Here is a 40,733-nt window from a genome sequence, read left to right on the forward strand (position 1 = left end):
TGATTCTATTGGCAAAATAGGCTTGGTGATGTGGGGTGCCGTGCTGCTAACACTGGGCTGGATTATTGTTGGCGGACTGACCAACGCACGTATTCCCCTGGCCGAAACGTTTCATTCGGTCAGCTCGGTAAGTGGCGGCTTGCTGGCCGCAGGATTGGGCCAGGCATCGGTTAAAACGATCTACTGCTACCTGGGCTATTATAATGTTTGCCACTTAGGCAGCGAAATACAACGCCCTACCCGAAATATTCCGGCCAGCATGTTTATTTCAATTGTGGGCATCGCTGCGTTGTATTTGCTCATGAACCTGAGCGTTGTGAGCGTCGTCCCCTGGCAGCAGGCGCAGAATAGCCAGTTTATTGTCAGCACGTTTGTTGAGACGCTATACGGGCCCGGGGCAGCTCGAATGGCTACAGTCCTGGTGCTGTTGGTGGCATTCTCTTCTTTGTTTGCCGTATTGCTAGGCTACTCACGCGTGCCGTATGCTGCCGCTGCCGACGGGCAGTTCTTTAAAGTGTTTGCCAAGCTTCACCCGACCCGGCAATTTCCGTATGTGTCGCTGCTTTTTCTGGGTGGCCTGGGCTTCTTATTTAGCCTGCTGTTTCGGCTTGGCGACGTTATTACGGCCATTCTAGCCATGCGGATTGTCGTACAATTTATTGGGCAGGCAGTCGGTTTGTTGTTACTCCATCGCCGACGTACCTATCAATCACTACCCGAGCAGGGCGACAGATCAACTGTGCAGGGCGTGAGTTTTCCGTTCAGAATGCCGTTCTACCCCTTGCCCGTGCTCTTAGCCATTTCGGTATGGCTATTTGTGTTTTTATCTACAGGTGTCACCTTCATGATTTCGGGAGTAACGGTAATTGCCTTGGGTGTTTTGGCATTTCTGATATCAGCGCGAGTGCGCAAACGGTGGCCCTTTGGCGGATAACCAGCTGTCTTCAAAAGCCTACTCGTAAATCGATCCAGCCAATATCGTCTTCCCCGTTCAAATTGTTAGCCGTTGGTGAAGTACTTCCCGGTGTTGAATCTGGGTCGGGGGGGCTGCTCGACCAGATTTGAGCCGCATTCCTGATATAACCGGCGGTGTTGGCAGTTGCCATAAAAACTAGCTCTGCTGATTGACCCGCTGGTAAAGAGTTAACCCTACCTTCAATCACAACAAAAGTTGGTCCCGTGTTCACTACGCTCATGTTAGTAGGGGACGATAAGAAAGCTAGACTACGTAACGTATCGCGGACGACAACGTTAGAAGCTGCTAAGCCGCCCTCGTTGCTGATCCTGATTGTAAACGTTATTGCTTTATTGAGCGTGGGAGTGCGGTTGCTGACGTTAATTGCCAATGAAAGATCGGCCTTGGTGGGGTTAGGCGCTGGCTGATTTGAGGCAACAGGTGGTAGTGGCGTCTGATTCGGATTTGGTGACGTAAAGACAACGGTAGTACCTGTTCTGGTGCGTATATCTACCGATGCGGCATCGTCCTGGCCGTCGCCCGTCCCCGACCCTGGTTGCGAATCTGGATCGGGTTGATCGCTATTCAAAATTTGAACGGCATTAACGTAGGTACCTACTTGAGCCGCCCGAAGCCGATAGGAGTAGGTAACCGACTGGCCGCTCGCCAGGGCAATACTGGTTGAGCCGCCCACGGCGGTCGAAGAGCCAACGACACCTGCATCACCGTTGAGGAAGGTTAAACCGGTTGGTAGACGGTTCTCCCAGCGAATCCCAGTAGCGTCGGCAGGACCATTGTTAAATAAAGTGACCGAGTAGGTGACAGGCTGATTGAGCGCTGGTGTACGGTCACTAGTTTGTAAGGATATAGCCAAATCAGCCCCGCTTGACGCAGCTGGCGCGTCAACTACGTTAAGCGTGTAATCTTCTGTTTCGCCGTAGGTATAGATCCCACACGGGTCGCCTGGATTGACATTATAGGCAACAACGACGCGTAGCGTAAGCAAACCAGCAGTAAGACTAGCAGGTAGTGTCAGTGTGCCAGAAAATTGGCTGGTCAGTGTTGCCGGAGTTATGTAGAGACGTTCATTCTGATCAGGCTCAAAGAATCCATTGCGGTTTAGGTCGGCCCAGATGCTTACGCCCTCCCTGTAAAAAGAAGATAACAGCGTTCCCGCAAACGTGTATGATTGTCCAGCGGTTACGTCCATCGAAACCGCCGTGTTTGAGCTGTAGCCACCTATAGAGCAACCGGAATTTTGGCTGAGCGTAACGCCGTTAAGGGTGAAGCTGGCCAGGCCGTCGCCCTCGGTACAGGTGCTGCTACTGTAGCTTGGCCGACAGGTTGGCGTTTTAATACTGACCACAGGGCTGATTCCGGCCGTTGTAGCATTTGATGGTCTAACCCGATAGTAATAAACGGTATAGCTGGCTGCTTTCGAATCAACATACCTTGTTTCGTTCGGGCCAACCCCGCCAATAGGTAAGAATCCGGACGTTGGTGAAGTAGACCGATCAATGAAGTAACCAAACTCACTGTTGGCATTGTCCTGCCAGGTAAGCACAACGCTACCATTTGCGATGTCAGCTACCAGGTTACTGGGGGCGTTTACGGGCGTCGGTGGGTAGTTGAGGGAATAAACGGTGTGGCTCTGGCGTAAGGCAAGCCCTGCCTGAATTCGTTCGTATTGTCCCGATGTAAAGTCGTGTACACACGGAAGATAATACGACATGATGTTTGTTACAGACGGCGTATACCGATTGCCTTGAGCGTCAACGACTGTACCGCTATAGGTATCGCAACCATTTATCGACGTAACAGTGGCACCCGGCAGTCCGAACGGGTCGGCGGGGGTGTCACAGAGTTCGTCACCTTCGGTTGTGCAGTTGGCTCCGCGGCCACGGGTTACTAATTCTGCCGTGCCAGTACTTCCGTTACCGAAAGTATGGTATAAGCTAAAGTTGTGCCCTAATTCATGCGGTATCAGCCGGTTACCCAAATCTTCTTCGTCAGCTTCGTTTAGTATATATGAGCGGGTCGATACTATTGAATTCGATGGAAAGTAGGCATACCCGCCTATGTCAGAATCAAAGGTATTAACGTAATATTGATTCAGGGCGTTAAATGCATCGCGCCCGTTAACCAATGATTCGTTAAAAGCCGTAAAACTGTTATAGAGTACGTCATTATCAATATAATCAGGTGTAGTTCCGCAGAAGTAAAACTGAATGCCCGTACCATTAAGCAAGTAGTAGCTATTCGCCATCGCCATTACGTTGTTCAGCTTTGTAAGTGTTATCCCACCAGTACCGTTGCTGCGACGAATGATGTGCGGCCGGATTGGTACATACGTAATACCGGTTAACGGCGCATTCGTGGCTTGTTTAATGCGCAAGGCTGTTGCGGCCTGACTGCTTAATGCTTTGCGTTGGGTGTCGGGTAGGTCAGGCGTTGCACATACGGGCGGAGGAGTCCGCTGAGCCAATAACGGAACTTGTTCGATAAGGGCTAAGCCCATAAGCACTAATAGTAAAGATTTCTTCATAACGAGTGGTGCTTGATTGGTAGAAAAGCACTAGGTCGGAGTTAATTGCACTACTCAATGAGATAACTTACATTAGATCTTAAATATAAAGTTAATAAAAATAAATTTTAGATAACTTATAACTTTTCTGATGAACCGAGCAAACAAGGTTTCTTGCAGCGCATCTGTACAAAGTGTTGTAATTTTGAAAACACTCATCTCTCAAAGGGAGTCTTACTTAAAAAGCGATGGACTTACCTTGTGTTGATTAAGTCGCTTTACTAAAACGGCAATGAAACGGGTTGTAGCGTTCGCTTTAGCAATTATGTTCTTCGTAGGCAGCCTGTTTCCCCGGGTGAGCGCAGAACAAGCGGCTCATTTGCCCGAGTTAATGGCGCATTACCACGAACACCAACGCGAAGAAGGTTGCGATTTAAGCTTTTGGGCGTTTCTGGTAGAACACTACGTACTGGATTCCCATCACCACAAAGCGCCAAATCATAGCCACAGCCGTTTGCCGACGTTAGATAACCACTCTTCTGCTTACGACTTCACCCAACTGTTTCGGCTCGTCTGCGAATTGTTCATAACCGAGCTCGATGCCTTGGCTATATTCAGGATACAGCTCATGACCAGCCAGCAGGCGTTTTCCTCTCTGCTTCAACCTCCCCGTTTTTGATAGGGTTACTTTCCAGACCATTCTCCGAATTTTGGTTCTCTCTTTGGCAGCCGTGTTTAGCTGTTAAGCTGGCGTATCCATGACTAATGGACGTAACAGCTCGTATCCATTTCGTGATTGCTCAACCAAACCGCTCCGGCGATTTGTCTTTTACTGCTTCATTCATGTTTGACGCTATCATTCGATTTAGTATTCAAAACAAGCTGGTTATTGGGGCTTTTGTGCTGGCTCTGATTGGCTGGGGAGGCTACTCGGCCTATCACTTACCAGTCGATGCCGTACCCGACATTACCAATAACCAGGTTGTTGTCATTACACAAACGCCGGCACTGGCGGCTCAGGAGGCCGAGCGGTTTATTACGACCCCGCTTGAGCTGGCGATGGCCAACCTCCAAAACGTCGAAGAGATTCGGTCTGTATCCAAACTAGGTATTTCCGTATTGACGGTTGTGTTCACTGAAGATACCGATATGCTTAAAGCTCGGCAGTTGGTTTCGGAGCAGTTGCAAACGGCGGTGCAAGACATACCCACCGACTATGGCCGACCGTTTCTGGCTCCGATAACAACGGGCCTGGGCGAAATTTATCAATACACGCTTGTGCCACAGTTGGGTTACGAAGACAAGTATTCACTGTCAGAATTACGCTCGGTTCAGGACTGGATCGTGAAGCGGCAACTGGCCGGTATCCCCGGCGTCATTGAGATTAGCAGCTTCGGTGGGTACCTGAAGCAGTACGAAGTAGCCGTTGACCCCGACCGACTGCGATCGGCGGGCGTTACCCTTACTGAGCTGGCCGATGCCATGGCGCGCAATAATGCCAACACGGGCGGCTCATACATCGAACGGAATAACCAGGCGTATTTCATTCGGGGTGAAGGTGCAGTGACTAATTTGAAAGATATTGAAAATACCATCATTCGTACCGATCATGGTCTGCCAATTCGCATTGGAAACGTAGCGACGGTTCGGTTTGGCCATGCCGTTCGGTTTGGGGCATTAACCCGTAATGGCGAAGGGGAAGCGGTGGGAGGTATTGTGCTGATGCTTAAAGGGGCTGATTCAGAAACGACCATCAAGGGGGTTAAAGAGCGAATAAAACGGATTCAGGCATCACTACCAGAAGGTGTCAGAATTGAGCCATTCATTGATCGCACTAAACTGATTGGCAAAACGATCAATACCGTTAGCCGGAACCTACTCGAAGGCGGTCTGATTGTGATCACCGTACTATTAATTCTAATGGGGAGCTGGCGGGCCGGGCTCATTGTGGCGTCGGTGATTCCGCTGGCCATGCTCTTCACGCTGGGCATGATGAAAACGCTGGGCCTGTCGGCCAACCTGATGAGTCTGGGCGCTATTGACTTTGGCCTGATTGTCGATGGTTCGATTATTATTGTGGAGGCCGTGCTGCACCACTTTGGCCAGGAAAAACGCTTTATCGACCGAACGCTCAATCAGGACGAGATGGATGAGGCCGTGTTTGAATCAGCATCCGCCATCCGGCGGTCGGCAGCTTTTGGCGAAATCATCATTTTAATTGTGTATCTACCGATTTTATCGCTCACGGGTATCGAAGGAAAGATGTTTCGCCCGATGGCCGAGACCGTTGCCTTTGCCATTCTGGCGGCACTGGTATTGTCATTAACGTACGTGCCAATGATGTCGGCCTTACTGCTGCCTAAGACGGTTAATAACAAACGTACTTTCTCGGACCGGCTCATGAATTGGCTTTATAAGCATTACGAGCCTATCGTAAGACTAGCCTTGCGCTGGCGCAAAACAACCGTGTTAATTTCACTAGGTATGCTGGCCCTTATCATATTGCTATTCGGTCGGTTAGGTGGCGAGTTTATCCCTCAACTCGATGAAGGCGACATGGCTATTGACTTCCGAATGCCTTCAGGTACGTCGTTATCGGCAACAATTGACGCTACCATAAAAGCGGAGAAATCGCTTCGAAAGCATTTTCATGAGGTTCGCCAAATTGTCGCTCGTATTGGCGCTTCTGAAATTCCCACCGACCCCATGAACGTAGAGCAGTGCGACTTGATGATCAACATGAAAGACCGCGCCGATTGGACAAACGCTACCGATCGGGATGATATGGGCGCTAAGATGGCAGCTGTGCTGGAGCAGGAAGTACCCGGTTCATCGGTTGAGTTAACGCAGCCTATCCAGATGCGTTTCAACGAAATGATGACTGGCGTTAAATCTGATATCGTTGTCAAAATCTTTGGCGATGACCTGCAAACACTCTTCGACAAAGCGAACGCCTGTGGCCGACTGATCGAAAAAGTACCCGGTGTTGCCGGTCTGCGGGTTGAGCAGACAGTAGGGCTCCCGCAGATCAACATCCGGTACGACCGGGCAAAGCTGTCGCAATACGGAGTTTCGGTGGCCGAGGTGAACCGCCTGATTAAAGCTGGCTTTGCTGGTGAGTTCACCGGACCAGTATACGAAGGCGAACGGCGGTACGATATGGTTGTTCGTTTAGACAGTGCCCGTCGTCAGCAGATGGCTGACCTCAACGGTTTGTATGTAGCGTTACCGGGAGGAGGCAGCATTCCATTAGGCGAAGTGGCGGCAATCAACTACGTGCAGGCCCCCGCCCAAATTTCACACGACGGCACCAAGCGCCGAATCAACATCGGCATCAGCATACGAGGGCGCGATGTTGAAAGTGTAGTGAACGATATCCGGCAACGCATTGAAGGAAAGGTAAAACTGCCTGCTGGTTATTATTATACCTACGGGGGAGCTTTCGAAAACTTAGAGCGGGCCAAAGAGCGACTAAGTGTTGCGGTTCCGGTTGCCTTATTCTTAATCTTCCTGCTCTTGTTTGCTACGTTTAATTCGCTGAAATATGCCCTTCTGATCTTTAGCTCCATACCACTAGCGGCCGTCGGGGGCGTTTTGGCGCTGTGGTTACGCAATATGCCTTTTAGCATTTCGGCGGGTGTTGGCTTCATTGCCCTGTTTGGAGTAGCCGTATTGAATGGTATCGTATTAATTGGCTACCTCAACGAACTTGAAAAAGAAGGCGAGCGGAATCTTAACGACCGTATCCTTCATGGGCTGAGAGTGCGGTTCAGACCGGTAATCATGACCGCTTCGGTGGCTTCGCTCGGCTTTTTACCCATGGCCTTATCAACTTCGGCTGGGGCTGAGGTGCAGAAACCCCTGGCGACAGTGGTAATTGGCGGCCTACTCACGGCCACTATACTCACCCTGGTTGTGCTGCCTGTGTTGTATAGTTTAGTAGCAGGAAAGAACAAACGTGATAAATCGACCCCATCGGCGGCTGTGCCAACCACGTTGACAATCTTGTTGCTTTTAGGACTTGTAACTACCGGCATAGGGCAAACATCACTTCCTCAGGTTATTGACATAGCGAATCGGCAAAGCCTGCTCTTACGGGGAAGTACACTAGAGATAGAAAGTCAGCGGGCTTTAATTCGTTCGTCGTTCGATCCGGCTAAGACAAACGTAGAGCTACAGGTTGGTCAGACGCAGGCCCAACCAACGGATTATATTCTGGGGGTAACCCAAACCTTCGCTTTGCCTTCGTTTTACCGGGCTCAGAAAGAACTATATCAAAGCGCGGCTACTTCTGCCGAACGACGACTGGCGCTCCGGCGAGTTGAACTGAATGCTGGCGTGAAGCGAGCTTATTACCAATTGTTGTTTGATTATCGGTTGAGTGGCTTACTCCGTCATCAGGACAGCTTATATCAGAATGCGGCTCGAGCTGCTGGCGTTCGCTACAAGACAGGAGAAACGAACCGCCTGGAGCAAGTGTCGGCTGACACCCGCTTACAGAGTGTTCGGCTGCGTCGATTAACTCTCCGCGCTGATATGGAAGCTCACTTGCGCACATTACAGCTACTAGCCAACGCGCCGACGCCCATAGGTATTGACACTACGTTTGCGCTCCGGCGCGACTTACCAGTTGCTGATAACACTATTACTGAAGGCAACCCAGCCTTGTCGGTTTTGCAGCAGGAGCGTACGGTTAGCCGGAATCAAACCTCTCTGGAACGTCAACGGCTAAAGCCCGACCTGTTGATTGGGTATTATAACCAATCGATTATGCATGAAATAGGGTTCAACGTTGTTCAGGCAGGGGTTGCTGTCCCCTTGTTCACTCAGGCGACTAAAGCTCGTATTGCTGCGGCCCGGATCAATGAGCAGATTATCGACAATAACTTCATCTATGCTCAAACCCAGCTGACGGGCCAACTGGCTACGTTACAACGTAACGCCGAAACCTTGCGCGCGTCGCTGGCTTATTTTGAACAATCGGCCCTGGTGCAGGCCAGGCTCATTCAATCGACCGCTTTACGAAGCTATCGAGCCGGCGAGATCGATTACGTAGAATTCTTTCAAAATGCTCAGCAGGCGTTTGCCATCGAAGAACAGTACCTTGAAACTGTCTTCAACTACACGAACGTCATTATTCAAACCGAGCAGCTGCTAGGTCTTGAGTAAAGTAGCCCGGACCGCTGGTCCAGGCTACAGCACCGACCACAAAACATACGAACGTAGACATGAGATACATTATCATACTTTACAGCTTGCTTACCCTTTTTTCCTGCGCAGGCAAAAGTGAACCTGCTGAAGATACTACCAGCGAAACACCAGAGAACGAAGCTATTAGGCTGAGCACGAGTGAAATCACCCTAACGCCCGAACAGGTTAAGGCAATGGGTCTTCAGTTGGGTACATCTTTGCAAACGACGGTGAGCGATGAGGTAAAGACAACAGGCACCGTCGATGTCCCTCCGCAGTACATGGCGTCAATTAGCCCGTTGATTAACGGTGTTATAAAAAGCGTGGGCGTATTGCCCGGCCAGCGGATTGGCAAAGGCGCTACGTTAGCGACGCTTCAAAGCCTGGATTATATTCAAATGCAGCAGGATTACCTGCAAGCGGTTAGCCAGCTGACGTATCAGGAAGAGGAATTACAACGCCAGAAAACACTAAATGCCGAAGACGTAGGGGCAAAGAAGAAACTTCAACAAGCACAAGCCGATTACAGCAGTAATCGGGCGTTGGTCAACTCGTTATTACTCAAGCTACGGACGTTAGGTACGCCTATTGAGGCCCTTAACAGGGGAACACTCTCCCCTACTATGCGGATTGTTTCGCCCGTAGCGGGTTATGTTACAGCTTCTAATGTGCATTTGGGACAACAGGTCGCCATCACTGATGTGCTATTTCAGGTGATGGATCAAACGCATAAGCATCTTGAGCTGAATGTGTTCGAAAACGATGCCTTCAAGATCAAGAACGGACAGACCATATTGCTCAACGATGCTAAGTTAGGAGCCGAAACGGTGCGCGGCCGGGTTTACCTGGTTGGCCGCGCGTTTGAAGGCGAAGCCCGCACAATCAACGTGCATGGCCACATTGACAACGAGTCGCAGGAGGCCCGGCTTATTCCTGGTATGTTTTTGAGCGCTCGTATTTTAACCGGTACACGCATAGCGACAACTTTGCCTGAGGAGGCCGTCGTCCGTAAGGGCCAAAACGGCTTCGTGTATGTCCCCACAGTACAAGCCCGAACCTACCGGCGCATTCCGGTTAAGCTAGGCCAAAGTGAAGGAGGACGTGTTGAGGTGATACCTACAAAACCAACGGACTTATCTAAAGTCGTTGTCAAAGGCGCTTACTTACTCGAAGCCCAGTTAACCAAAGGGGAAGGTGAAGAAGAGTAAGGCGGGTGGAAATCCGCTTTTTAACCACACAAAAAGCGGATTTCCACCCGCCTTACTTCAATGCCTCAAACAAGATCTCGGCCGGGTGCTTAGCCTTGCGAGCCGTACCATCTTTAATCTGGTGACGGCACGACGTACCGGGCGCGGCAATAATGACCTCCTCGGGTTGTTGCCGAACCGTCGGAAAGAGCACTAACTCACCGATCTTCATAGAGACTTCGTAATGCTCAGCTTCGTAACCAAATGACCCCGCCATGCCACAGCAACCGGATGGGATCAGTTGTACAGTATAGTTCTTAGGCAGCGACAACGACTTTTTGCCTGGCACCAACGATGATACTGCTTTTTGCTGGCAGTGCCCATGTAGCTTAATCAAGCGTTTTTCTTCGGTAAATTGCTCAGGGCGAATACGTCCGGCGTCGGCTTCGCGAGCGATGAACTCTTCAAATGTCAAAGCATGTTCGGCAATGCGCTTGGCGTCCGCTACCAATGACTCGTCTACTAAATCTGGATATTCGTCGCGGAAGGTCAGGATGGCCGACGGTTCAAGGCCTACTAGGGGTGTGTCGGTCGTAATAATGTCTTTCAGCGCCCGAACGTTGTACTCCGCTAAAGTCTTGGCGTATTTCAACATACCTTTCGACAGCGCTGCCCGGCCGCTTTCGCCATGTTTGGGGATGACTACCTCGTAGCCTAACCGCTCAAACAATTGAATCGCCTTCTGGCCAACCTCAACGTCGTTGTAGTTAGTGAACTCGTCGCAGAAGAAGTAAAGTTGCTTACTTAGAGCCTGAGGAGTAGGAGCCATGGCTTCACTACCCTTTGCCTTCTGCTCCGTGCCCTCCGCTCCATGCCCTCGGCCCCTTGCCCATCGCTCAAGCGTCGTTTTACCTAAAAGGGGCATTGTCCGGTCGGGGTGAAAACCAACGACACGATTCGCGATGCGTCGTAATGATGGCGTGCCTAAAACGCCGTTCCAGGCCCACGGCACAAGCGATGCCAGGCCAGAAAGGCGCGCGAAATTAGCAATCAGACGAGACCGGATCGGTACGCCGTTGGTGTCGTAATAATGCTGTAAAAATTCCGCTTTCAGCTTGGCTACGTCTACGTTCGAAGGACACTCATTCTTACAGCCTTTGCACGACAGGCACAGGTCATACACTTCTTTGATTTCCTCGTGGTCGAATCGATTCTCTTTAGGAGACCGCGTCAGCATTTCGCGCAGGATGTTCGCCCGCGCCCGTGTTGTGTCTTTCTCGTTGCGGGTCGCCATGTAGCTAGGGCACATGGTTCCGCCTGATAGTTGCGTTTTGCGGCAGTCGCCCGAGCCGTTGCACTGCTCGGCATGCTGTAGCACGTTCTGGTCGTGATAACGAAAATACGTTCTGAATTCCGGCGTCTGCTGACCTGCTTCGTAGCGCAGATACGTATCCATGGGGGGCGTCTCAACGATCTTACCGGGATTAAAAATGCCGTCGGGGTCCCACGTGTGCTTAATCTGCCGCATCAGTTCATAATTGTGCGGTCCAACCATTTGTGGAATAAATTCACCCCGCAACCGACCGTCGCCGTGCTCACCTGATAATGAGCCGTCGTACTTCTTTACCAGCGTAGCAATCTCTTCGGCAATCATCCGATACTGCCGGTGGCCTTCTTCAGTTTTGAGGTTAATGATTGGCCGTAAATGCAGTTCACCCGATCCGGCGTGAGCGTAGTGTACTGATGCCATGTTGTGCTTCCGCAAGATCTCATTGAAATCGCGGATGTAGTCGGGTAAGTCGCGAACGTCGACGGCCGTATCTTCAATGACGGCTACTGCTTTTTCGTCGCCGGGCAGGTTTCCTAAGAGACCTAAACCTGCTTTGCGGAGCGTCCATATTTTCTTAGTGTCATCGCCGAACAAGAGCGGATAGTGATAGCCTAAACCCGCTTCCCGCATCTCCGTTTCCATTTCGGCGGCTAATTGCTCAATCTCCAAATGGGTATCGCGCGACAAGTCGACAACCAGAATGATGGGAAAATGACCCGTGGGTGTTTTCTGGACAAAGAAACTGTTTTTACGCTGCTCTGGATTCGTATCGGCTCGCTCTAAAATGATGTCGTCGATCAGTTCAACGGCGTAAGGCTTGTATTTTAAGGCAACCAACGTAGCACGAAGCGATTCGTCGATCGAATGGCAGTGAACGCAAACCAGCCCGCTCTCTTTAGGTGGTAGCGGCACCAGATTAAGCTTGATTTCGGTCAGGAAACAAAGCGTCCCTTCTGAACCGGCAATGAATTTGGCCAGATTAAAGGGCTCACCATCGGTGGCAAACGGTTCCATGTCGAGTAACGTGTCGAGCGCATAACCCGTATTGCGTCGTTCGATTGTCTTTTTCGGGAAATTTCGCCGGATCTCTTCCTGATTCGCCGGATCTGATAGAATGGCGTTGGTCTTCAGTATAATCTTATCTGCCAGGGTTGCCGAGCCGTTTCGGCGGCTAGCTTCACTAACCTGCTTTTTAAAATCCCAGCCGGTCATAGAACCAAACTCCATTTCTGAACCATCCGCCAGTAAGGCTTTCACCGCTAGGGTGTGCTCGCGGGTGGCGCGATAAACCACCGAGTTAGACCCACATGAATTGTTACCGACCATACCGCCAATCATGGCTCGGTTGGCCGTAGAAGTTTCGGGCCCAAAATATAATCCGTATGGCTTCAAAAACTGATTCAACTCATCGCGCACGACCCCTGGCTGCACTCGTACCCACCGCTCTTCCGGATTAACTTCTAAAATCTTTGTAAAGTGTTTTGATACGTCCACGACGATACCACTGCCTACTACCTGACCGGCCAGAGATGTACCGGCCGTGCGAGGAATCAGCGAGGTTTTATGCTGTCGGGCAAAAGCAATCAGCGTCTTTAGATCGTCAATTGTTTTAGGAATAGCAACAGCAGTAGGTACCTCTCGATAAGCGGAGGCATCTGTGGCATACAAAGTTCGGTAGGTGCTATCGTCAAAAAGGTCACCGGATAGCTGAGAAGCTAAAGTACGTAGGTCTTCTGCGTTCATAGAAGCAGTCTGGTATGTGGACGGAGCCAACCAGTAAAAAATATTTTAGCAAAATTAACTGTAATTATTACAACAGGAAGAGCATATACGTTCTGTTTACTCCATTATATTTTTATAAAAAAAATACTATTTGTTTAAAGTCTATATCATTTATCCGGCTGGTGATATTCAGATAGTTAATAATTTAGATGAGAACAGCAATTAATTGAATAATTTAAATGTATTTTTATATTTTAACAAAATTTATGATACAATTTTGATGAAGGTTAATTCAATTTTAACTCTATAACATTTGTAATTTCACTATAACAATGTGTAATTTGTCTTTTAACTCAGGTTAATGTTCTATTATTTCTCTCCAAGGTTCTATGATTCAAGTATATACACGTATTTGTAATGTTGCAATAGAACCTTAGGAGCAAGTAACTAGACAAGCAAACCATAAACCACCCAGTATTACTATTTTTAATTTTTACTTGAAACCTATGATGGACAAATCCTACACAACTAACCATAAAAGTGGTTACGTAGGCCAAGTTGGGGCGACCCGTCAGTCGTTTGGACGAAAGATGCTATTTAGCTTTCTGACAACACTGGCTATGGTATTAACGATAGGCAATTTATCGGCTTGGGCGCAGGAACGTACTGTAACAGGAAAAGTAACCGATCCAACTGGTTCGGTTTTACCAGGAGTAAGTGTACAAATTAAAGGTACGCAACGAGGTACGACTACCAATGGAGATGGCGTATACACACTGCCCAACGTTCCAGACAATGCTACGCTGGTATTAAGCTTCATTGGCTACACGACCCAAGAAGTGGCGGTAGGTAGTCGCACAACTGTTGATGTTCAACTCGCTGACGACACCAAAGCACTGCAAGAAGTTGTAGTGGTTGGCTACGGTACGCAGAAATCGAAGGATGTAACCGGATCCGTTGCGTCCTTGGGTACAAAAGACTTCAATAAAGGCGTCATTGCTTCGCCTGACCAGTTGCTGCAAGGTCGTGTCGCTGGTGTACAGGTGACACCCTCCAGTGGTGAGCCGGGAGCCGCGCAGAACGTAGTCATCCGGGGAGCAACATCGTTGCGCTCGGGTAACACACCTTTATACGTAATCGACGGCGTTCCACTCGATGGAGGTGATTTTAGCAGTGGTGGTGTTGATGTCGGTGCGGGTGGCCAATCAACACCCCGTAACCCACTGGCGTTTTTAAATCCATCTGACATTGAAAACATTTCGGTCTTGAAAGATGCATCGGCAGCCGCTATCTACGGAGCACGGGGTGCTAATGGTGTTATTCTGATTACGACTCGCAAAGGTAAAGCTGGTCAGAGCCAGTTTAACTTCTCGGCTTCGACAGCTATTGCCAGCTCCCTAAAGCGGTATGACCTGCTCAAGCGTGATGCGTTCCTGGCTGGCGTAGCCGCTGCGGGCGGTAATGCAACCGATGCGGCCGTAGACGCAAAGGGTAATACAGACTGGCAGGACCAAATTCTTCGTACCAGTGTTTCGCAGATTTATAATGCCAGCTTCGGGGGCGGGTCTAACGACACTCGCTACATGTTCTCTGTAGGTTATCAGGACCAGCAGGGAATCATTCGCAGCACCGGACAGCGCCGTGTTACAGGCCGGATTAACGCATCACAGGATCTGTTCAACGATAAAGTCGTGGTAGATATTAACGCAACGACGGCGGGTGTAATGGACCAGTATACGCTGAGTAACAATGATGCGGGTTTCAACGGTAACATCTTTGGAGCCGCCATCAGTGCTAACCCAACGTATCCGGTGCGGAACCCGGATGGCTCCTATTTTCAGCTAAGTGGCGGTGGCTTCCGGAACCCGGCGGCTATTCTGGATTACTATCAGGATAACGGCGTAACCAACCGAACGCTGGCCAACGCGAGTGTAACCTGGAAAGTGTTAGATGGACTGTCGCTGAAAGCCAATTTTGGTATCGACAATTCAAACCAGGTTCGCCGGGCGGCCATTGATTCACGTCTGAACGGACAGTTCTCGATTACACTCATTCCGAACGTAACGAACGCCGTCAATATCTTTCCAGCTACAGGAAGCAACTTAGGTGGTGCGGCCCGGATTGACAATCTGTACCGCAACTCGCGGCTGCTTGAATATACCGCGAACTATACTCGGGCGATCGGCAAAGGCAACATTGATGCTGTAGTTGGGTTTTCGTATCAGACATTCGGTACGCGAACCAGTTACGTTCAGGCCGCTAACTTCCCCTACGCTCAGTCGGACGGAGTTAGTTACTTGGATAACTTAGGATCAGCTAATGCCAATGGACAAGTCGCTTTCGGAGGTGGCTCATCACGCTCGCAGAATGATCTTCAGTCCTATTTCGGACGGGTGAACTACAACATCAATGATAAGTATCTGGTAACGGGTACGTTGCGAGTAGATGGTTCGTCGCGTTTTGGTATCAACAATAAATACGGCTATTTCCCATCGGTAGCCGCTGCCTGGCGTTTATCGCAGGAAAGCTTTATGCCGAAGAACATCTTCGATGACCTGAAGCTGCGAGCGAACTACGGCGTTACAGGTAACCAGGATTTCGTAGGTGGCGCATCGAAGGTCATCTATCAGCGGAACTCCGACGGTTCGGTTACGCAGCAGAACAATGCTAACCCAAACTTAAAATGGGAGCAGAATACAACTATTGGTGCCGGACTCGACTTCAGCGTTTTGCAGGGAAGACTGGGTGGATCGATTGATTACTATAACCGGTCGGCTACGAACACGTTATTCCAACGGTTCTACGCACAACCGGCTCCGGTTAACTTCCAGTGGGTGAACCTGCCAGGCCAAATCGTGAGTCAGGGTATCGAGTTAAATCTTAACTACCAGGTCGTACAAAAGCAGAATTTCACCTGGGAAGCGCTGCTGAACCTGACAACGTTGAATATTGAAGTCCAGGACATTGGCACAAACGTCACGGCTGGGCCCATTAATGGTCAGGGTTTGTCAGGAGCTTATGCACAGCTAATAACGAATGGGTATCCACCGTTTGCGTTCTTTACGCCCACGTTCACGGGCTACGACAGCAATGGCTACTCAACGTATGCCGATAATGGGTTGAGTACATATCAAGGTAGTCCTTTCCCTAAGCTAAGAGCCGGTCTGACAAACAACTTTACGTTTGGTAAGTTCAATGCGAGCCTGTTCTTCGATAGCCAGTTCGGTGGTTATCTCTACAACAACACGGCAAATGCGCTGTTCCTGAAGGGATCGCTCAAAAATGGCCGGAACGTAACGGTTGAAGCAGCAAATAGCCCCGAAGGCGGGTTGAACTCGGCGGGTGTGTCGAGCCGCTTCATTGAAAAGAGCGATTTTGTTCGTCTGACCAACGCCAGTATTGGCTACCGCTTCGATTTGCCACAAGGTGGCTTTGCAAAGTCGCTGGCACTGTCGTTAACTGGTCAGAATTTGTTCATCATTACGAATTATACAGGTCTGAATCCGGACGTAAACGTCGTAAAGACACTGAACAACATTCCGTCGCGTGGTATTGATTATACACCATATCCTATTCCACGTACCGTCACGATTGGATTAAATGTTGGGTTCTAAGCAACCAAACAGCTTCACAGTTCGTATAATATTTATAACTATTCTAATAAGGTAGTTTGTAAGAAATGTGAAGTCTTATTATCAATCTACTTCAACATAAAAGAACATGAATTCTAAATATCAAACCATTGGCCTATTAGCTGCCACGGTGGTTTTTGGGATGATTGGCTGTACCAACCTTGATGATAAAGTGTTTGGTAATCAATCGGCTCTAAATGCCAGTAATAGCAGTTCGCCAGTCGAGCCAGCCTCTGCCTTACAAGGCGCTTATCAGTCACTTAATGCGTTGGCAAACAGCCAGGGACAGACATATGCGTTGGAAGAGCATCCATCCGATGAAATGATGGGGCCAACGCGTGGTACGGACTGGGACGACTTTGGGCAGTGGCGCAAACTGCACCAGCATACCTGGGATGCCCAGCACCCGCAACTCATTGATGCCTGGAATACATTAAACACAGGGTCGTTCCGGGCGACGCAGACGTTGTCTGCCTCTGGAATCACCGGTCAGCAGGCTGCTGAAGCTCGTTTCCTACGTGGTTTCTTCACCCACTACATTGTCGATTTGTGGGGCCGCGTTCCGACCCGGCAAGTTAGTGATGCACCAGATGCTAATCCGACTGTGTTAAGCCGGAAAGCCGCTTCTGATTATGTAATCAATGATTTGCGTTCAGCTTTCAATAACCTGGCCCCCTGGGCAAAGGCAACTGCGAACCGAGCTAGCAAAGAAGCTGCCGCAGCCATGCTGGCAAAGATGTACCTGAACCGGGCTGTCTATAATCAGGACCCTGCTAGCCCGGCTGGACCGTTCACGTTTGCCAAAGCAGATATGGATTCAGCCATTTACTTTGCTAACCAGGTAATTGCATCGGCTAAATTTTCGTTAACTCCGGCGGGTAAGTATTTTGATAACTTCCACTGGGAGAACGATGCTCGCTCAACCGAGTTGATCTTTACAATTTCGAACACCACGTCGACTCAGCCGGGTAGCGTACAGAACCGCTATTATATGACCACGCACTATAACCAGTATGTGGGCGGATGGAACGGATTTACAACCTTGGCGGATTTCTACAACAGTTTTGAGCCAGCCGATGAACGACGGGGCGGATCAATTCCTGATCTAACACCCTTAACAGGTCTGAACGCCGGTTTCCTGGTTGGTCAGCAGTTCATCGCCGACACGCTGAGAAGGTTGAATCCGGCGAAAGATCGTAGTGGCAACCCGTTGGTATTTACGCCCCAGGTGAACCTTGGTTTTGCCACAGAAACACAGGGTATTCGGGTTATTAAATACCTGCCTCAACCTGGCGCTGTAGATAAACCGGTTAATGATTATGTTTTCCTGCGCTACGCTGATGTTCTGCTTCTGAAAGCTGAAGCGATTCTACGGGGAGGTACAGACCCACAAGGCCAAACGCCGGCTGGCATCGTAAACAGCCTTCGTGCGTCGCGCAACGCGTCTAATCTGGCCACCGTTGACCTGAATGCGTTATTGGCCGAACGGGGTCGTGAATTGTACTGGGAAGGCTGGCGTCGACAAGATCAAATCCGGTTTGGTACGTTCCTGAATCCGGTTGATCAGCGTCCGTCTAGATCGCCCGCTACGGCCGTTCTATTCCCATTCCCACAACAGGCTATAGACAGTAACCCGAACCTGGCTCCCCAGAATCCAGGCTATCTCTAAGCGTTAAGTTGTTGGCTTTCAAAGACACAAACAGCAGCCCAATCCGAGCTGCTGTTTGTGCTTTTGGGAGCTTCCGTAAAACATTAAATTACGTATCAATCAGCACTTCTATAGGGGGTTGTTCGTTTTTCGATTGATGAAACCGTGCCTTGTCTTCCTGCTTGCTCTCCTTCTTTTCTCTTGTTCAGAAGATAAACCTCTTTTTGAAAGAACGGACGTTAAGAACACAGGAGTCACTTTTGTGAACCAGCTTCGAGAAACTGAGCAGGAAAACGTATTAGCGTTTGAGTATTTCTATAATGGCGGAGGAGTAGCGGCCGGTGACCTTAACAACGATGGACTTCCTGACCTCTTCTTTACGGGAAATCAGGTTGAGAACAAACTCTACATCAATAAAGGTAAGCTCGTGTTTACGGATATTTCCGCAACAGCGGGTGTCTCTGGACGTAAAGGGGGATGGAAAACTGGGGTTACCCTGGCTGATGTGAATGCCGACGGCTGGTTGGATGTGTATGTTTGTTATTCGGGTTTGCGGTCTGATTCACTCCGGCGTAATCAACTATTCATCAACAATCATAATTTAACCTTCACCGATCGCGCAGCGGAATATGGCTTGGCAGATTCGGGGTACTCCGTGCAAGCTAACTTCTTTGACTATGACCGCGATGGCGATCTTGATTGCTTTCTGATCAATCATAACCTTAAAAACTACCAGCGTAAAGAGGCTGCTGTAATGAGAGCCGAGCGGAACTATAACGCTGGTGACAAACTGTTTCAGAATGATGGTAAGGGACACTTTACCGACGTTTCGGTAAAGGCAGGCATTAAAGGGAATCCCCTAGGCTTCGGGCTGGGCGTCTCCGTATCTGATGTAAATAGTGATGGTTATCCGGACGTGTACATAGCCAATGACTTTGTTGAAGACGATTATCTTTATATCAATCAGCGCAACGGTACGTTTCGAGATGAGCTTAGAGAACGTATTGAACATACCTCTTACTCCGCAATGGGAGTAGACGTGGCCGATTTGAATAACGATGATCGACCTGATATCATGACGCTCGATATGTTGCCCGAGAGCAACGCCCGCCAAAAGTTATTGCCTTGGCCCGATAACTGGAACGTTTATCAGGCACAGCTGAAAAATGGGTTCTGGCACCAGAATATGCGCAACATGCTTCAGATACAGCAGCCGAATGGGCAGTATGCTGAAATTGGTCAGCTAGCCGGTGTATCGGGTACAGATTGGAGCTGGGGTGTTCTATTGGCTGATTTTAACTTAGATGGCTTTAAAGACATTTTCGTCAGCAATGGCATTCTACGTGATTTCACGAACGCTGACTTTATCAAGTTTTCAGACGATGCCGTCGGAACGCCTGTTCTAAATCAAATTCCGCAGATGCCGACGACCAAAACCCGAAACTATATTTTCCGGAATAACAAAGATTTAACCTTTACGAACGAACAAAAAGATTGGGGATTCAAGGAGCCAGCCGTATCAAATGGTTGTGCGTACGCTGATTTGGATAAAGACGGTGATCTCGAAATAATAACGAATAACCTGAATGAGACAGCCCGAATTTACCGCAACACGAGCCGGGAAACCACTAAAGCTGATTATCTGAGTATTCGGTTGGTTGGTCCCTCGTCAAATCCATTCGGTATCGGGGCAACGGTAACTGTTAGTATAAACGGACAGAAGCAGGTACAGGAAAGGTACCCAACACGAGGCTTTGAATCGTGCAGTCATGATGATCTACTTTTTGGATTGGGAGAAAAAGCTCAGAACGTGCAAGTTGTAGTACGCTGGCCGGACGGTCGTAACCAAACAGTTACTAATGTCAAGCCAGATCAGATAATTACACTAGAGTACCGTCAATCAAAAGCGGTTACAATTACTGATGCAGTTCTCAAAAGTCGGATATTTTCATCAATAGAAGCGCCTGCTTTCGCCCACAAAGCTGACTCTGTTAACAACTTCGACCAGCAAATTCTCCTGCCTATGCAGTACTCCGCTACGGGGCCACGAATGACTGTGGGCAATGTTAATGGCGATGGTCGTCGCGATGTTTTTATATGTGGTAGTTCGGAGCAGCCGGGGCAACTTTTTGAGCAAGATCCCAAGGGTACATTCAATCCCATTAAACTTCCTGATGAAACGGCCGCCACAAATAATGATGCGGTGCTGGCTGACTTCAACGAAGATAAACGCCCAGACCTCTACTTGGCCAACGGAGGGTATGGTGTTCGGGAAGTAGAAAAGCGTCAGGATGAATTGTGGCTGAATACGACTGCTGGCTACGTTAAGCAGCCATTACCGGCAGAAACGGAGAACAGTAGTTGCGTGAAGTCTTTGGACATTGATCGCGATGGCGACTTAGATCTGTTTGTAGGAGGAGGTGTTAAACCTTTTCGCTTTCCGGCGTCCGACGAGAGCTTTATTCTGATAAACGATGGTAAAGCCCATTTTACCAAGCAACCTTTGGGGCGACTGGGTATGCTATCGGATGCGGCCGTGCTGGATGTTGACCGCGATGGCTGGTCAGATGTGATTCTTGTCGGCGAGTGGATGCCCGTGACTGTTCTTCTAAATCAACACGGACGATTAACCGCCAATTCTCAAAAGGTGTACGATGATTTAGCGGGGTGGTGGAACCGTATCGAGAAAGCTGATCTGGATGGCGACGGTGACGAAGACTTAATTGTAGGTAATTTAGGGCTGAATACCCAGGTTAGGGCAAATTCAGAACAACCGGCTACGCTTACTTATGATGATTTCGACCAAAACGGTACTCTTGATTTTTTCATGAGTTATCTGATTGATGGTAAAATCTACCCGGCTTATTCGAGAGATGAAATTTGTGAGCAGGTTCCATCGCTTCGAAAACGATTTACAACGTACCAGGCTTATGCAAACGCAACGCTCGAGAATTGCTTCGATGAGCAACAGTTGCGTCAGGCTAAAAAGTTACAGATCAATGAGCTTCGGACAATCGTACTAGAAAACGATGGTGGAACCTTTATACCGCACCCGTTGCCAACGGCCGCTCAATACGCGCCCGTCTATGGTATTTTGGCCGACGATTTTGACCACAACGGGACCAAAGACCTGTTGTTAATGGGGAATAATTCAACCATGCGGTTACGCATTGGCAAAGTAGACGCTAACCACGGCTTGTTGTTGAGTAATCAGCGTAACTGGCAGTTTAAAGAAGTGCCATCGGACCAAACCGGTCTGTTTGTACGGGGTGATGTGCGGGACGTAAAACGCGTCGGGTCAACCCTCCTGATTGGCGTCTGCAATGGCAAGCTACAGGCGTTCAATAGTCAAAGTAAATAAATCGAATGTTCATTCATACGTACTCAGTGGCTTTGTCTTCGTCATCGTATAACATACTGACTTTTCTAGTTCGTCTGCTTCGGCAAAGAAAAACAGCACACCTCGGACTAGGGTACTACCTACGATCTTGGTTTCTCGTGAGTAGTACACTGATGCTGACGGCCTGCTCGAAAGAAAAAGCTGACACGCTCTTTGAGCGAATGGATAATGATAAGATTGGCGTTACGTTCGAAAACACTGTCAAGAATCAGGCTACCTTTAACATCTTCAACTACCGTAATTTTTACAACGGCGGTGGTGTTGCCGTTGGCGATATAAATAACGATAGCCTGCCCGATCTCTATTTCACGTCAAACATGGGGCAGAACAAACTGTACCTCAATAAAGGCAACTGGCAATTCGAAGATATTACCGACAAGGCTGGCGTCGGCGGAAAAGGCAAGTGGGGAACGGGCGTTGTAATGGTTGATATTAACAACGATAACCTGCTCGACATTTTTGTCTGTAATGCGGGTTATCAGAAAGGTGTTGGTCAGGAGAAAGACCTATATATCAACAATGGTGATTTAACCTTCACTGAATCTGCCAAAAAATACGGCTTAAACGAAAATGGCTATACAACCCATGCCGCCTTCTTTGACTACGACTTGGACGGAGACTTGGACTGCTATATCCTTAATAACAGCTTTGTCCCCGTAAACACCCTTAATTACGAGAGTAGTCGGGAATTACGGGCAGAAGATTGGCCCGTTGCAGACTTCCTAAAAGGCGGGGGAGATCGGCTGATGCGTAACGACAACGGCTTCTTTACTGATGTGACTAAAGAAGCTAACATTTACAGCAGCTTGATCGGGTTTGGACTAGGCGTGACCGTTGGTGATGTCAACGACGATCAGTATCCAGATATTTACGTCTCTAATGACTTTTTTGAGAAAGACTATCTATACATAAACCAGCGTAACGGTACATTCAGGGAGGAAGTTGAACAGCGCATGAAGCACTTGAGCATTGCATCCATGGGCGCGGATATGGCTGATATCAACAACGACGGTTATGCCGAGATTTTTACGACCGAGATGTTGCCCCGTGATGAGCGTCGACTGAAGACAACAACATCATTCGAGTCACACTATGTGGCTAATCTGAAACGACAGAAAGGCTTTTATAAACAGCTTCAGCAAAATTGCCTGCAACTCAATAACCAGGATGGTACGTTCAGCGAGATTGCTTACTACGCCGATGTAGCCGCCAGCGACTGGAGTTGGGGCGCCTTGTTGTTCGACGCCGACAACGATGGCTATAATGATATTTACGTCTGCAACGGTATCTATCATGATGTAATTGATCAGGACTTTATCGACTTCTTCGCGAATGAGTTAGCCCAAAAAATGGTGCTGTCTGGGGAAAAACAGCAGTTTGATGAGATCGTAAAAAATATGCCCTCGAACCCAATCCCCAATAATTTTTTCCATAACCGGAAAGACTTAACGTTCGATGAGCGTGGCAAAGAGTTTGGTTTAGATCAACCTTCGTTTTCTAATGGGGCCGCTTATGCTGATTTAGATAACGACGGCGATTTGGATCTGGTGGTCAACAACGTGAATCAAAAGTGCTTCGTATACCAAAACCATTCTGAAAAAAAAGCAGGAGGTAATAACTACATACGCATAAATCTCAAAGGAGAAGGCAAGAACACTTTCGCCATAGGGTCTAAAATAGAACTGTTTGCTAATAATCAAATATTTAGCCGATACATAGCCCCTTCTCGGGGCTTCCAATCAAGTACTGAGTACATCCAGACCATTGGTCTTGGAACCGTAGCCAAGCTGGATTCTGTAAAAATTACCTGGTACGATAAACGAGTCAGCGTTTTCCGGAACGTACCAGCTAAAACGACAAATGTATACTCCGTACGCGACGGACTTGTAGTACCAGAAAAACCTCGTCCGGCAGTACCGCCTACGTTATTAACCGCTTCGTCTATCAGGCTTGAGCCCCACGTTGAGGACGCTTACGAAGATTTCTTCAATGAGCGAAACATCCCCATGAAGCTCTCCTCAGAAGGGCCGAAGGCTGCTATTGGTGACGTAAACGGTGATGGGAAAGATGATATGTATATCTGCGGAGCCAAAGGGCAGGGAGGACAATTGTACCTGCAAACCAGCGCAGGGCTTAAGAAATCGGATCAGGAGACCTTTACAGCTTCCCAATATTTTGAGGATACGGCGGCTGAACTCTTCGACGCTGACCGGGACGGTGATCTGGATTTATTTGTCGGCAGTGGCGGTAATGAATCCAGGGTAGGGGCGCGCGAGCTGATGAGTCGGCTTTATATGAATGATGGTAAAGGGCAGTTTACGTTCAACAGTCGTGCTTTGCCCCCCCATACCATGAATACTGCGGTGGCACTACCCTACGATTATGATGGCGATGGGGATCTGGATTTATTCGTTGGAAGCCGCAGCTTTCCTGGCGAGTATGGCGTGAGTCCGGAGAGCTATCTGTTCCAGAACAACGGTAGTGGCGAATTCAATGACGTAACCCAACGAGTAGCGCCCGAACTGCTGGAGATTGGTATGGTGCGCGATGCCGCCTGGGCAGACATAACTGGCGACGGCCGCAACGAATTGGTTGTCGTCGGCGACTGGATGAGTCCGCAGGTTCTTACATGGACCAATGACCAACTTCGTAAAACGACTACGGGTCTGGAGAATATTAGCGGTTTTTGGGGGAGTGTGGCTACTATGGATGTTGACAACGATAAAGACCTAGATCTGGTGCTGGGTAACATCGGCGAAAACTTCTCCCTAAAAGCCTCGTCAGCTAATCCGCTTAAATTATGGATCAATGATTTCGATAAAAACGGGGTCCTTGACAAAGTCATGACTAAAACAATTGAAGGAAAAGACGTTCCGATCTTTCTCAAACGAGAGATGGCGGAGCAGTTTCCGTTTTTAAAGACGAAGATTCTCAAACACGCTGATTACGCTACCAAAACGCTTCAGGCCTTGTTTGCGCCGGAAGTGCTGAAAGACTGTCAGGTAAAAACAGTAAACTATCGCAGGTCAATCGTTGCCGTTAATAATGGGAGAGGACGCTTTCGTATCGCTGAGTTGCCGAGTGTTGTTCAGCTTTCGTGCATTAATGCCATTGCCTGTGAAGATGTAAATGCGGATGGCCAAAACGATCTAATCTTGGGCGGCAACTTTACCGAATTTATGCCGCAACTCGGTATGATTGAAGCGTGCCGGGGGGTGGTCTTGGCCAATCAGGGTAAGGGCCATTTCAGTGTGTTGCCAATCCGGAAAAGTGGTTATCAGGTCGACGGAGAAGTGAAGCAGATAAGTCCGATCACGATCAATGGCAAAAAATACCTGATCAATTTGATCAATAACTCAACGCCCAAACTGTTCGAACTGGCAAAGTAGGCTGCATATGGTGAATCAACGCTGGCTTAAAGTACGTTGTGGCTCAAAAGTGCGTTTAGTCATTTATTTTCTTGCCCTAAATACGTTGCTAGCCTGCACTCGTGAGCCCGCTGAAAAGCCATTGTTTCAGGTATTAGATACGACGCAGACTAGAGTCAATTTTGCGAATCAGCTTCAAAACACCGATAGTCTTTCTATTCTCGACTATTTGTATTTCTACAACGGGGGAGGTGTAGCGGCTGGTGATGTGAATAATGATGGCTTGATCGACCTTTATTTTGTCTCGAACCAGGGAGCGAATAAACTTTATATAAACCAGGGCAAGTTTATTTTTACCGACGTCACCGATCGGGCGGGAGTAGCAGGACAGGCAGACTGGCAAACGGGTGTAACCATGGTTGATGTAAACGGCGATGGCTGGCTCGATATATATGTTTGCGCCGTTGGTCGGTTTAAAGGACTCAAAGGACATAACGAGCTGTACATTAATAACCAGAATGGTACGTTTACGGAAAGCGCAGCCAAATACGGCCTTGATTTCGTAGGATTCTCAACGCAGGCTGCCTTCTTCGACTACGATCATGACGGTGATTTAGACTGTTTTTTACTTAACCACGCCGTACATACCTCGCGAAGCTTTGACATGGTATCTGCCAGGAATAACCGCAGTCGGGAATCGGGTGACTACTTATTTCGAAATGACAGCGGGCCTAGTGGTTCAACCTTCACTGACGTTAGTGAAAAGGCCGGTATCTACGGGGCCGCTATGGGGTACGGCTTAGGGATCTCCGTCGCCGATTTAAACAACGACGGCTGGGAGGACATGTACGTGTCAAACGACTTCCACGAGGACGACTATTATTACGTCAATAACCACAAGGGCGGCTTTACCGAAAGCGTTCGGCAAGCTTTTCAGCACACCAGCCGCTTTTCGATGGGTAATGACATTGCTGATATTAACAACGATGGTTACCCCGACGTTATGACGCTCGATATGTATCCCGCCGATGAAACCGTCGAAAAGTCATCGCAGGGAGAAGACCCGCTGGATATTTATCGCTATAAGCTTTCGTATGGCTACATGGATCAGTATAGCCGAAACTGTTTGCAGCTTAGCCAGGCCGGAAAAAAGTTCATGGACATTGGCATAATGGCGGGCGTAGCTGCTACCGATTGGAGTTGGTCTCCGCTACTGGCCGATTATGACAACGACGGCATCAAAGACCTATTTATCGCGAATGGCATTGTTCGCCGACCCAATGACCTCGATTACATCAAGTATCTATCGGATAAAAAGCAAACGTATCAAACGACCCGAGACAACGATACCGAGACTATACAGCAAATGCCCGAGGGCAAAGTGCATAACTATCTATATCGTGGATCGTCAGCACTGCGATTTGTTGATAAGTCATCCGCCTGGGGATTTGAGAAGCCAACGTTTTCGTGCGGAGCGACGTATGCTGACCTCGACAATGATGGTGATCTGGATCTTGTCACGAATAACATCAACGAAGCGGCCAGTGTGTATCAAAACAACGCCGAAACGCTGTTTCCGAAAAACAAACATCTGACCGTTCGCTTAAAAGGGGAGTCTACAAATACGTTTGGAGTTGGCGCAAAAGTCATTCTGAAATACAAAGACTCCCTTCAGCTTCAGCAGTTAATGCCTACTCGGGGGTTCGAGTCATCGGTAGCACCTGAGTTGTTGTTTGGGCTAGGCCAGAGGGCAACCATCGACTCGCTGGTTGTTATTTGGCCGAACCAACGGATGGAAGTTCAGACAAATGTCAAAACCAATCAAACGCTAACAGTACAGCAAACGGATGCTCGACTCGACGGAACCACTTATCATTACACCCCCTCAATAGGCAAGCCATTGTTTGCTGCCGTAACTGATACGACGCTGTTGCCCTTTGTGCACCGGGAAAATAAGCAGTATTACGACTTTGTCCGGGAATCGCTCATGCCATTCAAAGTTTCAACCGAAGGACCACATCTGGCCGTCGGCGATGTTAATGGCGATGGCCTGGACGATGTCTACGCCGGTGGTGCCCGAGACCAGGCTGGAAGTCTGCTGATTCAGCAATCTAACGGGCGGTTTTTTGCTGCCTCTCAGGCCTGTTTCGCTAAAGATTCTGTGTACGAGGATGTCGACGCTTCGTTCTTCGATGCCGACGGCGATAAGGATTTAGATCTGTATGTTGTTTCGGGTGGTAACGAGTTTTCAGGAAAAGCGCAACAGCTGGCCGACCGACTGTATATAAATGATGGACGCGGCAGCTTTAGTCGTTCGATCAACGCGTTGCCGCCCATGTATGATAATAAGAGTTGCGTCAGGCCCTGCGATGTTGACCACGATGGGGATCTGGACCTATTTGTTGGCGGACGGGTGGTAGGGCTCGCTTATGGCAAAGCACCCGGTTCTTACCTGCTTATTAACGACGGCAAAGGTCGCAACGGCGAACCGCATTTCTCTGATCAGACTGATCAACGTGCCGATAAACTACGTAATGTTGGTATGGTGACTGATGCCGTTTGGATTGATTACGACCAGGATAAAGACCTCGATCTTATGGTAGTTGGCGATTGGATGCCCATACGTCTGTTTGCTAACAACAATGGGCAGTTTAAGGAAGTGACTTCAATTGTCACGGATGAAGTACCCCTTCATGGCTTCTGGCAGCGTATTACTGCGGCTGATTTCGACCGCGATGGCGATATGGATCTGGTGGCGGCTAATATTGGATTAAATACAAAGCTTCGTAAACAGCCTTCCGAAAAGCTTCGTATGTGGGTTAAGGATATTGATAACAACCAAACCGCCGAGCAAATACTGGCTTACAACGTACTGGACAACTGGTACCCGATTGCTACTAAAGATGAGTTGGGCAAACAAATACCTAGTATCATTAACAGGCGCTATACAACTTATAAAGCGTACGCTGGTCAACCAGTTCAGAAGCTGTTCACAACCGCTGAGCTGAACCAGGCGGATGAACTGAACGTCGATCAATTTGCCTCAATATATCTGGAGAACAGAGATGGTAAATTCGCTCTACACGAGCTTCCTATGCTGGCACAAGTCTCAAAACTGTTTGCTCTGCTACCGATCGATATTGATCACGATGGGGATCTCGACATCTTAGGTGGCGGTAATTTTTACGGTGTGAGTACGTATCAGGGGCGCTACGATGCCAGCTATGGGCTTATTCTTCGAAACGATGGAAAAAGCTCTGAGGGTGACCTACAACTAACCCCCCTTTCGCCAATCGATTGCGGCTTTATGCTTAATGGTGAAGTACGTGATATCCAAACCGTCAAAACGGCACAAGGGTTATTGATTACCGTAGCACGAAACGGGCAGTCAATACAATTATTTCGACCTTTCATGAATCAGCCAGTGCCTTCTCGAATAGCTACCAAATAAAGCAATTTCTGGAATTTCTGGGCTACTAGTATTGTTATTTAGTAGAGTATCCGTTAGGTACTCATATTACTTTATAACCTACCGATTTTTAAGAAAAATGAAACGAATGCTTGCCTTGGCCACCGCCCTAGTGCTGGGTTGGTTTGGTCAAATAGCGAATGCCCAAGTAAGCACAGATTACGACCGTTCGGTTGATTTCACTCGTTTTCGTACCTACGCTTTTGCCAAGCCTGAAGTGAACGTGGGAAACAATCCGGCTTATAACAGCCCATTGTTAATGAAACGTATCGAGGGGAATTTGGCCAGGGAGTTTAACGAACGAGGCCTAACTTACCAGAAAAGTGCACCTGATTTGTTAGTCAAAGTTCATACGTATACTGAGAACAAAACTCGCAATGTAACCAGCGGGCCAGGTTATGCACCCTTTTACCGCTACGGTTGGGGCTTTTCGCCTTACCGGTTCGGTTTCTGGCCCATGTGGGGTGGCTACTACGGTGGCTGGAATCAAACGTATCAGGAAAACTACACGCAAGGTACGTTGCTGGTTGATTTGATTGATGCCCGTACGAAGCAGCTGTTATGGCGAGGTTCAGCCCAAGGTGTTGTTGACAGCCCTAAGCGTTTGGATCGTCAGATAGCCCGTGGAGTTCGCAAGATTATGAAGGATTACCCCGTGAAGGCGTCATAATGCCAACACAATCAAAATAAGTGTAGCCCTAACTGTCTGATGTGGCAGTTAGGGCTTTTTTATGGCTTGCCAATGAGCGTATTACAGATTAAATCTGCTGATTGTTTCGCCAAAAAGTCCGATAATTTCCGTTAATTTTGTAATTGCGTCAAGCCATATTTGTTAGCTTGTCATTGCAGATATACACCGTTTTAGTGATAAATAACTATGAGTAAACGACTTCTCTCAAGTGGGCTTTTTGTTTTGTTTCTGCTTGGGATGTCTGCTTGTCAGAAGCCCGCAACGCCTGCCGAGTACAATGCTAAGGCTGCTAATCCCGAATATTATAACTCGGCTTTGAATAAGCTGACCCAAGTTGTTATTCATGATATTTTTTCACCTCCTGTTGCCAGTCGTATTTACGCATATGCCAACCTGGCTGGATATGAAGCCCTTGTGTCATTCGATCCGCAGTACGAATCGTTAGGAGGTAAGCTCAAGCGATTTCAAGCGGGACCTAAGCCCGAAGCCGGGAAGGACTACTGCTTTCCATTGGCTAGCACACATGCTTTTCTGACGGTTGCCCGCGCCCTGACGTTTTCGGTTGATTATTATGACGAGTTCGAAAAGTCGTTTTATGAGCAATACAAAAAAGACGGTGTTCCCGACGAGGTCTATGATCGGTCCATGGCCTATGGTGAAGCGGTAGCCAAACACATTCTAGATTACGCAGCCAAGGATAATTACAAGCAAACCCGTGGGTTCAAGCACACGGTTACCAATGCAGAAGGCACCTGGGTGCCAACGCCACCCGCTTATATGGACGCAGCTGAGCCCCAATGGAATAAGTTACGCTGTTGGGCGATGGATACGTGTAGCCAGTTTATGCCGCCCCGCCCGCCTGCTTATAGTATAGCTAAAGATAGTCCTTACCAGAAAGAGGTAATGGAAGTGTATGAAACAGGCAAACAAACCGATAAGCAAAAGCAGGATATTGCTTATTTCTGGGACGACAATGCGTTTGTCATGAACGTAGCGGGACATGTTATGTATGCATCAAAGAAAATGACGCCGGGTGGTCACTGGTTGGGGATTGCGCAGACGGTGGCCCGTCAGCAGAAACTAAATCTGATGCAGACCGTCGAAGCCTATACCTTAACGTCATTCGCGCTCACGGACGGCTTCATCTCCTGTTGGGACGAAAAATACCGTAGTAACATGGTCCGTCCCGAAACGGTCATCAACAAATACATTGATCCTAAGTGGACGCCGTTTCTGCAAACGCCCCCATTTCCGGAATACCCAAGTGGGCATAGTGTCATTTCGACCGCGGCCGCTACTGTTTTAACCCGCCTTATGGGAGACAACGTTGCCTTCACTGACTCTACCGAGTTTCAATATGGTCATGGAGTTCGCTCCTTCAAGTCGTTTCTTGAGGCCGCTAACGAAGCCTCGATCAGTCGTCTTTATGGTGGCATTCACTACCGTTCTGCTTTGGTGAATGGACAGGTAGAAGGTGAAAAAGTAGGGCAGTGGGTTATTCAAAAGATCCGCACTCGTAAATCGGTCGTTGCCACTCGATAATCGTTAAAAGCACGTTAAAAGTGCTTTCTTTATCAGAAAGAAGTTCATGTTTGCTGTAGCGATAAGTAATTATCAAACATATCGTTACACTTATGAACAGGCCTTTAAGAATATTTCTCGTGAGTACACTGGTTTGTCATGCTCTGACAGCGCTGTCTCAAGCACTACCAGTGTACGATTCAACACAAACGCGTGCGTCGCGTAATCAGCAAACCTACCGTTCCCTCAGTCGTTCGTCGCAGGACACGACCCAGTCTGTTTTTAATTTTAAAGCAGCGCCTTGGTACGTTCGGGCCATGCCCTTCTCAATTTATACGGGTGCTGGTAAGCCGCGCGACCGGATTGCGCAAACGATAGAAGTTGGTAAATCATTCGATGTAATTGACTTAGGTATTACGTTCGGCCGAAGCTCGCTGCGGCCTGATTCTACGCTTTTTCTGGAAGGCCGGGTAACGATGGACGTCGCTAACTACGGCATTTTTGCAAACGAAATGACGATTGGAGCTGGACGCCAGTTTGACAAGCAAGGAAGTTTATTACTTGAACTGACCTATAGCATCATTGCCCAAGTAGCCCCCCGCTTTGGAATTGGGCTAACAACTGGCTACTACGATTTTAGCAGTGAAACGACCGACGCATCCAAGACCTTCTACGGAGTCTATTTGCGCTATGGCCTGACCCGAACGGACTCTGGTGGCTTACTCAATATAGGGCATAGACGCCCAGTACGCATTGGGCGAGCCGGGCGAGGTCACGGGCGTGGACGCTAATGAGTGTCTGTTACTGATTATTAATAACGATCCAGAACCCATTAGCTGGAAGGGAATAGCCGGTATCAAACCATACATCTTGTCGGGTGTTAGTTGTACGCAGGTGAACTATTTCTTGAGCAACGTTATGAAGTATAAATACCGGTCATTAACTCTGATTACTCCTCTTTATTTGGTTTCGTTAGCCGCTTTTGCCCAGCAAACGTATTTCAATGTGCCTTCTTCTGATATTGTCGAAAAGCATGAGGTGGCAGTTCAGCAACAAATAAACTTTTCGGAGTCATATCGATCAACAACTACTTTTGACTATGGCTTAGGCCGAGAATGGGAGATAGGGGTGAACCTGTATAACCTCGATTACTCACCAAACGAGCACCGGTTTATTCGTAACGACTCAACGACTCAACAGTCTTACAGTCCATTACTGCTGCTGAATTCTCAAAAAGCGTTCGACTTTAATGACCACCTTGAAGTGGCTATTGGTGCACAAGGTGGTATAAATTTAACCCCTTCAGATAAGCCACAAGTAGTTGGATACTTATACACGCATCTGGCCGGGTCGTTACAGGATGAGCATTATAACTGGTCATTAGGTGCTTATACCGCAAACCCACGGTACTTAGGAGAAGGGCCCAAAGCAGGATTTCAGGCGGGGTTTGATGCTGGAATTTTCTACCAGAAATTTCATCTGTTAGGCGATTGGATATCCGGTTCGCATGATTTAGGCCAATTAGTGCTGGGAGCTGAAGTATACCTTGGTAAGCATTTTCCGCTGGCAATTGGCTGGCAGCGTACTAACAAAGACGGAGCCCAGGCACTGGTCATTCAATTGACTTATAATCCTGAGTAACGCAAAATCTCTTTCAATATCTACGTTAAGAGACCTACAATTGAACTATTTTTAGCATTCTTTTTAACATTATCATAAAAGAATGGCTAAGAAATTACTTCGTTTAGGGATATGGCTCATGATCATGAGCCATGTGTTTGCTGCTTATGCCCAATCTGATAACGGAGCCTGGCAAATTGTTGGGCAGAACATTAACCCCGCTAATTATTACGGTATCACTGTAGCTAACGGTATGATTGGGTTCGTTTCATCGCCAGAGCCCATGAAGGTGAAAGACGTAGTACTCAACGGGGCATTTGACACCTATGGACGAGGCCGTGTTTCAAATATTCTCAAAGTGTTCAACTTTGCCAACATGAATCTTGATGTCGACGGGCAGCGGCTTGGTCCTAAAGACATCAGCAATTACCGCCAAACACTCGACATGCAAAGGGCGGCAATGACAACAACGTTCGATTACAAAGACAAAGTAAGCGTTCGGCAAACGATGATGGCATTACGTCATCTGCCGTTTTCGCAATTGACAATGGTTGAGATTACGGCCAAAAAAGATTGCGAGATCATTCCAATGAGCGTAATTGAAACGCCCGAAAACCTCAAAGAAGTTAAAAATTTTTACTCTGAGATCGACCGGGCGCACGTCACGATCCGATTGCTGACATCGGTTGCCAAAAGTCCCTCTGGTCGTCATACGGTTGCCGCTTCCAATAGCTTCATTTTTGAAGAGCCGCATGGACAGGAGCCTGATGTTATCCACGAAGACTGGGATTATAATATGCATCTGGCTAAATTTAAAAAGCGGCTAAAGGCTGGGGCTACGTACCGCTTCAGCGTGGTTGGTTCGGTATCATCAACGGCCCATACCGCTGATCCGCATAACGAAGCAGAGCGCCTGACAATCTTTGCCGCTTTAGAACGTACTGAGCGTTTGCTGATGCGGCATAACGCCGAATGGGCCAAGCTGTGGCAAAGCGACATTGTCATTGACGGCGATCCTGATGCACAACGAGCGGTTCGTTCAGCGCTTTATCATCTGTATTCGTTTGTGCGAGAGGGAAGCGGTTATAGCCTGTCGCCGATGGGACTGTCCGGCTTAGGCTACAATGGACACGTTTTTTGGGATACCGAACTTTGGATGTACCCACCTATTTTATTGTTGAAGCCCGCCATTGCCAAATCTATGCTCGAGTACCGTTTTGAGCGTATGCAAATGGCTAAACAAAATGCCTTCAGCCACGGCTATGCTGGGGTTATGTTTCCGTGGGAGTCCGATGCCGATGGTCAGGAGGCTACGCCGGTTTGGGCATTAACGGGCCCCTTTCAGCACCACATCACAGGCTGTGTAGGCTGGTCATTCTGGAAATACTATCAGGTAACCAAAGACAAAGAGTGGTTAAGAACTCGTGGCTATCCAATGTTGAAAGAGGTGGCCGACTTCTGGGCCAGTCGTGTCGAGCGCGAAGCACCCGGGAAGTACCACATTAATAACGTAATCGGGGCAAATGAATGGCAGGAGAATATTGATGATAATGCCTTTACAAATGGTATGGCAAAGACGTCGTTACAATACGCTATTCAGGCTGCACAAGAGTTAGGGATTACCCCTAATGCTGATTGGCAAGTTGTGAGTGACAACATTCCAATCTTGAAATTTCCGGATGGTACCACAAGAGAGAACCGTACGTACGATGGTGTTCCCATTAAACAGGCCGATGTAAACTTACTGGCTTATCCGCTCACAGTTGTGACTGATGAGGCTGCCGTTCGGAAAGATTTGTCATATTATGAACCACGGTACTCTCCGGAGGGACCAGCAATGGGTTGGTCAGTATTGGCAACCTTACACGCACGATTGAACGAGCCCGATAAAGCGTTTGACTGGTTCGTGAAAAGTTATAAACCTAATGAGGTACCGCCGTTTGGCGTGCTAGCTGAGACCGCTGGAGGAACGAACCCTTATTTCGCAACTGGTGCCGGAGGAATGTTACAAGCCGTCCTGAATGGTTTTGGCGGCCTAGATATTAATGGAAGCGGTATTACACAGCTTAAAACGAAGCTACCTAAAAAGTGGAAGTCGTTAACAATAAAAGGAGTTGGACCACAAAAGCGCACTGTCCAGGTGCAATAAATAAGTGGGCGTATCAGTACAGATAACCGGTGAGAGTTGTCTGTGCTGATACGCCCACTCAATTTTACCATTGGGCCATCGGCAGATTAGCCGACTGAAGTTCTAGCTGAACATCTTTCGAACCGATAGCCATCTTGTTCAACGCTATGTAAATCGCTTTGATAGCGTTTTCAATGCGTTTCCAACCTTCTTCGCTCCGCAAATCGATGCTGATCATAGTCCGGTCATTCTGAGCCATAATTGTCAGGTAAGTCATAGCACCAAGAACTACCGCCGAAATGGCTTGCGTATCGGCTCCCTTTACAAATGAGAGCTGACTAACAAGACGGGTCATTTCTTCATCCTGCGCTCTAGCTGTTGTCTCAGCAATTGAGTCATTCTCAATAACGCTTGCTTTTAATATTTCACGAGCGGCTTTAAACGTGCGGAAATAGCGGTATGTTTGAATAACTTGTCGGTACCAGATTCGAGCCACATCCGATTCATGTAAGGGGCGAATTTGGTCTAATACAGCAGGATTGAACACTGGAAACAGCTTTCCCATCTTCACATAATACTCCAGTAATCCTTCCATACCGCCGAAATACCGGTAGATAAGTACTTTACTGACATTAGCTTTTTCGGCTACTCGGTTCACACCAACGCCTTCCAGCCCACGCTCAGCAATTACTTCTTCTAACGCTTCAACGATACGCTGCGTTGTTTTTGCACGATTGCGCCTTACTTTCTCGTCTTTCTCCATATTAAATGCTTCCGTTATAATTCAAGTAGTTACCTTATTTGACTACAATTAGCGTTGAGAGTCACTCTAATGAACCCTAATCTGTCAATCAACGCCGGCAGGCTAGGCACAATACTGTGAACTATTAAGTAGTATTAACTAAACGAAATGAATACTAGTGATTGTACAATCAATGCAATTAAATGACATTAATAATCACTATAAGTCACCTTAAAGTTATATTTAACAAAGGAAGTTCTTTTTATATTTTGAGCAAAAAAAAAGTATGATTTTCTGGTAAAAAATTACTAAAAAGCCAAATAATATGTAGTATTCTTCGTAAATAGAAAAAGCCGCTTGATGAACATCAAGCGGCTTTACTAGTTGCCCGAGAAGGATTCGAACCTCCACAAACAGAACCAAAATCTGTCGTCCTACCCTTAGACGATCGGGCAATTGCGAGTGCAAAGATAACAGATAAGGAGCGTGAAAAGCAAATGCAAATCTGAAAAAAACAGCCTTCAGGGGTTTTCTGTTGTGGTTAGCCCTGATTTACAACCACTCATAGCTGGCTAAATACTTGCGATATTTTTGTCGGGACTAATTTTTTTGATCAACCCCTGCAGTACTTTACCAGGCCCGCACTCATAAAAATCGACGGCTCCATCGGCTACCATCCGTTCCACCGATTGTGTCCAGCGAACAGGCGAGGTGAGCTGGGCGATTAAGTTTTCTTTAATAACTTGCGGATCGGTAGTCGGCTGTGCATTCACATTTTGGTAAACTGGGCAGCGCGGGGCATTAAATGGCATAAGCTCAACAGCATCGGCAAACTCGTCGCGGGCTGGTTCCATAAAAGGAGAATGAAACGCCCCCCCAACTGCCAACTGAACAACCCGCTTTGCCCCCGCAGCTTTAAGACGATCTTCGGCTAGTTTTATGCCCTCGACACTACCAGATATAACTACCTGACCAGGGCAGTTGTAATTTGCCGGAACAACAACTTCCTCCGTTATTTCTGCACAAACGCGTTCAATGGCATCGTCGGCTAGCCCAAGTACAGCTGCCATCGTTGAAGAAACCAGCTCGCAGGCACGTTGCATGGCGGTTGCCCGAACAGAAGCCAGGCGCAATCCATCTTCAAACGAGAGTACACCAGCCGCGGTCAGCGCTGACAATTCACCGAGTGAATGCCCGGCAACCATGTCGGGCGCAAATGAATCAGTTGTTAATGCAAGTACTACGCCGTGCAGAAAAACCGCCGGTTGCGTATAAATTGTTTGTTTAAGGTCTTCTTCACTTCCCTCAAACATAATGCTGGTTAGATTATAGCCCAGCACCTCATTGGCTTGGTTGAAGAGTTGGCGAGCGGCATCCGAATGTTGGTAGAGGTCAAGACCCATACCCCGGAACTGTGAACCTTGTCCAGGAAAAACATATGCTTTCATAAAGAATTCACTGGTGAATTAAGCCAGTAGAAGGGCAAAGTAAGCGGGATAAACACGTTTCTTCAAATAGAATTGTCTACGGATCTCTTAAGTTATTAAGAATGAGAAGCTTTATCTACAGATGTAGGAGAGACTTACAGGCGAACGTAATGACGCGCCGGACCAACAAAATTAGGCCTCAATAATAAGCAGAAAGGCAAACAAAAACTTCATACATTCTGTTACGAAAACAGCAGAATTGTCTAATCTTTTGTGGCTAAAAATTAGACACAAACCGGTTTAAAAAAACAACTAACCTTGTTTCCATCGGGTTTGTGCTTTAGTTTTGATGCGCCGTTTAAACCGGCTTTTTTTCAATAGTTTACCACTAAAATTTCGTGTCGTTCACTATATGGCTTGGGTAACACAAACACTATCCAGCTCCCTCGGTCGCAAAGTTATCATGTCGCTGACGGGTCTATTTCTGAGTACGTTTTTGATCGTTCATATGGCTGGTAATCTTCAGCTTTTTAAGGGCGACAACGGACGGGCGTTTAATGAATATACGTACTTCATGACGCATAATCCTCTTATTCTTACCGTATCGTACCTGCTTTACACGTCTATTCTGGTGCATTCGCTGATGGCTTTCGTCCTGACGCGTCACAACCAATCGTCACGGCCGGTTAAGTACGCTTACACCCGACCAGAGGCAAACAGTCCCTGGTCGTCGCGCAACATGGGAATCTTAGGAACGATTCTACTGGTGTTCATCATTATTCACATGCGGACATTCTGGTATGAAATGCACTTTGGTTCGGTACCCATGGCCGAGTATGATGGCAAACAGTACAAGGACTTGTATGCTGTCGTGAAAGAGGCTTTTTCGCAATGGTGGTACGTGCTGCTCTATGTGCTGTCGATGGTAGCGGTAGGGTATCACTTGGCACACGGATTCCAGAGCGGTTTTCAGTCGCTTGGCATTCGTCACCCGAAGTACACGCCTATTATTGAGTTTGTAGGGCGTTACTTCTTTGCTATTATCATTCCGGCTGCATTCGCTGCTATGCCGATTTATGTGTTTTTGCAAGTTCACGGGATAATTTAAAGAGTAGAAGAGCACTTAAACTGTAGTTGCTCTGTCTCTCATTAACTCTTCAAAAGATTATGAAACTAGATTCAAAGATCCCCGAGGGACCGTTAGCCGAAAAGTGGGCGCGGCATAAATTCGGCTTGAAGCTGGTCAACCCGGCGAACAAGCGTAAATACGATATTATCATTGTCGGGACAGGTCTGGCGGGCGCATCGGCGGCTGCGTCACTGGCTGAACTGGGCTATAACGTAAAAGCATTTACCTTCCACGATAGCCCCCGTCGGGCGCACTCGATTGCGGCCCAGGGTGGTATTAATGCCGCTAAAAACTATCAGAACGACGGTGACAGCGTGTTCCGGCTGTTCTACGATACGATTAAAGGGGGTGACTACCGGGCGCGCGAAGGAAATGTATACCGACTAGCTGAGGTTAGTGTCAATATTATTGACCAATGCGTAGCGCAAGGTGTTCCTTTTGCTCGTGAATACGGTGGTTTGTTGGCTAACCGTTCGTTTGGGGGCGCACAGGTGTCTCGTACGTTCTACGCACGGGGTCAGACCGGGCAGCAGTTGCTGTTAGGAGCGTACCACGCCTTGAGCCGTCAAGTTACAACGGGTAAAGTGAAACTGATTACGCGTACCGAAATGCTCGACCTGGTTGTCGTTGACGGTAAGGCGCGGGGTATTATCACCCGGAACCTGATAACGGGTAAGATCGAGTCGCACTCGGCGCATGCGGTATTACTCTGTACCGGTGGTTATGGTAACGTGTTTTACCTGTCTACCAACGCGATGAACTCGAACGCTACGGCAGCATGGCGGGCACACAAAAAAGGCGCTTTCTTTAGTAATCCATGCTACACGCAGATTCACCCAACCTGCATTCCCGTTAAAGGCGATTATCAGTCCAAGCTGACGCTGATGTCGGAGTCGTTACGTAACGACGGCCGTGTTTGGGTGCCGAAGACGAAGGAAGATGCCGAGCTGATTCGGCAGGGTAAGAAAAAAGCCAATGACATTGCCGAAGAAGATCGGGACTACTTCCTGGAGCGTCGTTATCCGTCGTTTGGTAACCTGGTGCCCCGTGACGTAGCGTCGCGTAACGCCAAGTACGTTTGCGACGAGGGCCGTGGTGTTGCCCCAACGGGTCTGGCTGTTTACCTCGACTTTGCTGATGCCATCAAGCGTGACGGTCGTAAGACGATTGAAGCTAAGTACGGTAACCTTTTCGAGATGTACGAAAAGATCGTCGACGACAATCCGTACGAAACGCCCATGATGATTTATCCAGCCGTTCACTATACGATGGGTGGCCTGTGGGTTGATTATAACCTGATGACGTCTGTTCCTGGCTTGTATGCCCTAGGTGAAGCTAACTTCTCCGATCATGGCGCCAACCGCTTAGGTGCGTCAGCGTTAATGCAGGGACTAGCCGACGGTTATTTTGTAATTCCTTACACGGTCGGTGATTACCTGGCGACGATTGGTCCTGCTGATAAAATTCCGGTTGACCATCCGGCGTTCCGTGAGGCAGAGCAGCGCATCCAGGAAATGAACAATCGTTTGTTGTCAATCAAAGGCACTAAGACCGTCGATGAATTCCATAAGCAGTTAGGCCATATCATGTGGGATTACTGCGGTATGTCGCGTAACGCCGAAGGTCTGAAGAAAGCCAAGACGATGATTCAGGAACTGCGCAAAGAGTTCTGGAGTAACGTGCGCGTAATGGGCGACGCTGAAGAGATGAACCAGTCGCTTGAACATGCCGGGCGTGTAGCCGATTTCATTGAACTGGGCGAACTTATGGTAGATGACGCGCTACATCGGGAAGAATCCTGCGGTGGTCACTTCCGCGAGGAGTACCAAACCGAAGAAGGCGAAGCGCTACGGAACGACGCCGATTTCACGTACGTAGCCGCGTGGGAATATCAGGGAGAAAATAAACCTGAGATTTTAAATAAGGAAATATTAGAGTTTGAAAATGTAAAACTGACACAGCGCAGTTACAAATAGAAGTTATACGGTTGTGAGGTTGCCTGGTTTTGAAGTGATTCTACTTGAGCTAGGCAGCTTTACAACCCTACGACTTTAGAACTTCTTGAGAGATGAAAGTTACACTGAAAGTCTGGAGACAAAAAAATAATAGTACGCCGGGCAAATTAGTCGAATATCAGTTAGACAACATATCACCAGACATGTCCTTTCTGGAGATGTTTGACGTGCTGAACGGTGAACTGACCAAAAAAGGCGAAGAAATCATTGCCTTTGACCACGATTGCCGCGAAGGTATCTGCGGTTCGTGCGCTATGTTTATTAACGGTCGGGCCCACGGTCCACAAACGGGCGCTACTACCTGTCAGCTGCACATGCGTTCGTTTAACGACGGTGATACAATTGTGGTTGAGCCCTGGCGGGCACGGGCGTTCCCAGTTATCAAAGATTTGATGGTAGACCGCTCAGCCTTCGACCGCGTAGCCCAGGCTGGTGGCTATATTTCAGTGAACACGGGTTCGGCACCTGACGCCAACGAAATTCCCGTTCCTCGTGGTATAGCTGATGAAGCGATGGACGCAGCCCAGTGTATTGCCTGTGGCGCCTGTGTGGCGGCCTGCAAAAACGCATCGGCTATGTTGTATGTGGCGGCTAAAGTATCGCATTTTGCGGTGTTGCCACAAGGACAAGCGGAACGCCAGCAGCGGGCTGAACGCATGGTAGCGCAAATGGACTCCGAAGGGTTTGGTGCTTGTTCGTTCACGGGTGCCTGCTCAGTCGAGTGTCCAAAATCTATTTCGCTCGATCACATCGCCCGCATGAACCGTGAGTACTTGGGAGCGAAGCTGACCTCAGATAACGTTCAGGGGTAAAGTTTTCAGTAAAGCACAAATAAAAAGCCCTTCAAATTGAAGGGCTTTTTTGCTATCTTAGGTATGAAGTTAACATAAACCAGATTATACAACATTACGTATGCTGCTGATTTCTGTGTACAGTAAATCAGTAAGCTTATGTATATTAGCGTATTACAACGAAATAAGAAAAATAGAAAGTCGATTCCCTTCAAACGAAAGGTCGTCGAAGTGTTTCGAGCTG

21 protein-coding genes and 1 tRNA gene (1 of these 22 only partly in view) are annotated in these 40,733 nt (G+C 48.2%); 17 read left to right on the forward strand and 5 right to left on the reverse strand.

The window, feature by feature from the left end:
- Positions 1-934: the 3' portion of an APC family permease gene (locus ACFSUS_RS22455; protein ID WP_381526028.1), read on the forward strand. The gene continues 539 nt to the left of window position 1, outside the view; 934 of the gene's 1,473 nt are visible here — the last part of the coding sequence; its start codon lies off the left edge, out of view; its stop codon occupies positions 932-934.
- A gap of 10 nt (positions 935-944) precedes the next feature.
- Here ACFSUS_RS22455 and ACFSUS_RS22460 read toward each other — a convergent pair whose 3' ends face one another.
- Positions 945-3,500: a GEVED domain-containing protein gene (locus ACFSUS_RS22460; RefSeq protein WP_381526029.1), complete on the reverse strand. Its 2,556-nt coding sequence runs from the start codon at positions 3,498-3,500 to the stop codon at positions 945-947.
- Positions 3,501-3,771: 271 nt separating this feature from the next.
- Here ACFSUS_RS22460 and ACFSUS_RS22465 point away from each other — a divergent pair, with 271 nt between their 5' ends.
- The 3 genes from ACFSUS_RS22465 to ACFSUS_RS22475 all read left to right on the forward strand — a co-directional run bounded on the left by ACFSUS_RS22465 (position 3,772) and on the right by ACFSUS_RS22475 (position 9,877).
- On the forward strand, positions 3,772-4,158 hold the full coding sequence (locus ACFSUS_RS22465) for a hypothetical protein (RefSeq protein ID WP_381526031.1): 387 nt from the start codon (positions 3,772-3,774) through the stop codon (positions 4,156-4,158).
- 86 nt (positions 4,159-4,244) lie between these two features.
- Complete coding sequence (locus tag ACFSUS_RS22470) at positions 4,245-8,648, forward strand: CusA/CzcA family heavy metal efflux RND transporter (RefSeq protein ID WP_381526033.1); 4,404 nt, start codon at positions 4,245-4,247, stop codon at positions 8,646-8,648.
- 86 nt (positions 8,649-8,734) lie between these two features.
- Entirely contained in the window at positions 8,735-9,877 is a 1,143-nt protein-coding gene (locus ACFSUS_RS22475) for an efflux RND transporter periplasmic adaptor subunit (protein WP_381526035.1), read from the forward strand.
- Positions 9,878-9,929: 52 nt separating this feature from the next.
- Here ACFSUS_RS22475 and ACFSUS_RS22480 read toward each other — a convergent pair whose 3' ends face one another.
- Positions 9,930-12,929, reverse strand: a complete 3,000-nt coding sequence (locus tag ACFSUS_RS22480; RefSeq protein WP_381526037.1) for an FAD-binding and (Fe-S)-binding domain-containing protein — start codon at positions 12,927-12,929, stop codon at positions 9,930-9,932.
- Between the two features lie 485 nt (positions 12,930-13,414).
- On the opposite strand from ACFSUS_RS22480, the gene ACFSUS_RS22485 reads away from it, so the two are divergent.
- From ACFSUS_RS22485 to ACFSUS_RS22530, 10 genes are all read left to right on the forward strand, one after another.
- On the forward strand, positions 13,415-16,522 hold the full coding sequence (locus ACFSUS_RS22485; protein ID WP_381526039.1) for a SusC/RagA family TonB-linked outer membrane protein: 3,108 nt from the start codon (positions 13,415-13,417) through the stop codon (positions 16,520-16,522).
- Positions 16,523-16,628: 106 nt separating this feature from the next.
- Complete coding sequence (locus tag ACFSUS_RS22490; RefSeq protein ID WP_381526040.1) at positions 16,629-18,209, forward strand: RagB/SusD family nutrient uptake outer membrane protein; 1,581 nt, start codon at positions 16,629-16,631, stop codon at positions 18,207-18,209.
- A 241-nt stretch (positions 18,210-18,450) separates the two neighbouring features.
- A complete protein-coding gene (locus tag ACFSUS_RS22495) occupies positions 18,451-21,549 on the forward strand; it encodes a VCBS repeat-containing protein (protein ID WP_381526042.1) in 3,099 nt (1,032 codons plus the stop codon).
- A 137-nt stretch (positions 21,550-21,686) separates the two neighbouring features.
- Positions 21,687-24,977, forward strand: a complete 3,291-nt coding sequence (locus ACFSUS_RS22500; RefSeq protein WP_381526044.1) for a VCBS repeat-containing protein — start codon at positions 21,687-21,689, stop codon at positions 24,975-24,977.
- Positions 24,978-24,984: 7 nt separating this feature from the next.
- Positions 24,985-28,407, forward strand: coding sequence for a VCBS repeat-containing protein (locus tag ACFSUS_RS22505; RefSeq protein WP_381526047.1), 3,423 nt, complete (start codon positions 24,985-24,987; stop codon positions 28,405-28,407).
- Between the two features lie 97 nt (positions 28,408-28,504).
- Complete coding sequence (locus tag ACFSUS_RS22510; protein WP_381526049.1) at positions 28,505-29,095, forward strand: DUF4136 domain-containing protein; 591 nt, start codon at positions 28,505-28,507, stop codon at positions 29,093-29,095.
- 207 nt (positions 29,096-29,302) lie between these two features.
- The gene (locus ACFSUS_RS22515; protein ID WP_381526051.1) at positions 29,303-30,658 is read left to right on the forward strand and encodes a vanadium-dependent haloperoxidase; all 1,356 of its coding nucleotides are present in this window, start codon (positions 29,303-29,305) and stop codon (positions 30,656-30,658) included.
- A 119-nt stretch (positions 30,659-30,777) separates the two neighbouring features.
- Positions 30,778-31,428 (forward strand): hypothetical protein, encoded by a 651-nt coding sequence (locus ACFSUS_RS22520; protein WP_381526056.1) that lies wholly within the window; start codon positions 30,778-30,780, stop codon positions 31,426-31,428.
- Entirely contained in the window at positions 31,391-32,278 is an 888-nt protein-coding gene (locus ACFSUS_RS22525; RefSeq protein WP_381526057.1) for a hypothetical protein, read from the forward strand. Before ACFSUS_RS22520 ends, ACFSUS_RS22525 begins: the two co-directional genes overlap by 38 nt.
- A 118-nt stretch (positions 32,279-32,396) precedes the next feature.
- Entirely contained in the window at positions 32,397-34,406 is a 2,010-nt protein-coding gene (locus tag ACFSUS_RS22530) for a glycosyl hydrolase family 95 catalytic domain-containing protein (RefSeq protein WP_381526080.1), read from the forward strand.
- A gap of 64 nt (positions 34,407-34,470) precedes the next feature.
- Here the strand turns inward: ACFSUS_RS22530 and ACFSUS_RS22535 are convergent, their stop codons facing one another.
- The 3 genes from ACFSUS_RS22535 to fabD form a co-directional block, all read right to left on the reverse strand.
- A complete protein-coding gene (locus ACFSUS_RS22535) occupies positions 34,471-35,148 on the reverse strand; it encodes a TetR/AcrR family transcriptional regulator (RefSeq protein WP_381526059.1) in 678 nt (225 codons plus the stop codon).
- A 363-nt stretch (positions 35,149-35,511) separates the two neighbouring features.
- Positions 35,512-35,582 (reverse strand) — tRNA-Gln (locus ACFSUS_RS22540).
- Between the two features lie 117 nt (positions 35,583-35,699).
- Positions 35,700-36,575 (reverse strand): ACP S-malonyltransferase, encoded by an 876-nt coding sequence (fabD, locus tag ACFSUS_RS22545; protein WP_381526061.1) that lies wholly within the window; start codon positions 36,573-36,575, stop codon positions 35,700-35,702.
- 391 nt (positions 36,576-36,966) lie between these two features.
- Here fabD and ACFSUS_RS22550 point away from each other — a divergent pair, with 391 nt between their 5' ends.
- The 3 genes from ACFSUS_RS22550 (at position 36,967) to ACFSUS_RS22560 (ending at position 40,510) form a co-directional block, all read left to right on the forward strand.
- Positions 36,967-37,662 (forward strand): succinate dehydrogenase cytochrome b subunit, encoded by a 696-nt coding sequence (locus ACFSUS_RS22550; RefSeq protein ID WP_381526063.1) that lies wholly within the window; start codon positions 36,967-36,969, stop codon positions 37,660-37,662.
- A gap of 59 nt (positions 37,663-37,721) precedes the next feature.
- Entirely contained in the window at positions 37,722-39,659 is a 1,938-nt protein-coding gene (locus tag ACFSUS_RS22555; protein WP_381526065.1) for a fumarate reductase/succinate dehydrogenase flavoprotein subunit, read from the forward strand.
- A gap of 92 nt (positions 39,660-39,751) precedes the next feature.
- Positions 39,752-40,510, forward strand: a complete 759-nt coding sequence (locus ACFSUS_RS22560; protein ID WP_381526067.1) for a succinate dehydrogenase/fumarate reductase iron-sulfur subunit — start codon at positions 39,752-39,754, stop codon at positions 40,508-40,510.
- Positions 40,511-40,733: the final 223 nt, after the last annotated feature.

The organism is Spirosoma soli (genome assembly GCF_042684525.1).
GTDB lineage: Bacteria > Bacteroidota > Bacteroidia > Cytophagales > Spirosomataceae > Spirosoma > Spirosoma soli.

Coding starts and splice junctions, on each gene's coding strand:
- ACFSUS_RS22460 (WP_381526029.1), bottom strand. CDS start 3,500: ATGAAGAAATCTTTACTATTAGTGCTTATGGGCTTAGCCCTTATCGAA.
- ACFSUS_RS22465 (WP_381526031.1), top strand. CDS start 3,772: ATGAAACGGGTTGTAGCGTTCGCTTTAGCAATTATGTTCTTCGTAGGC.
- ACFSUS_RS22470 (WP_381526033.1), top strand. CDS start 4,245: ATGGACGTAACAGCTCGTATCCATTTCGTGATTGCTCAACCAAACCGC.
- ACFSUS_RS22480 (WP_381526037.1), bottom strand. CDS start 12,929: ATGAACGCAGAAGACCTACGTACTTTAGCTTCTCAGCTATCCGGTGAC.
- ACFSUS_RS22485 (WP_381526039.1), top strand. CDS start 13,415: ATGATGGACAAATCCTACACAACTAACCATAAAAGTGGTTACGTAGGC.
- ACFSUS_RS22490 (WP_381526040.1), top strand. CDS start 16,629: ATGAATTCTAAATATCAAACCATTGGCCTATTAGCTGCCACGGTGGTT.
- ACFSUS_RS22505 (WP_381526047.1), top strand. CDS start 24,985: ATGGTGAATCAACGCTGGCTTAAAGTACGTTGTGGCTCAAAAGTGCGT.
- ACFSUS_RS22510 (WP_381526049.1), top strand. CDS start 28,505: ATGAAACGAATGCTTGCCTTGGCCACCGCCCTAGTGCTGGGTTGGTTT.
- ACFSUS_RS22515 (WP_381526051.1), top strand. CDS start 29,303: ATGAGTAAACGACTTCTCTCAAGTGGGCTTTTTGTTTTGTTTCTGCTT.
- ACFSUS_RS22530 (WP_381526080.1), top strand. CDS start 32,397: ATGATCATGAGCCATGTGTTTGCTGCTTATGCCCAATCTGATAACGGA.
- ACFSUS_RS22535 (WP_381526059.1), bottom strand. CDS start 35,148: ATGGAGAAAGACGAGAAAGTAAGGCGCAATCGTGCAAAAACAACGCAG.
- fabD (WP_381526061.1), bottom strand. CDS start 36,575: ATGAAAGCATATGTTTTTCCTGGACAAGGTTCACAGTTCCGGGGTATG.
- ACFSUS_RS22550 (WP_381526063.1), top strand. CDS start 36,967: ATGGCTTGGGTAACACAAACACTATCCAGCTCCCTCGGTCGCAAAGTT.
- ACFSUS_RS22555 (WP_381526065.1), top strand. CDS start 37,722: ATGAAACTAGATTCAAAGATCCCCGAGGGACCGTTAGCCGAAAAGTGG.
- ACFSUS_RS22560 (WP_381526067.1), top strand. CDS start 39,752: ATGAAAGTTACACTGAAAGTCTGGAGACAAAAAAATAATAGTACGCCG.